This is a genomic window from Chitinophaga sp. SVR4-12A (assembly GCF_056754765.1).
Genome location: NZ_JBPGWP010000001.1, coordinates 5,512,840 through 5,570,510 on the forward strand (window position 1 = coordinate 5,512,840; position 57,671 = coordinate 5,570,510).

The 57,671-nt window shown below is 49.3% G+C and carries 49 protein-coding genes (2 of these 49 only partly in view); 21 read left to right on the plus strand and 28 right to left on the minus strand.

Annotated elements, in window-relative coordinates:
* From ACR9Y8_RS22430 to ACR9Y8_RS22445, 4 genes are all read right to left on the minus strand, one after another.
* Positions 1 to 803, minus strand: the 5' portion of a protein-coding gene (locus ACR9Y8_RS22430) for an acyltransferase family protein (protein WP_481215489.1). 325 nt of this gene lie to the left of the window's left edge; the window shows 803 of its 1,128 coding nt (coding positions 1-803); its start codon is at positions 801 to 803; its stop codon lies off the left edge, out of view.
* A gap of 88 nt (positions 804 to 891) precedes the next feature.
* Positions 892 to 1,959, minus strand: coding sequence for a ribosome small subunit-dependent GTPase A (gene rsgA, locus ACR9Y8_RS22435; protein WP_481215490.1), 1,068 nt, complete (start codon positions 1,957 to 1,959; stop codon positions 892 to 894).
* A 216-nt stretch (positions 1,960 to 2,175) separates the two neighbouring features.
* On the minus strand, positions 2,176 to 2,586 hold the full coding sequence (locus tag ACR9Y8_RS22440; RefSeq protein ID WP_481215491.1) for a hypothetical protein: 411 nt from the start codon (positions 2,584 to 2,586) through the stop codon (positions 2,176 to 2,178).
* Positions 2,587 to 2,694: 108 nt separating this feature from the next.
* Complete coding sequence (locus tag ACR9Y8_RS22445) at positions 2,695 to 2,916, minus strand: hypothetical protein (RefSeq protein ID WP_481215492.1); 222 nt, start codon at positions 2,914 to 2,916, stop codon at positions 2,695 to 2,697.
* Between the two features lie 286 nt (positions 2,917 to 3,202).
* On the opposite strand from ACR9Y8_RS22445, the gene ACR9Y8_RS22450 reads away from it, so the two are divergent.
* Positions 3,203 to 3,913, plus strand: coding sequence for a methyltransferase domain-containing protein (locus tag ACR9Y8_RS22450; RefSeq protein WP_481215493.1), 711 nt, complete (start codon positions 3,203 to 3,205; stop codon positions 3,911 to 3,913).
* A gap of 21 nt (positions 3,914 to 3,934) precedes the next feature.
* Here ACR9Y8_RS22450 and ACR9Y8_RS22455 read toward each other — a convergent pair whose 3' ends face one another.
* A complete protein-coding gene (locus tag ACR9Y8_RS22455; protein ID WP_481215494.1) occupies positions 3,935 to 4,933 on the minus strand; it encodes an aldo/keto reductase in 999 nt (332 codons plus the stop codon).
* A 64-nt stretch (positions 4,934 to 4,997) separates the two neighbouring features.
* The gene (locus ACR9Y8_RS22460; protein WP_481215495.1) at positions 4,998 to 5,870 is read right to left on the minus strand and encodes a helix-turn-helix domain-containing protein; all 873 of its coding nucleotides are present in this window, start codon (positions 5,868 to 5,870) and stop codon (positions 4,998 to 5,000) included.
* A gap of 380 nt (positions 5,871 to 6,250) precedes the next feature.
* On the opposite strand from ACR9Y8_RS22460, the gene ACR9Y8_RS22465 reads away from it, so the two are divergent.
* The 4 genes from ACR9Y8_RS22465 to ACR9Y8_RS22480 are packed head-to-tail and all read left to right on the plus strand — an operon-like array spanning position 6,251 to position 10,114.
* Entirely contained in the window at positions 6,251 to 7,783 is a 1,533-nt protein-coding gene (locus ACR9Y8_RS22465) for a SulP family inorganic anion transporter (RefSeq protein WP_481215496.1), read from the plus strand.
* A 38-nt stretch (positions 7,784 to 7,821) separates the two neighbouring features.
* Positions 7,822 to 8,634, plus strand: coding sequence for an acetolactate decarboxylase (budA, locus tag ACR9Y8_RS22470; RefSeq protein ID WP_481215497.1), 813 nt, complete (start codon positions 7,822 to 7,824; stop codon positions 8,632 to 8,634).
* A 5-nt stretch (positions 8,635 to 8,639) separates the two neighbouring features.
* Positions 8,640 to 9,515 (plus strand): RNA polymerase sigma factor SigJ, encoded by an 876-nt coding sequence (gene sigJ / locus ACR9Y8_RS22475; RefSeq protein WP_481215498.1) that lies wholly within the window; start codon positions 8,640 to 8,642, stop codon positions 9,513 to 9,515.
* Positions 9,516 to 9,568: 53 nt separating this feature from the next.
* Positions 9,569 to 10,114, plus strand: coding sequence for a carboxymuconolactone decarboxylase family protein (locus ACR9Y8_RS22480; protein WP_481215499.1), 546 nt, complete (start codon positions 9,569 to 9,571; stop codon positions 10,112 to 10,114).
* 104 nt (positions 10,115 to 10,218) lie between these two features.
* Here the strand turns inward: ACR9Y8_RS22480 and ftsZ are convergent, their stop codons facing one another.
* From ftsZ to mraZ, 13 genes are all read right to left on the minus strand, one after another.
* The gene (ftsZ, locus tag ACR9Y8_RS22485) at positions 10,219 to 11,940 is read right to left on the minus strand and encodes a cell division protein FtsZ (protein ID WP_481215500.1); all 1,722 of its coding nucleotides are present in this window, start codon (positions 11,938 to 11,940) and stop codon (positions 10,219 to 10,221) included.
* A 62-nt stretch (positions 11,941 to 12,002) separates the two neighbouring features.
* The gene (ftsA, locus tag ACR9Y8_RS22490) at positions 12,003 to 13,415 is read right to left on the minus strand and encodes a cell division protein FtsA (protein ID WP_481215501.1); all 1,413 of its coding nucleotides are present in this window, start codon (positions 13,413 to 13,415) and stop codon (positions 12,003 to 12,005) included.
* Positions 13,412 to 14,482 (minus strand): cell division protein FtsQ/DivIB, encoded by a 1,071-nt coding sequence (locus ACR9Y8_RS22495; protein WP_481215502.1) that lies wholly within the window; start codon positions 14,480 to 14,482, stop codon positions 13,412 to 13,414. Before ACR9Y8_RS22495 ends, ftsA begins: the two co-directional genes overlap by 4 nt.
* A gap of 22 nt (positions 14,483 to 14,504) precedes the next feature.
* Positions 14,505 to 15,863 carry a UDP-N-acetylmuramate--L-alanine ligase gene (murC, locus tag ACR9Y8_RS22500; protein WP_481215503.1) on the minus strand — a complete coding sequence of 453 codons (1,359 nt, stop codon included), beginning with the start codon at positions 15,861 to 15,863 and terminating at the stop codon, positions 14,505 to 14,507.
* An 8-nt stretch (positions 15,864 to 15,871) separates the two neighbouring features.
* Complete coding sequence (murG, locus tag ACR9Y8_RS22505) at positions 15,872 to 16,966, minus strand: undecaprenyldiphospho-muramoylpentapeptide beta-N-acetylglucosaminyltransferase (protein WP_481215504.1); 1,095 nt, start codon at positions 16,964 to 16,966, stop codon at positions 15,872 to 15,874.
* A gap of 31 nt (positions 16,967 to 16,997) precedes the next feature.
* Entirely contained in the window at positions 16,998 to 18,185 is a 1,188-nt protein-coding gene (locus tag ACR9Y8_RS22510; RefSeq protein ID WP_481215505.1) for an FtsW/RodA/SpoVE family cell cycle protein, read from the minus strand.
* Positions 18,186 to 18,197: 12 nt separating this feature from the next.
* Complete coding sequence (murD, locus tag ACR9Y8_RS22515) at positions 18,198 to 19,544, minus strand: UDP-N-acetylmuramoyl-L-alanine--D-glutamate ligase (protein WP_481215506.1); 1,347 nt, start codon at positions 19,542 to 19,544, stop codon at positions 18,198 to 18,200.
* Position 19,545: 1 nt separating this feature from the next.
* On the minus strand, positions 19,546 to 20,796 hold the full coding sequence (mraY, locus tag ACR9Y8_RS22520; RefSeq protein ID WP_481215507.1) for a phospho-N-acetylmuramoyl-pentapeptide-transferase: 1,251 nt from the start codon (positions 20,794 to 20,796) through the stop codon (positions 19,546 to 19,548).
* 24 nt (positions 20,797 to 20,820) lie between these two features.
* Entirely contained in the window at positions 20,821 to 22,281 is a 1,461-nt protein-coding gene (locus tag ACR9Y8_RS22525) for a UDP-N-acetylmuramoyl-L-alanyl-D-glutamate--2,6-diaminopimelate ligase (protein ID WP_481215508.1), read from the minus strand.
* On the minus strand, positions 22,281 to 24,386 hold the full coding sequence (locus tag ACR9Y8_RS22530; protein WP_481215509.1) for a penicillin-binding protein: 2,106 nt from the start codon (positions 24,384 to 24,386) through the stop codon (positions 22,281 to 22,283). Before ACR9Y8_RS22530 ends, ACR9Y8_RS22525 begins: the two co-directional genes overlap by 1 nt.
* 4 nt (positions 24,387 to 24,390) lie before the next feature.
* A complete protein-coding gene (locus ACR9Y8_RS22535; protein WP_481215510.1) occupies positions 24,391 to 24,759 on the minus strand; it encodes an FtsL-like putative cell division protein in 369 nt (122 codons plus the stop codon).
* A 144-nt stretch (positions 24,760 to 24,903) separates the two neighbouring features.
* Positions 24,904 to 25,818, minus strand: coding sequence for a 16S rRNA (cytosine(1402)-N(4))-methyltransferase RsmH (rsmH, locus tag ACR9Y8_RS22540; protein ID WP_481215511.1), 915 nt, complete (start codon positions 25,816 to 25,818; stop codon positions 24,904 to 24,906).
* Positions 25,818 to 26,309 carry a division/cell wall cluster transcriptional repressor MraZ gene (gene mraZ / locus ACR9Y8_RS22545; RefSeq protein ID WP_481215512.1) on the minus strand — a complete coding sequence of 164 codons (492 nt, stop codon included), beginning with the start codon at positions 26,307 to 26,309 and terminating at the stop codon, positions 25,818 to 25,820. Before mraZ ends, rsmH begins: the two co-directional genes overlap by 1 nt.
* 338 nt (positions 26,310 to 26,647) lie before the next feature.
* Between mraZ and ACR9Y8_RS22550 the strand changes: the two genes are divergently transcribed.
* The 8 genes from ACR9Y8_RS22550 (at position 26,648) to ACR9Y8_RS22585 (ending at position 33,118) form a co-directional block, all read left to right on the plus strand.
* The gene (locus ACR9Y8_RS22550; RefSeq protein ID WP_481215513.1) at positions 26,648 to 27,637 is read left to right on the plus strand and encodes an outer membrane protein assembly factor BamD; all 990 of its coding nucleotides are present in this window, start codon (positions 26,648 to 26,650) and stop codon (positions 27,635 to 27,637) included.
* On the plus strand, positions 27,606 to 27,947 hold the full coding sequence (locus ACR9Y8_RS22555; protein WP_298731963.1) for a DNA-directed RNA polymerase subunit omega: 342 nt from the start codon (positions 27,606 to 27,608) through the stop codon (positions 27,945 to 27,947). Before ACR9Y8_RS22550 ends, ACR9Y8_RS22555 begins: the two co-directional genes overlap by 32 nt.
* Positions 27,948 to 28,067: 120 nt before the next feature.
* Entirely contained in the window at positions 28,068 to 29,288 is a 1,221-nt protein-coding gene (coaBC, locus tag ACR9Y8_RS22560) for a bifunctional phosphopantothenoylcysteine decarboxylase/phosphopantothenate--cysteine ligase CoaBC (RefSeq protein ID WP_481215514.1), read from the plus strand.
* Positions 29,278 to 30,204: a type IX secretion system protein PorD gene (porD, locus tag ACR9Y8_RS22565; RefSeq protein WP_481215515.1), complete on the plus strand. Its 927-nt coding sequence runs from the start codon at positions 29,278 to 29,280 to the stop codon at positions 30,202 to 30,204. Before coaBC ends, porD begins: the two co-directional genes overlap by 11 nt.
* Positions 30,205 to 30,206: 2 nt before the next feature.
* Positions 30,207 to 30,740 carry a DUF4296 domain-containing protein gene (locus ACR9Y8_RS22570; RefSeq protein ID WP_481215516.1) on the plus strand — a complete coding sequence of 178 codons (534 nt, stop codon included), beginning with the start codon at positions 30,207 to 30,209 and terminating at the stop codon, positions 30,738 to 30,740.
* Between the two features lie 38 nt (positions 30,741 to 30,778).
* Positions 30,779 to 31,471 (plus strand): CoA transferase subunit A, encoded by a 693-nt coding sequence (locus tag ACR9Y8_RS22575; protein WP_481215517.1) that lies wholly within the window; start codon positions 30,779 to 30,781, stop codon positions 31,469 to 31,471.
* A gap of 55 nt (positions 31,472 to 31,526) precedes the next feature.
* Complete coding sequence (locus tag ACR9Y8_RS22580) at positions 31,527 to 32,183, plus strand: CoA transferase subunit B (protein WP_481215518.1); 657 nt, start codon at positions 31,527 to 31,529, stop codon at positions 32,181 to 32,183.
* Between the two features lie 83 nt (positions 32,184 to 32,266).
* Positions 32,267 to 33,118, plus strand: coding sequence for an aminotransferase class IV (locus ACR9Y8_RS22585; RefSeq protein WP_481215519.1), 852 nt, complete (start codon positions 32,267 to 32,269; stop codon positions 33,116 to 33,118).
* Here ACR9Y8_RS22585 and ACR9Y8_RS22590 read toward each other — a convergent pair.
* Positions 33,115 to 33,906, minus strand: coding sequence for a 1,4-dihydroxy-6-naphtoate synthase (locus ACR9Y8_RS22590; RefSeq protein WP_481215520.1), 792 nt, complete (start codon positions 33,904 to 33,906; stop codon positions 33,115 to 33,117). The genes ACR9Y8_RS22585 and ACR9Y8_RS22590 overlap by 4 nt on opposite strands.
* 124 nt (positions 33,907 to 34,030) lie before the next feature.
* Positions 34,031 to 34,693: a futalosine hydrolase gene (gene mqnB, locus ACR9Y8_RS22595; protein ID WP_481215521.1), complete on the minus strand. Its 663-nt coding sequence runs from the start codon at positions 34,691 to 34,693 to the stop codon at positions 34,031 to 34,033.
* A 62-nt stretch (positions 34,694 to 34,755) separates the two neighbouring features.
* Between mqnB and ACR9Y8_RS22600 the strand changes: the two genes are divergently transcribed.
* From ACR9Y8_RS22600 to fabD, 3 genes are all read left to right on the plus strand, one after another.
* Positions 34,756 to 35,169, plus strand: a complete 414-nt coding sequence (locus tag ACR9Y8_RS22600) for a 6-pyruvoyl trahydropterin synthase family protein (protein WP_481215522.1) — start codon at positions 34,756 to 34,758, stop codon at positions 35,167 to 35,169.
* Positions 35,126 to 35,773 (plus strand): GTP cyclohydrolase I FolE, encoded by a 648-nt coding sequence (gene folE, locus ACR9Y8_RS22605; protein WP_481215523.1) that lies wholly within the window; start codon positions 35,126 to 35,128, stop codon positions 35,771 to 35,773. Before ACR9Y8_RS22600 ends, folE begins: the two co-directional genes overlap by 44 nt.
* Before the next feature lie 144 nt (positions 35,774 to 35,917).
* Positions 35,918 to 36,808 (plus strand): ACP S-malonyltransferase, encoded by an 891-nt coding sequence (gene fabD, locus ACR9Y8_RS22610; protein WP_481215524.1) that lies wholly within the window; start codon positions 35,918 to 35,920, stop codon positions 36,806 to 36,808.
* On the opposite strand, the gene ACR9Y8_RS22615 is transcribed toward fabD, so the two are convergent.
* Together ACR9Y8_RS22615 and ACR9Y8_RS22620 are read right to left on the minus strand one after the other, a co-directional pair.
* Complete coding sequence (locus ACR9Y8_RS22615; protein WP_481215525.1) at positions 36,801 to 37,643, minus strand: GNAT family N-acetyltransferase; 843 nt, start codon at positions 37,641 to 37,643, stop codon at positions 36,801 to 36,803. The two genes, fabD and ACR9Y8_RS22615, sit on opposite strands and share 8 nt — an antisense overlap.
* Positions 37,644 to 37,715: 72 nt before the next feature.
* Positions 37,716 to 38,177, minus strand: a complete 462-nt coding sequence (locus tag ACR9Y8_RS22620; protein ID WP_481215526.1) for an N-acetyltransferase family protein — start codon at positions 38,175 to 38,177, stop codon at positions 37,716 to 37,718.
* A gap of 95 nt (positions 38,178 to 38,272) precedes the next feature.
* Between ACR9Y8_RS22620 and ACR9Y8_RS22625 the strand changes: the two genes are divergently transcribed.
* The 3 genes from ACR9Y8_RS22625 to ACR9Y8_RS22635 all read left to right on the plus strand — a co-directional run bounded on the left by ACR9Y8_RS22625 (position 38,273) and on the right by ACR9Y8_RS22635 (position 42,944).
* Positions 38,273 to 38,971: an NUDIX hydrolase gene (locus ACR9Y8_RS22625; RefSeq protein ID WP_481215527.1), complete on the plus strand. Its 699-nt coding sequence runs from the start codon at positions 38,273 to 38,275 to the stop codon at positions 38,969 to 38,971.
* A 248-nt stretch (positions 38,972 to 39,219) separates the two neighbouring features.
* The gene (locus ACR9Y8_RS22630) at positions 39,220 to 41,040 is read left to right on the plus strand and encodes a sensor histidine kinase (protein WP_481215528.1); all 1,821 of its coding nucleotides are present in this window, start codon (positions 39,220 to 39,222) and stop codon (positions 41,038 to 41,040) included.
* Positions 41,041 to 41,057: 17 nt separating this feature from the next.
* Positions 41,058 to 42,944, plus strand: coding sequence for an ATP-binding protein (locus ACR9Y8_RS22635; protein ID WP_481215529.1), 1,887 nt, complete (start codon positions 41,058 to 41,060; stop codon positions 42,942 to 42,944).
* Positions 42,945 to 43,039: 95 nt separating this feature from the next.
* Here ACR9Y8_RS22635 and ACR9Y8_RS22640 read toward each other — a convergent pair whose 3' ends face one another.
* Positions 43,040 to 44,038, minus strand: coding sequence for a beta-ketoacyl-ACP synthase III (locus tag ACR9Y8_RS22640; protein ID WP_481215530.1), 999 nt, complete (start codon positions 44,036 to 44,038; stop codon positions 43,040 to 43,042).
* A gap of 150 nt (positions 44,039 to 44,188) precedes the next feature.
* Between ACR9Y8_RS22640 and ruvA the strand changes: the two genes are divergently transcribed.
* Both ruvA and sov read left to right on the plus strand, forming a co-directional pair.
* Positions 44,189 to 44,776, plus strand: coding sequence for a Holliday junction branch migration protein RuvA (ruvA, locus tag ACR9Y8_RS22645; RefSeq protein ID WP_481215531.1), 588 nt, complete (start codon positions 44,189 to 44,191; stop codon positions 44,774 to 44,776).
* A gap of 36 nt (positions 44,777 to 44,812) precedes the next feature.
* Positions 44,813 to 52,093 carry a T9SS outer membrane translocon Sov/SprA gene (gene sov / locus ACR9Y8_RS22650; protein WP_481215532.1) on the plus strand — a complete coding sequence of 2,427 codons (7,281 nt, stop codon included), beginning with the start codon at positions 44,813 to 44,815 and terminating at the stop codon, positions 52,091 to 52,093.
* Positions 52,094 to 52,407: 314 nt separating this feature from the next.
* Here the strand turns inward: sov and ACR9Y8_RS22655 are convergent, their stop codons facing one another.
* From ACR9Y8_RS22655 to ACR9Y8_RS22670, 4 genes are all read right to left on the minus strand, one after another.
* Complete coding sequence (locus tag ACR9Y8_RS22655) at positions 52,408 to 53,916, minus strand: malate:quinone oxidoreductase (RefSeq protein ID WP_481215533.1); 1,509 nt, start codon at positions 53,914 to 53,916, stop codon at positions 52,408 to 52,410.
* A gap of 404 nt (positions 53,917 to 54,320) precedes the next feature.
* Positions 54,321 to 55,076 carry an SDR family NAD(P)-dependent oxidoreductase gene (locus tag ACR9Y8_RS22660; RefSeq protein WP_481215534.1) on the minus strand — a complete coding sequence of 252 codons (756 nt, stop codon included), beginning with the start codon at positions 55,074 to 55,076 and terminating at the stop codon, positions 54,321 to 54,323.
* Between the two features lie 17 nt (positions 55,077 to 55,093).
* A complete protein-coding gene (locus tag ACR9Y8_RS22665) occupies positions 55,094 to 57,013 on the minus strand; it encodes a PKD domain-containing protein (protein ID WP_481215535.1) in 1,920 nt (639 codons plus the stop codon).
* A 64-nt stretch (positions 57,014 to 57,077) separates the two neighbouring features.
* A protein-coding gene (locus ACR9Y8_RS22670) for a PKD domain-containing protein (protein ID WP_481215536.1) crosses the window boundary here: on the minus strand, positions 57,078 to 57,671 show its final stretch. The gene runs 2,046 nt beyond the window's last position; the window shows 594 of its 2,640 coding nt (coding positions 2,047-2,640); the start codon falls outside the window, past its right edge; its stop codon occupies positions 57,078 to 57,080.

The window sequence follows — 57,671 nt, forward strand, 5'->3', positions numbered from 1 at the left end:
GCTACCAGCTGCCGGAGCGGTGTTGGTATTATCGTTAGCAAGGTATACATCAACAGGCAGGCAGCGATCCATAGCGGCCATTGTCTGACAAGTGTATCGGGCAAAATGCCCCGGGTTAAGGCGCCCAATATAAAATAACCGAAATACAACAGCATCCGGCTTTCCTGGAAGTCGAAAGGACCGATACCAGTCCAGGTATAAGGGCCCAACCACATCGCCATTGGCACATATAATATCCAGGTGATGAATGTAAGGCCGATGATCCATGTGCCGGAGCGGAGATTTCCAATTGCCTGGTTCTTCAACAGTGGATAGCTGAATGCAAGGATGATATTATAGAGGAAAAGTACCCAGATAAACCAGGGCGGACCAACCGGCCAAGCTTCAGTAGTAAAGTAATCGATGATATAAGCTTTGATATCATGACTGCCATGTGCTATATAATAGGCAGGATAATAAGCCAGCAGCATCAGTAAGGTAACGCCCACAGCAAATGGCAGGAAGAGGCGATAGCAGCGGTCGCGTAGAAAAGAGGCGATGCCTTTCCTGTGGAGGCTGGGTAGTACAAACATGCCGCTGATGAAGAACATGAGCGACATGAAGAAAACATCGTTGAAATTCTCGAAGATATCAAGTCCTATCCAGCGTTCTTTATCTACGATGGGATGGGTGGATAAGATGTAGGCCTGTTTATTGAAACTGGCGAAAGTGGTATAGGCCAGGGAGGAATGATGGGCCACTACCAGTACGGTGATGGACGAACGGAGATAATCTATCCACAGGGTGCGGCTGGGTGCATGCATGCAGGGTTTTATAAGAAAGATGCGACGCTGGTGAAAAAGTTGCTTACCAGGTTCCCTTATAATAAAGGACCTGGTAAGCAAGTTGCTTTTAATATTTCCGCTTTTTGCGCAGGTCATTTACCTGTTTGGAAATTTTTCCGAATTGTTGCTCCATTCGTTTTTTCTCCAGGGAGCTGGCTTGATAGTGATATTGTTCCCGGAGCAGTTTCAGGTAATTGCGGTATACGGCGGCAGGTAGTGTTCCCTGTTTAAGCGCTGCCAATACTGCGCAACCAGGTTCCTGCTGATGGCTACAATCACGAAAGCGGCATTGACCCGATAGTTCTTCTATCAGCGGGTGATGGAAGCCGACGTCTTCATCTGCATCCAGGGTAAGGCCGAACTCCCGCATGCCGGGCGAATCAATGAGCATGCTGCCGTTGGGTAACATGACAAGATGCCTGGCAGTGGTGGTATGTTTGCCTTTGTTGTTGAATGTGCTGACGGCGCCTTCCTTTTGTATTGTTATACCGGAGAGTGCGTTGAACAGGGTGCTTTTCCCTACGCCGGAGGAGCCTAGCAGCGCGAAGGTCTTGCCCGGCAGCAGGTATTGCGTGGTCCAGTCATTCAGCTGAGCATGATCAAATGCGCTGGTGAGGAGCACCGGGCAGTTGTATCCCAGTGCCAGTACCTCTTCGCGGCAAACTTCCGGATCGTCTGCCAGGTCTTGTTTGTTCAGGATAACAATGGGTTGAATGCCGCATTGGTATACCTGCTGCAGGTAGCGTTGCAGCCGCTGAAGGTTGAAGTCGCGATCCAGCCCCTGAACGATCAGGGCGGCGTCGATATTGGCGGCGATCACCTGTTGCTGGCTGCTTTTGCCGGGGAGTTTCCGGCTCAGGGCGTTTTGCCTGGGAAGGACATCGATGATAATGCTTTGATCGTAGTAGTGTTTACAAACGATCCAGTCGCCTACTTTGGGTAGCTCCCAGGTTTCTTTGCCGTTCATAAGAGCGCCGGCCAGCATGGCAGGAGATGGCCCTGTAGGCGTGATGATGGTATGATGGTAGCCGTTGATAGCTGTTACGCGTCCGGCTTCCAGGCCCTGATGGATAAAGGATGTATAATGATGTTCAAAATGGCTGTTCCAGCCGTATGATGATAATGATGATGACATTGTTGAAATAGGTTGCAGCACTCTGTATGCAGACAAATGGCAGTGTCCGGGCAACAGGGCATCGGTTCATAAAAAGCATATGAAATAACGGAGTAAGAAAACGCAGGGGAATTTAAGCAGCGTTTAAATTACCAGCTGCGTTAAGCGGCAATCATTCCGGCAGACAGGCGATATGTGGTATTGTTGAATGTCATACGGGGGCGAAGATAGGAATTTTCAGCGATTTTTAACAGGGATGACGAGTTTCAACCCAGACCAGGTGTCATCGATTGCGCAAACCTTTACGTCTACCAGGCCATTAGCCAGGGCGATAGCGCGGATCACGTCTTCTGTAATATCAGTAGGTACTTTGGACGCTTTCTTCGGCCAGGAGATCCAGATCATGCCGTTAGGAACGATCTCGGCTTTCAGGGAAGGAAGCTCGTTTTTTAATTGCTGTGCGTCCCTGGTAAAGTAGTGAATGAAATGCTTATGCGGCAGCGGCTCTTTGATGATGTTAAGGGTTTTGGGAATATCGTTGAACAGGTAGAAATAGTGAAGAGGGGCATTGATGATACGAACATTGAAGCCTTCTTTCATGCCTAGTTTCTGGGCGAGGGGAGTAGCGGAATAGCCGGCTGCAGACATAAACGATCTGGAAATTGGTCGCTTTGAAGGTAGGGCTTTTTATCTGATTTTAATAGACGGGAGGCTGACTTGAATAAGCCGGCCTCCCTTTGGTGCATTCGATGGAAATTAACATTTACATAAATTCCTGTCTACATATGTTTTATTGCCATTCTTGTTGATGTAATAGCAGCCGCCTTTAGGGCCACGGTTGAGTGGTTTACCTTTGTAGGTGCCACAATCGGTGAATTTAATAAAATGGGAGTAAGTAGAAGAGCCGGTGGCTTTAGTGGTTGCTTTGGGAAAAGCAAGGGATAAAAGGACGATGGGGACGAATAATAGCTTTTTCATATGAATGGTGGTATAGGATTCAATAAAGCGGTGGTTAAAATTTGGGGCGTATTGGTTAATGCTGAACGAATGTAGAATTAATTTAGGGTAGGGGAAGTAACATGTTTGTGGGGTTTTTGGCGGGGAAGGAGGATGGGTATGTTTTAGCAGGGTGTCAGCGGGCGGCAAAGGAACGTGATATAAAAGATAGCAAAGGGGAAGTAATTACTCGCATTTTTTTCAGTACATTGGGTTTGTAGCGGCTTAAGTCCCGCAATATTTGGGCAGCAACGATAAATCCACGGATATGAAAAATAACTCCATTAAGCACTCCATTTATAGTGAAGCAAACAGCGATTATTTAAAGAATAACCCCACCTGGCATGTTGAGGATTCTCCCTGGAAAGCAAAACAGATCCTTACTATTTTATCCAGGAATAATCTTGTACCTAAAACCGTGACGGAGATAGGTTGCGGCGCCGGTGAAATCCTGGTGCAGCTTGCTTTACAGATGCCAGAAAGCACGAGCTTTACCGGGTATGAAATTTCGCCTGATGCGTACAACATGTGTATATCAAGAGCAAATGACCGGCTTGCATTCAAAAAGGAAGATCTGCTGGCGAACGATGATGTAAGTGATGTGCTGCTTATAATAGATGTTTTCGAGCATGTGGAGGATTACATTTCGTTCGTCAGAAAATGCCGCACCAAGGCGCAAACCAAGATCTTTCACATACCATTGGACATTTCAGTGCTCTCCATATTAAGAAATGGGCTTATCACCGGAAGAAAGCAATACGGGCATCTGCATTATTTTACCAAGGAGACCGCCTTAGCAACACTGGAAGACAGTGGATATAAAATTATTGACTACTTCTATACAGCGCCGGGATTAGAACTGGCGAGGACAATAAAATCCAAGATAGCATATATGCCAAGACTTGTGTTGAATATGCTTAACAAAGATCTTTCAGTAAGGTTATTGGGCGGACATTCGCTGCTGGTGATGGCGGAGTAGGGAAGGTGGTTAGCAACCCCATCACCCATTCAAATGTTTCATAAACATCTCCGGATACCTCGTTCCTGCAACACTTCCCGCCGGTAATATAGCATTGATCGCCTCCAGCTCTCCAGACGTTAACCTAACATTTTCCGCTCCTAAATTCTCTTCCAGGTACTTCACCCTTTTCGTTCCCGGTATCGTAATAATATCTTCCCCCTGGGCCAATACCCATGCAATTGCCAGCTGTGAAGGCGTACAATGCTTCTGCTCTGCCAGTTCTTTTACCTTCTCCACCAGTTGCAGGTTCTTATAAAAATTCTCTCCCTGGAATCTAGGCATATGTACCCGATGATCCTTTATATCTTCAGGCGTACGGATCTCGCCACTCAATAATCCACGGCTCAAGGGAGAATATGCTACTAAGCCAATACCTTCTTCTCTCAACGCAGGCAACACTTCCTGTTCAATATCCCTGCTCCATAAAGAATACTCTATCTGCAAGGCCGTGATAGGATGCACTTTTGCCGCTCTCTTTATTGTAGCTGCAGAAGCTTCTGATAAACCAATGTAACGAATAACACCAGCCTGTACTAACTCAGCCAATCCTCCTATCGTCTCTTCTATAGGTATAGCAGGATCTACCCTTGCAGGAGTATAAAGATCAATGTAATCCGTTTTTAAGCGCTGCAGGCTATACAGGACTGCATTCTTCAGATATTCCGGACTGGTGTTTACCCTGCTGTAGCCCGGCATACCACCTTTTCCGGGTACCATCATCATTCCCGTTTTTACAGAAAGGAATGCCTGTTCCCGTTTGCCCTTGAGTGCTTTTCCTATCAGCTCTTCATTATGACCTACTCTGTAAAAGTCGGCTGTATCGAGAAAATTGGCGCCAAGCTCCAGCGCCCGTTCAATCGTTGCAATAGATTCTTTTTCGTCGGCCTGGCCATAAACCCCGGACATCCCCATACATCCTAAGCCGATAGCTGCCACAGCAGGTCCGCCTTTTCCCAGTTGTCTTTTCATTATTTCCATGATGAATGTTTTTTGATAAGACAAAGGTAGAAGAGCAGTTTATTTGCCAGCCGGACAAATCATCCTAATAACCGGACAAATTCCTTGCGTCTGATGTGAATTGTGAAACGGTATATCCTGTTATCTTCCTGAACAACCTGGAGAAGTAGTCCGGATCATTAAAGCCCAGTTCAAAGGCCACTTCCTTTACCGAGATCTCGCTATAATACAGTTTGCGTTGAGCTTCAAGTATGAGGCGCTGGTTGAGATATTCTTTAGCAGACAAGCCGGAGAATTCTTTAACAATATTGTACAGATAAGTTGCATTTACTGCGAGCCGTCTGCAAATTTCTTCAATAGAAAGATGCTGGGTGAGCTCTTTTTCTACCAGCAATTTAAACGCTATGTATTTTGTCAGTTTTTCGTTAGACCCCGATTGTGTTTGCTGGTCCTGGAAATAAGCATGGTTGATCTCAGTTAATAAACTATCCAGGTAAGTAAGAACTAATGCAGTAGGCGAATCTTTTACCTGTAAAAGCTGACACAGGCTTTCAAAGGACCAGGAAAGCCTTTGAACGGCATCTTCTTTAATGGATACCAATTGGTTTTGCAGCGGGTTAATAAGAAACGGAAAAGATTTGGGGAGCAGGGAAAGACACTGTTCATCAATACTCAGCTTGTAATATTCCATTTCCTCATGCTTCGGTGGCGGAATGTGGATCTGGTGTGGCAGTACAAACAATAGCTGGTTGTCTGAAACATCTATTGCCCGCATATCTAACCGATGTTGCGCATGCCCTTTTTTAATGAACAGAAAAAAGTATTGGATCTTTTTGTGTGGCCGTAAAAATGCTTCTGCTAATTCATCAGAAAGTTGTCCAAATGTATTGGATTTGACTACGATGAAAAGCTTTTCATGCTGCCTTAATGTTTGTATTACTTTGGAAAGATCCTGCATGATTGCATGATTTACAACTTAATCCTTAGCCCCACATCTACCATTGAGTAAGCCATTGTCTAATCAAATTTAAAATTTAAAAGTTATTTAAATAGTTTAATTGACGTCTGTTCATGACATTTAGCGGCGTCGTAAGTAAGCTCCCGGATGTCGCCACCTGACAGCAAGACAGGCCCAAGCCCTTACTTTCCCATTTTCTGGATGCAGAATGGCAAATTTTTTCTAATTTCGCCGCCGAATGAACAGCATTACTACATCATCCCCGCTTACTCCACCTTGATAGTTTATCTCAACTATCACGCGGCTTACTTCAATGGGCATGCGGTTCTATTCTGTAACTCACATTCATTTATTCTTTTGACTTTATAACCTTTCGTCACATGAAGGCTTACTTCAATTTATTTGACTTTTCACAGAAAGTCAATTACAAGACCGAAGTCCTGGCTGGCCTTACCGTAGCCATGACCATGATCCCTGAATCCTTGTCATTTGCTATCCTGGCAGGTCTTTCGCCCTTAACCGGCCTTTATGCGGCATTTTTAATGGGATTGATCACCGCCATTCTTGGCGGACGGCCCGGTATGGTATCCGGCGGCGCAGGCGCCACGGTAGTGGTGCTGATCGCATTGATGAAAAGCCATGGTGTTGAATATGTTTTCGCAGCTGTTGCACTGGCAGGCTTGTTGCAAATTGCTGTTGGCCTGTTCAGGTTAGGCAAGTTCATACGCCTGGTGCCGCAGCCAGTTATGTATGGGTTTGTAAACGGTTTGGCCGTGATCATTTTCATGGCGCAGATACAACAATTTAAAGTAAATACCGCCGACGGCACGGCCTGGCTATCCGGCTCCGCACTGTGGACCATGCTCGGATTGGTGATCCTTACCATCCTGATCGTGATCCTGGTTCCAAAGATCACTAAAGCAATACCTGCTTCACTGGTAGCCATTATTGTTGTCTTTATACTTGTACTAGGCTTTGGGATCCAAACCAAAACCGTTAAGGACATTGCTTCCATCAGTGGCGGTTTTCCACCGTTTCATATCCCTGCTGTACCTTTTAGCCTTGACATGTTGAAGATCATTTTCCCGTATTCCCTTGTCATGGCAGGCGTAGGGCTGATAGAAAGCCTGCTTACCTTAAACGTAGTAGATGAGATCACCGGAACCAAGGGACGCGGAAATAAAGAAGCCGTAGCACAGGGAACCGCTAATATATTCAATGGCTTCTTTTCAGGTATGGGTGGCTGCGCCATGATCGCTCAGTCCTTCGTTAACCTTTCGGCAGGCTCCAGGGCGAGGCTTTCCGGTATCATTGCGGCGCTGACCATCCTGTTGATCATTCTCTTCGGAGCGCCCATTATTGAGCGTGTTCCTATGGCTGCGCTTGTGGGGGTAATGATCATGGTGGCCATCGGTACATTTGAATGGATCAGTTTGAGGATCATTAACAAAATGCCCCGGCAGGATGTGTTTGTGGGCATACTCGTAGCCCTTATCACTGTATGGCTGCATAACCTGGCGCTGGCGGTGCTGATCGGTGTAATAATATCAGCACTGGTATTTGCCTGGGAAAGCGCCAAAAGAATACGCGCCCGAAAATATACAGATGATCTGGGCATCAAACATTATGAAATATACGGCCCCCTGTTCTTTGGTTCCGTTAGCGTCTTTCTCGAAAAATTTGATGTGCATAATGACCCGGCGGAAGTGATCATCGACTTTAGGGAAAGCAGGATCGCTGATATGAGCGCCATTGAAGCATTGAACAAGCTGACAGAACGTTACCAGAAGGCAGGTAAAAAACTGCACCTTCGCCATCTCAGTGAAGATTGCCGCCTGCTGTTGAAAAATGCAGCGTCAGTGATCGAAATCAACGTAATGGAAGATCCGCACTACAAAGTAGCAGCAGATTAACATATCTTTACCTCCCGGAAATCTAAACTTCTCTCATCATGCGTTCCTTGGCGTTTTTATTCATCGCAGCTATTGCCTTACTATCCGCAAAACCAATAGATCATGCTGTAAAAAGCACTCCTCCGGATACCCTGCACAATCAGCTTTTCACGGTTGGCATAGGCGCCGGCCTTATCGGCGGCCTGTACGACGGTTTCTATCCTTACCGTGAACTTAAAAAGCACGGCGATTTCGGCCTGGGCGCTCCCGATAAGCTGGATGGAGAGATCATGATCTTTCGTGGTAAGATCTATCAAACACAGCATACCGGTAAAACCTCCCCGGTAGACGACCGTCAGCTGACGCCTTTTTCCATGGTCAACTTCTTCCATCCCGATATCACAATAACGCCGAATAAGGCGCTGGATAAGGCGGGGTTATTCCATCTCCTGGATAGCGTACTGACTAACACCAACGGCATGTACGCCATCCACATCAGCGGAAAATTCAGCTATATCAAAACACGCGCTTTTCCGCCCGTTCAGGAGCATCAGCATACTCCCCTTGCTGATATGCTGAACCTGCAGCACTTCTTCGAATTTAAGGAGGCGCAGGGTGATTTAATCGGCTACCGTCTACCGGTGTTCATGGACAATACCAATATCTCCGGTTATCATTTTCATTATCTTTCCCAGCAAAAAGACGCCGGCGGTCATATTATTGACCTGAAAGCTGATAATATTACAATTGAAATAGACACGCTGGATAGCTATACCATAAAAGTTCCCGCTAACAAAGACTTTGAACAGTTTGACTTTAAGCAGAACAGGGCGGAAGATATCAAAAGTGTAGAGCGGGGAGGTAAACACTAACAGGTATGACCACACAGCTTGACAATATCTTAGAACATCGTCCGCTGCTTTTCGCCATCGCCTACCGCATGATAGGAGAGAAGCAGGAGGCGGAAGATATTGTGCAGGACGTATACACCCGCTGGCTGGAAATGGACACCAGGCAGGTGCAACAACCGCGTCACTACCTGATGCGGGCCGTCACCAACCGTGCTATCAACCGCCTCAAAGTATTACAGCAGCAAAGAGCCTTGTATATAGGTCCCTGGCTGCCCGAACCGCTAACAGATACTGATACCCCGGAGAGCTCCCCTGATACCGGCCATGATCTCTCCATCGGCTTCCTCTTCCTGCTGGAAAAGCTGAACCCGCTGGAAAGGGCCGTCTTCCTCCTGCGCGAAAGCTTTGACCTGTCTTATAAAGAGCTGGAATCCATCCTCGATATCCCCGAAAGTACCTGCCGCCAACACCTGCATCGGGCTAAAGAAAAGCTGCAAAAGGATAAGAAACGCTTTGAGTCAGATGTGAACCGTCACCAGGAACTGCTGGAGGCTTTTATCGCCGCCTGCGTGAACCAGGATCAGGGCAAACTGATCTCCCTGCTGAAAGAAGATATCAGCTTCTATGGAGACGGTGGCGGCAAAGTGGCTGCCGCTACCCAGCCGCTGTTTGGCACGGATGCAGTATCCCGGTTTATACTTGGCCTTTTCAGAAAAGCACCGGTGCCTGCTCCTTTGTATAAGCTGCTGATGGTGAATGGTTTGCCTGCAGTGGCCTTTTTTGACGCCGCTACCCAGGCGCCTATCACCTGTATTTGTTTTGAGCACGAAGGCGAGGCCATTACCAGCTTCTTTTTTATCCGGAACCCTGATAAATTGAAAAATATTCGCTACGCGGGATAAAAAACTGTCACCAATTGGGCCGGGCTTTGTCTTCCTGTAAAATACTGTTTACAATGGAACATCAATTAAGACTGCAGCCCATCGAAAAGCCCAAAAGCCTGTACGTGCAAATGGGATACTGGTATTTTAAGAGAATGATCGGTAAAGTGATCACCCCCGCCAAGGTGGTGTACGCCCGTGTACCGAAACTGATGAAGGTAGCCTCCGTTTTCCATAAGATCACTGAACAGGCGCCGCTCAGCGAGGACCTGAAAACAATGATACATGCAATGGTGTCAGACCTGAATGGTTGCGCTTTCTGCATCGATATAACCCGGGCATACGCTATGCGCAAAGGCAATTCCATGAAGAAGCTGGGCGAGCTCCACAATTTCGCTACCAGCGGGCTGTTCTCCCCTGCGGAGCGGGCCTGCCTGGCTTATGTAAAAGAAGTAACCCTGCATAAAATGGTACCGGATGAAGTTTTCCGCGAGCTACAACAGCATTTCAGCGAAGAAAAGATCATTTATATCACCGTCCTCGCTGCCACAGAAGGGTATTATAATACGGTGAACCTGGCGCTGGGGATAGGATCAGACGGCCTCTGCGCCATCCAGTAGAAACGAAAAGTCCTCTGGAGAACCAGAGGACTTTCTTTTAACACAACTAAAAAACAATCAAAATTAAATTTAGCAATAAAAGCTAATCCATTCACCACCGCTCATCAATCGGGCTTCTTCCCATCTAAAAAAGTATTAATAGTATTGATCTCGGCCTGGTTCTGGCCGGAGTCGCTGATCGTGTAATTGGAATAGAACTGCTCTGCAGAACCAGCACCATTGTCCAGGTTAATGTTACGGCGCAGGTAGGCGGGCACGTTCTCTATCTCCGCATTATTGTCCATCGTCTTCACGTTGAAGCTGATACTCCTTAGCTTAGCCACCCTTTCTGCCTGTTTGCGCTTTTGTTCATCAAAGGGATCTTCGGCCACAGGCTGAGGTGTAGGTGGTGGCGTAGGCGGCATCATCGGTTCTTCCTCTTCCCTGAACACCATCTTCATTTCAGGCTGGTCGTTCGCAGGAGGAGGCGTATTCACAGGTTCTATGTGAATATGCGTGAGCGGATGATGCTGCTGCGGACGGATCACGTTGATCCCACCGCCGCTGTTACCAGGATTGGAAGCGGGCGGTTGGGGCTGTGGCTGAGGCTGCGCCTGCGGCCTGTAATCCGGGTCCGGTTCTATGTTCAGCACATAGTTTTGCCTTTCGGGCTGGGGTGGAGGCGTGTAAGTAGGCGCCGGATGGGTGACCACCGGTTCCACCAAACGCGGAGCCATTACGTCAACAGGTTCCTGGAACAGGTTGCCCTGGCCCTTCTGGCTCATCTTCTTTTCATCTACTTCGTTGCCCAGCTGCATTACAATCTTTGGCTCTTCTGCTTTGGGCTGCGGAGCACCGGAGATGGAAACCCGCTGTATCGGCTTCTGCTCAAAACCGGTAGCAATGATGGTTACACCGATCTTGCGCTCCAGTGTCTGATCGTAGCCTACACCCAGGATCACATCGCAATCCTCACCGGCCTGACTTTGTACATAAGCCTGTATGATGTCCATTTCATCCAGCGTGTGCTCAAAATCACCTTCTGCAGAAGAAATGTTGATCAGGATCCATTTAGCGCCCCTGATATCGTTATCGTTCAGCAGCGGAGAGGTCAGCGCCTCTTCGATGGCCCTTTGGGCACGGTTCTCACCTTCTACGGTTGCAGCGCCGAGCAGCGCTACGCCGCCGTTACGCATTACGGTGCACACATCGGCAAAGTCCACGTTGATCTGACCTGTGGAGGTGATCACATCCGTGATACACTTCGCGGCAGTGGCCAGCACGTTGTCTGCCTTTTCAAAAGCCGCTTTGGCTTTCAGGTCACCGAATTTCTGGCGCAATTTATCATTGGAGATGATCAGCAGCGTATCTACATGTTCTTTCAAACGGCTTACGCCTTCGTCTGCCTGGCTCATACGCTTTTTCCCTTCATAGGAGAAGGGCGTGGTAACAATACCCACCGTCAGGATACCCAGCTCCTTACATATACGCGCGATGATAGGAGCGCCACCTGTACCGGTGCCGCCGCCCATACCAGCTGTAATGAAGGCCATCTTGGTATTTACCTCCAATATCTTTTTGAGCTCTTCAAAGGATTCCTCTGTTGCCTGCTTACCGATCTCGGGGTTCGCACCGGCGCCCAATCCTTGTGTTAAGTGCGGACCTAACTGCACTTTATTTGGAACGGGGCTATTTGCGATTGCCTGAGCATCTGTATTGCAGATAATAAAATTCACCCCTTCAATGCGCTGGTTGAACATGTGGTTCACCGCATTGCTTCCGCCACCACCAATGCCTATCACCTTGATGATGGAGGATTTCTCCTTTGGAAGATCAAAATGTATCATGACTCTATCTCTTTTATGGGTTAGTTTATTATAAATCACTGTGGCTGCAACAATTGCGCCACTTATAGTTTAGCATCTTCTTCTTCTGTGAACATATCTATGATCTTAGTCTTCATCCTGTCCAAAAAGTTTTTCAGCGACGCATTCCTTTCTCTTGCTTTGCGTTCCTGTATTTCAGACACGCTGAGTGTTTCTTCCTCTTCCTCTGCCCAATCGTCCTGTCCGGGGGAAGTCTTGCCTGAAGCCTTTTCTTTTGCGATATAGCTGGTGTTGATCTTTACATAGTTTTCTTCCAGCGCCCTGCGGTCGTTCTCGTAATCGTTATAACCTTTCAGTATCAAACCAACGCAGGTAGCGTACATGGGCTTCGTCAGTTCGTCGATATGTCCGCTGGCAAGGTGCTCGTTCGGATAACCGATACGTGCGCTTACACCAGTGGTATACTCTGTCAGCTGTATCAGGTGTTTCAGCTGGGAACCGCCACCGGTAAGGATAATACCGCCATTCAGCATCTTGCTGTCCATACCGATCTGTTTCAGGTGGTACACTACGAAATCAAGGATCTCGCTCATACGCGCCTGGATAATGTGCGCCAGGTTCTTTACGGAGATCTCTTTAGGGCTTTGTCCGCGAAGGCCCGGAATAGTGATGTAGGCATTGTTCTTTGCCTCATCTGCCAGCGCATAGCCAAACTGCACCTTCATCTGCTCGGCCTGTGTTTTCAGCACGCCCAAACCGTTCTTGATATCGTTGGTGATGTTCTCACCACCGTAGGGGATCACCGCAGTATGTTTCAGGATGCCTTCATAGAACACTGCCAGGTCGGTAGTTCCACCGCCTATATCTACAATAGCTACACCGGCTTCGAAGTCAAGATCGCACATAACAGCAGCAGCAGAGGCCAGGGGTTGCAACACGAGGTCGTGGATCTTCAGTCCTGATTTCTCCACACTTCTGTTGATGTTGCGGATCGCGTTCTTGTCGCCGGTGATGATGTGGAAGTTGGCCCCCACTTTTACACCAGACATACCGATGGGATAAGTGATGTTTTGCAGGCTGTCTACGATGTACTGCTGCGGGATCACGTCAATGATCTGGTCACTGGCGGGGATCACCGTTTTGTACTGATCGTTGATCAGCTGGTCAATATCCTTCTGGGATATTTCCGCGTCGGTATCGCTGCGAACGATATCACCGCGGGTCTGCAAACTTTTTATATGATGGCCTGCGATGCCAACGTACACTTCATTGATCTCCAGGTTGGGATTTGAAGCATAGCAGTTTTCAAGCGCTTGCCTGATCGCCTTGATAGTTTGGTCGATGTTCAGCACCATGCCGTGCTGCACACCAAAAGATGGGGCTTTACCGAATCCCAGGATTTCCAGTTTCCCGTATTCATTCTTCCGTCCTGCAATGGCAGCAATCTTCGTAGTTCCTATATCAAGACCTACAATGATGGGAGCTTCCTGATTCATGGCGTTCTATGTTTTTTTGTTGTGTTTACTGATCCCGCGGCAGGTTTTCTATAGACTGCCTTGGGTTGTTTCTCTGGCCTGGCCGGTGCTTTTGTTGTTTTCTTCGCTGCCGGTTTGGCCGTTTCTTTTTTGGGTGCCGTTTTTTCTACCGGCTTTACTGTGCTGGCAACTGCTTTGACAGCTTCCTTTGCAGGAACGGCTGCCGCGGTTGTGTCGCCTGTTGCCGCCATATCCACGTCCACGCTGTCTATGTGCGGCGGGGTGGGTTTAGGTGGCGGCGTACCATCTTTACGGGTACATACTACTTCATTTTCAAACGCCACGTTGATCCGGGTGTAGTTGTTCCAACCTACACGGCTTAACCCTTCTTTGTAGAAGGCCATCAGCTTGCTGAATTTCTTTTCTACATCCGTGCCTTCCCCGAAATCGATAATATGATCGCCCAGTTTGGGGATGATCTCGAATTTCCGGTCGCCGGTGATGTCCACCTGGTCTACCTGCGCCATCCAGAAAGGATCGTTCAGCACATAAGAGCTGATGTCTACAATGCTGGCGGTGAGGATGCTGTCGTTCTGCTGGAGCTGCACCGCATCTGTGGGAAATCCTGTGAATACAGGCACCCTGGCAGTGTAGCGGTCAGAAACCGGGATACGGTCTCCCTTGGCATCCAGGTAAAAGCTGTTACCGGTAACGGTAAAGATCCGTGCTACCGGTTCCCGCTGGATCACTTTTATGTTCAGGCGCTGCTGGTTATCAAAGAACAAATCGGCCTGTTCTACCCAGGGATCCTGCAACACCAGCTTTTCCAGGCGGGAAATGTTGATGTCGTTGATCTTTCTGCCTACCGGGTTTAAGTCCGTGTTCTTTACTACCAGCGCCTTGATGTCTTTCTCCTCTATAAAATAGTTATTGTCGCTGCCGCTAATCTTTACCACAATGCCTTTGCATTGCACGGCATCTTTCACCCTGGCGGCGGAAGCTACCAGCACAACAAAGCCGATCAGCACCGCCGTCCATATGATGGCGCTGCCTAAACGTTTCAATGCTTTGCGTGTTCTGGGCTCCATTTGAATTAATAATTATTCATTGTTAATTAGCTTCCAATATCTTTTTAGCCGGTTCTTTCAGCTGATCAATGTCTCCCGCGCCTGCCGTGATAAACAGGGGAGCGGTGTTGGATTTCAGCCAGTCCAGTACTTCCGCCGGCTGCAGGATCTGTACCGGTTTACCTTTGATCCTGCTGGCGATCATCTCGCTGTTCACGCCTTCGATGGGCAGCTCACGGGCGGGGTAGATCGGTAAGAGGATCACTTCATCTGCCAGGGCCAGGCTTTCGGCAAAGCCGTCGGCAAGGTCGCGGGTGCGGGTATACAGATGCGGCTGGAACACCACCGTGCACTTTTTATCAGGGAACAATCCACGGGCACTGCTGATCAGTGCGCGCAGTTCTTCGGGGTGGTGCGCATAGTCGTCTATAAATACCTGGTAGTCATTATTGATCACGTATTCAAAACGGCGGCGTATGCCCTTAAAGTCGGCGATGGCTGCCTTGATGGCATCGTCGCTGATACCCAGCAGCTGCGCTACGGTAATGGCGGCTACGCTGTTCTCGATATTATGCATGCCACCGATAGGTAGCGTCACATCTTTCAGGCTCCAGTTCTGCTGTACAACATCATATACATAACCACCTTGCTGTATGCGGATGTTAGTGGCATATGCGTTGGCGGTAAAGCTTTGCAGGCTGTACCACAGTTTGTTATCGCCCTGCAGGTCGCCTGCGCGCTGCAAGCCTTCCCGGGCAATGAGGGTGCCGTTCGGCTTGATGTTCTTCGTATACTGGATGAACGCTTCCTGCATATCCTTTTCTGTACCATAGATGTCCAGGTGATCCGGATCCATCGCGGTCAGCACGGCGATGTCCGGGCTGAGTTTCAGAAAGGAGCGGTCATATTCGTCTGCTTCAATAACGGCCACACGTTTTTCGCTGCTCCAGAAGTTACGGTCGTAGTTCACGCTGATGCCTCCCAGGAAGGCGTTGCAGCCATAACCGCTATACCGCAGGATATGCGAGATCATAGTGGAGATGGTGGTCTTACCATGGGTGCCTGCCACGGTAATGGCAAACAGTTCCCGGGTGATCTCCTGCAGCACATCGCTGCGTTTTACTACTTCATATCCTTTCTCACGGTACCATTTCAGTTCTGAATGGATGGGCGGTATGGCGGGAGTATACACCACCAGGTTCGCTTGTGGGTCTACCAGGGTCACATCGTCCGTATAATGGATCTGCATGCCTTCTTCCGACAGCTGGCGGGTAAGTGTTGTTTCCGTACGGTCATAACCGCTCACCTTCACACCGTTCTCATTAAAGAACCGTGCGATGGCGCTCATACCGATGCCGCCAATGCCGACGAAATAAACGCGTTGTATGTTGTTCAAATCCATATCTGCACTCAGAGAGTTAGTCTTAAAACTTCATTTGCTATTACCATATCCGCATTGCTTTTGCCAAGCGTTGCGATATTTTGTTCCAGTTGTTCCATCAGCGCCCTGTTCTGCAGGAGGCTGAAGAGGGTGTTGCCTAATTCCTTCCCTACTTCACTGTCTTTAATCAGCAGGCCTGCCTGCTTGCTCACCAGGTTCTGTGCGTTGAAGGTCTGGTGATCTTCTGCAGCAAAAGGATAAGGCACGAAGATGACCGGCTTTTTCACCAGGCATTCTTCTGCAATGGTCATGGCGCCGGCGCGGGAAATCACTACGTCTGATGCCTTGTAGGCAAAGTCCATGACATTGATGAATTCATGTACTTTAACGTGTGACGTGTAAGCGGCGGCGGCTTTCCTGGCCGTTTCGTAATACGGCTTACCCGTTTGCCAGATCAGCTGCACATCTTTCTGCACAAACTGGGGCAGTAAAGCGCTCAGCGCTTCGCTGATAGACCTGGCGCCCAGGCTGCCGCCAAAGGCGAACACTGTTTTTTTTCCGTCCTGCAATCCGAAGTGCTGTAACGCTTCCGTGCGGGTAACAGCAGATTGTGTAATGCTGCTTCTTACAGGGTTGCCGGTGAGAAGCAGCTTGTCGGCAGGGAAAAATTTTTCCATACCATCGTAGGCCACACAAATTCTTTTGGCCCGCATACCCAACATTTTGTTGGCTTTGCCTGCAAAGGAATTCTGTTCCTGGATCAGGGTAGGAATGCCTTTGCGCTGCGCTTTCCATAATACCGGAAAGCTGGCGTAACCGCCAACGCCCACTACAACGTCGGGCTGGAAGCGTTTCAGTATATTGCTTGCCTGATTTAAACTCTTAATGATCTTAAAAGGAAGCAGCAGGTTCTTAAGCATATTGCTGCGGTTAAAGGCGGCAATATCCAGTCCCTGGATCTGGTAACCGGCCTGCGGTACCTTCTCCATCTCCATCTTCCCGTTTGCTCCTACAAAAAGGATCTCAATATCGGCTTCAAGTTTTTTCAACGCATTCGCAATGGCAATAGCCGGGAAGATATGTCCACCCGTACCGCCACCTGCTATGATCACTTTGCGTTGCATTTCAGTTAATTAATAATTATGAATGAATATTTTATGCTGCCGGCGCATTTTCCATCGCCCTGGCGATCCTTTCCTGTTCTGCTTTCTTGCCTTCCATCTCTTCCACGTTACGGGCCACACTGAGTATAATACCGATGGCCAGGCTGGTAAAAATAACAGAAGAGCCACCCATACTGACCATGGGCAGCGTAACGCCTGTAACGGGGAACACGCCTACATTCACCGCCATATTGGTCAATGCCTGTATCACCAGCGTCACACTCAGTCCCAATGCAAGGAATGCCCCAAAAGCGTATGGGCATTTCCGAAAGATGCGTATACAGCGCAGCAACAATAACAGATAGGCCATCAATATCAAAAAGCCGCCAAAGATACCATACTCTTCTATAATTGTTGCATATATATAATCAGAATATGCGTGGGGCAAAAAGTTCCGCTGCGTACTGTTGCCCGGACCTTTACCCAGTAAGCCTCCGCCTGCAATAGCAATATTGGCTTGCTGCACCTGGTAGGGCGTTTCGGAGTCCTCCTTGTTAAAGAAGTGCTCAGCCCTTTTCTTCCAGGTTTCGGTACGCATCGGCAGGTTAAACACCTCCGCCACTACAAACATCAGCAGCACCAGGCCTATTCCCGCGCCAATCATAGAAGCCAGGAACTTTACCGGCACACGGCCTATAAAGCATAAGAGCATACAGCTGGCGCCCAGCAACAAAGCTGTACTCATATTGGCGGGCATGATCAGCACACACACAACGCCCACCGGTATGATGATGGGCAGGAATCCTTTTTTGAAGTCGGTGATCACCGTTTGCCGTCTTGACAGCTGGCGGCTTACATACATGAATATGGCCAGTTTGGCCACGTCCGATGTCTGAAAGGTCAGGTTAATGATCGGCAGCCTGATCCAGCGGCTGGCATCATTGATATTGGAACCGAATGCCAGTGTATAGATCAGCAGCGGTATTGATACCATGAACCCTATCTGTGCTACCCGGGAGTAAATGGTATAATTTACGCGGTGAGCAAACCAGATGATCAGCAAACCCATTACCAGCACAGTTAACTGCTTCAGCAGGTAATATTCCGTGTGGCCGCCCTGCTCACGGTAAGCCAGGGATCCTGTAGCGCTGTACACTGCAAGTAAACTCACTAATGACAGGAAGATCACGATCGCCCAGATCACTTTGTCACCTTTGGTCCTATATAGTAAGTCACTCATAATCTTTCAATCTTATAGTTCCCTCACTGCTTCCTTGAACTGCTTTCCCCTGTCCTCATAATTCTTGAACAGGTCAAAGCTGGCGCAAGCGGGGGAGAGTAAAACAACATCTCCTTTGGTGGCTGCCTGGAAAGCTGCCTGTACGGCGTCTTTCATACTGGCAGTATCTACCATGCTGGGGGTAGCGTCAGCCAGCGCGTCGTGGATCGGCTGATTGTCTACGCCCAGGCATATGATCGCTTTTACTTTTTCTTTTACCAGGTCTTTGATGGCGCTGTAATCATTGCCTTTGTCTACACCACCCATGATCAGTATCACCGGCTGCTCCATGCTCTCCAGTGCAAACCACAATGAGTTCACGTTAGTGGCCTTGCTGTCGTTGATGAAGTCTACGCCCCGTACGGTCGTTACATACTCCATACGGTGTTCCAGGCTCTTGAAAGAGGTGAGGCTTTCGCGGATCTTCTCCTTCCGTATATCCATCGTTCTTCCTGCAATACCTGCTGCCATTGAGTTATACAAATTATGTTTGCCTTTAAGGGCAAGGTCATAAATAGACACGATCACCGGATCATCATTCAACCGAATATTCACCTGGTCGTTTGCTATAAATCCGCCTTCTTTCTTCAATGGTTCCATGATAGTAAATGGTATTGGTGTTGAATAAATAGTTTCTTTACTTAAATAACCCATGATCTCCGGATCGTCCATACAGTAGATGAAATAATCCTCCCTGGTCTGATTGAGCGTAATCCTGAACTTGGACTTTACATAGTTCTCCATTTTGTACTCATAACGATCCAGGTGATCTGGCGTAATGTTGAGCAAAATGGCTACGTTCGGTTTAAATGTCTTTATATCATCCAGCTGGAAGCTGCTAACTTCAATGACATAATACTCAGCCGGCGCAGTGGCTACCTGCCGGGCGTAGCTGAGACCGATGTTACCTACCATGGCGACATTAAGACCTGCCGTTTCAAAAATGTGGTAGGTAAGGGCGGTGGTAGTGCTTTTACCGTTGCTGCCTGTAATAGCAATGATCTTCTGATCCTTACTGAAACGGTAAGCAAATTCTATCTCTGAAATAACAGGTACCTGCCTTTCGCGTACCTTCTTCATCAGTTCGGACTTTTCAGGAATTCCGGGGCTCTTTACGATCTCGTCTGCCCCGAGTATCACATCCCAGGAATGCTGGCCTTCCTCAAAGGGGATGTGGTTCACCGCCAGTTCCTGTTTGTATATATCCTTGATAGCGCCGCCGTCTGAAACAAATACGTCATACCCCTGCTTTTTTCCAAGCAGTGCCGCACCTATGCCGCTTTCTCCGCCTCCAAGTATGACCAGTTTCTGTTTTTGCATTTTATCTCATTTTCAATGTTGCTATTGCTACTACCACGCACATAATGGTAACTACCCAGAAGCGCACAGCTATTTTGCTTTCGTGATATCCCAGTTTCTGATAATGGTGATGTAAAGGCGACATTCTGAAGATGCGCCTGCCTTCACCGTATTTCTTCTTGGTATATTTAAAGTAGCTCACCTGTATCATTACGCTCAGGCTTTCTACAAAGAATACTCCGCAGATAATGGGCAGCAGTAATTCCTTACGAACGATAATGGCCAGTGAGGCAATGATGCCGCCCAGCGCAAGGCTGCCGGTATCGCCCATGAACACCTGCGCCGGATAGGCATTATACCACAGGAAGCCTACGCAGGCCCCCACCAGGGCGGCAATGAATATAGACAGCTCGCCAAGGTTAGGTATGTACATGATGTTCAGGTACTCAGCAAACTGTATGTTGCCCGATACATAGGCAAAGATGCCCAGGCCTATACCAATCACGGCAGACACACCGGTGGCAAGCCCGTCCAGCCCGTCTGTCAGATTAGCCCCGTTGGATACCGCGGTAATGATGAAGATCACGATGAGCACATACAGTATGTAAGTATATTTCTCAGCGCCGGGTATCCAGGAGATCAGCTTGGAGTAGTTGAACTCATGTGTTTTAACAAAGGGGATGGTGGTGATGGGCGTTTTCACATCCACAAAGCGGTGGCCGTCTTTAGTTACCCGCTCAGACTGGCTGATCACTCTTTCATAAGGAGCTACGGTTTTGGCCCCCAGCACCTCGCGGGAGATCACCACGTTGTCGTTGAAATACAGGGTCATCCCAATGATCAGGCCCAGGCCAACCTGTCCTAAGATCTTGAACTTACCCGCCAGTCCTTCTTTGTTCTTTTTGAATACCTTGATGTAGTCATCGATAAAGCCGATCAGGCCCAGCCAGATAGTGGAGAGCAGTATCAGCAGAATGTACACGTTCAGTACGCGTGCAAAAAGCAGGGTGGGGATAACAATCGCGGATAATATAATGAGCCCGCCCATAGTAGGCGTGCCTTTCTTTGTGTTTTCGCCCTGCAGGCCCAGCTCGCGGATCGTTTCCCCGATCTGTTTGCGTTGCAGGTATCTTACAATGCTTTTGCCCAGCAGCAGTGATATTACCAGCGATAATAACAATGCCATGGTCACACGGAACGTGATGTACTGGAACATCCCGCTACCGCTGATGTTAAATTCAGTTTTCAGGTAGTTAAATAAATAATATAGCATAAGTTAGTTAGTCCTCGATACATTTTACTTTTCCATCAGCTTCATCATTTCCTGCAGCACTGCTTTGTCGTCAAAGGGATGTTTCACGCCTTTGATCTCCTGGTATTTTTCATGTCCTTTACCAGCCACCAGGATAATATCTTCCGGGTTAGCCAGGCTGATAGCCGTTTTAATGGCTTCCTTCCTGTCGGTAATAGACAGCACTTTCTTTCTTTGGTGCACTGGCACACCTGCTTCCATCTCGTGTATGATGGCCTCAGGCTCTTCAGAGCGCGGGTTGTCTGATGTCAGGATCACCCGGTCGCTGTGCTCTGCCGCTACCTGCGCCATTACAGGGCGCTTGGCCCGGTCACGGTCGCCGCCGCAGCCCACCACGGTAATCACCTGCTCGTTGCCTTTACGCAGGTTCTTGATGGTGGCCAGTACATTCAGCAGCGCATCCGGCGTATGGGCATAATCTATAATTCCCATTACCTTTTCCTTTGCCGAAAGGATGTAATCAAAGCGGCCTTCAGCGCCCTGCAGGTTGCTGAGCGCCTGCAGCACCGTGTGTTTATCCTGTCCCAGCAATACGGCTGCACCATATACTGCCAGCAGGTTATAGGCATTGAACTCACCGATCAGCCGGAAATGTACTTCCTGCTCGCCTATCTGCATGATCAGGCCGGTGAGATTATTTTCCAGTATCTTTCCTTTGAAATCGGCCATGCTGCGCAAACTGTAGGCGGCTTTACGCGCTTTGGTGTTTTGCAGCATCACATTACCACGCTTGTCGTCGATATTGGTCAGCGCAAAGGCGGTATTGGGCAGGCCGTCAAAGAATGATTTCTTCACCCGGATGTACTCATCAAATGTTTTATGGTAGTCCAGGTGATCATGGGTGATATTGCTAAAGATGCCGCCCGCAAACTTCAATCCTGCGATCCTTTGCTGGTGAACGGCATGTGAGCTTACCTCCATAAAAGCATACTGGCATCCTTCTTCCACCATCCTGGCCAGCAAGGCATTGAGACTGATGGCGTCAGGGGTGGTATGGGTGGCCGGTATAACGGTATCGCCTATTTGATTCTGTACGGTAGACAATAATCCGCATTTATAGCCCAGCTGAGTGTACAGCCGGAATAGCAGCGTGGCGATGGTGGTTTTACCATTGGTACCGGTAACACCAACCAGTTGCAAATGGCGGGAGGGATGTTGGTAAAAGTTGTCGGCCATTACACCGCAGGCGGCTGTACTGTCAGCAACAAGCACATAGCATACCTGCTCCTGCAATGTTTCCGGCGGTGTTTCACAGATGATGGCAGCAGCGCCTTGTTCAATAGCTTTACTGATAAAGGCATGGCCGTCTGTATGCACTCCCCTGATGGCAATGAACACATCGCCGGGGCTTACCGCCCTGGAATCAATGCGCAATTCGTTCACGGTAATATCATTATTTCCGTGAACGGCCTGAATGCTTACATTATATAATATATCCCTCAGCATTAACTTAATTCTATGATGATCTTTTGATCTTTTCCAATTTTCGTACCTCCCGGGATAGACTGGGCGGTTACCTTACCGCTTCCCCTGATCTCCACCCGGAGGCCTGCATTTTCCAACAGGTACAGTGCGTCTTTCAATCCCATGCCAGTCACATCGGGTACCGCGCCTTTGGCCTGGTCAACAGGTTCCAGCTCTACTTTCCTCTGCTTGTTCACCCCGGCGCTTACCCAGTTGGTGCTGCTTACAGCGCCTTCCCAGGGCAGGTGCAGGGTGTTCAGGATCTCTTTCAGCTCGCTGCCTTTACCGTTTTTAAGCGCCAGCAGGGTGTCTACCTGGATGCGGCTTTGTAAAGGCTTTTGTTTTTCCACAGCAATGGCGTAGAGCTTGTCTGCCACTTCGCGGAATACCGGGCCTGCTACGGAAGCGCCATAGAACCGGGCCGCATGCGGCTTGTTTTTGATCACTACCACGCAGGTGTATTGCGGATCATTGGCCGGGAAATAACCGGCGAATGAGGACTGATAGATCTTATCTGCATAACCGCGTTTACCATTGGCCACCAGTGCAGTACCGGTTTTACCAGCGATGGAGTAATACGGTGTCCACAGTTTTTTCGCAGTGCCTTCCAGCACTACGCCTTCCAGCATTTTCTTCACCTGCCGCAGCGTGCTCTGTGAGCAGATGCTGTCCATTACTACAATCGGCTCGATCTCTTTTACCGGTTTGCCGTATTCCATGATGCTGTTCACCAGGTATGGCCTCATCATTTTACCGTTGTTGGCCACTGCATTGTACAGCATGCACGTTTGCAGGGGGCTTACCAGCACTTCGTAACCGAAGGCCATCCAGGGAAGGCTGGTAGCGCTCCAGGTACGGGAGGCGGTGTTCTTGATGATCGGATCACCTTCGCCCATCAGGTCTATCCCGGTTTTCTGATCGAGCTTCAGCTGTTTGAGCCGGGCTACGAAATCATTCGGCCTTTTATAATAATATTGGTAGGCCAGTTTGGCCATACCTACATTAGAGCTCAGTTCAAATGCCTGCTTAATAGTAACGTTGGTGCGGTGATGCGGTTCAGAATCGTACACGGTTCTGCGTCCAACCTGCCAACGGCCATAGTTCAGGTCTACCATACCGTTCATGGTGGTGAAGCGGTCTTCCAGCACAGCGATCACGGTAGCCAGTTTGAAGGTGGATCCGGGCTCGCCTACCTGCAGGGCGTGGTTCATATCTTCCCAGTAGCTGCCATCGGGTTGCCTGCCCAGGTTAGCGATGGCTTTTATTTTACCGGTTTTTACCTCCATCAGTATACAGGAGCCGAATTCGGCCTCGTTCTGTTCCATCATGTTCATGAGGGCGGTTTCTACAATGTCCTGCATGTTCACATCCAGGGTGGTGATGATATCCCTGCCGTTCTCGGGCTCTATGTCGTAACCTTCCACAGGAACAAAGGTGCCGCCGGCGATGCGCCGCATCAGTCTTTTACCGGTTACCCCTTTCAGGTAATCGTCGTATGTTCTTTCCAATCCTACGTTCTGTGCGTTTTCGCGGGACAGGCCGATGGTCCTGTTGGCCAACAGCTTGAACGGATTGATACGTTTATTCTTGGTCTCTGCGATCAGGCCGCCTTTGTTGGCGCCCAGCCGGAACATCGGGAAGCGGCGTACTTCGCGGTACTGGTTAAAGGGAACGTCCCTTTTCAGCAGGAAGTAGCGGTCTTTGCTTTTGTAGCCTTCCCGCAGGAGCTGCTTGTATTCCCGTGGCGTACGGTCGCCGAACAGCTGGGAAAGACGAATGGACAATGAATCAACATTGTCTGTAAATACTTTACCATCTTTCGCCCGGAGGCCGTCGGCTGCAAAGTCTATGCGCAGGTCGAAGTAGGGGACTGAAGTAGAGAGCATCCTGCCTTCTTCAGAGTAGATGGTGCCTCTTTCGGCATCCAGTGATACGTAGCTGGTGTGCAGGCTGTCTGCCATGCCGCGCCAGTATGCACCATCCACATTCTGCAGTATGAACACTTTGACTAGTATGATCACGCCAAACAGTACCATGCCGATAAAGCATATGTACGCCCTCCATAGTATGTCTTTCTTTACTTCCAATGGTCTACTTTTCTTCTTTTTTCACTACTATTTTTTGCGGCGGATTACTCAGTTCTTTTAATCCCAGCGGTTCTACGGCTTTGCTTACTTCACTCAGTTTACTCCGGAACATCAATTCGCTTTTTACGTTCAGGTATTCCCAGCGCAGCTCTTTGATCTCCCGGCTCAGTTTATTGATACGGCGGACCTTCTTTTCCGCCAGGTGACTGTTCGCGATATACACCAGGGCCAGCGCGCTCAGGAAGAGGATGAAAGGCATGTTCCCTACCAGCGCGCGGTAATTGATCCGCAGGCGCCATTCTCTTTTCTCCTCCGGAAGCACCGGCGTTTCCAGGGTTTCCTCCTGGTTGTTGTCTATTATTGCTTCCTCCATCGTCGTCATTATTAATTATATACTACAACAATAATGAAGTGCGGACGGACTAATATGCCGATGATAATTTTTGAAAGTAAATCACAACTGAAACTGTCCGTTATAAATAATCACATCAGCATATCAGCGCCCGCACATCATTTGTTAAATCTTTTCTGCTATTCTCAGTTTTGCGCTTCTGGATCTGGAATTTACTTTCAGTTCCGCGGCGCCTGCAATAATTGGCTTTTTGGTAATCAACTTGAAGGTCTTAGGGGGAGTTTCGGTGGTGAAAGTGTAAGTCGGATCCTGGACCTCAAAGCTTCCAGTTTTCATGAAATTTTTCACCAGCCGGTCTTCCAGGGAATGGAAGGTGATGATGGCCAGTCTGCCTCCTGGCTTTAATACCTGGGCTGATTGTTGTAACAGATCTTTCAACGCGCCCAGCTCGTCATTTACAGCTATCCGCAGGGCCTGGAACACTTGCGCCAGGTATTTTTGCGGGTTGCCTTTTACGATGGGCTGTATCAGGGACTTAAATTCGCCAATGGTGCGCAGGGGGTGCAACTTGCGTTGCTGTACAATGGTTTTTGCCAGTGTGCGGGCATTGGTCACTTCCCCGTAATCCTGGAAGAGCAGGTGCAGCTGCGGTTCTGAATAGGTTTGCAGGATCTGCGCTGCGGTCAGGGGTGAACGTGTGTCCATGCGCATGTCCATATTACCTTCAAAACGGGTGCTGAAACCTCTTTCTGCAGTGTCGAACTGGTAGCTGGAAACCCCGAGGTCTGCCAGTATCCCATCCACTTCGGCGGCTTTGTGGAGCTTCAGAAAGCGCTGAAGGTGCCGGAAGTTCTGCTGAACAAAGGTCACACGCTCGTCCTCGATACGGTTACGGTAAGCATCCTCATCCTGGTCAAATACCAGTAGCCGGCCCTTTTCGCCCAGTTTTGAAAGGATGGCCCTGGAATGGCCGCCCCCGCCAAAGGTAGCGTCCACATAGGTGCCGTCAGGGCGGATCTCCAGGTTGTCGATCACTTCCTGCAGCAGTACGGGTAGATGATATTGAGATGCTTCTTCCATTAATTGTCCCCGGTCATCACCTGTTGCGCCAGATCACTGAAGGCCCCTGGTGAGAAATTTTCAAAGAACTCCTGGTACTTACTTTTATCCCAGATCTCGATTTTATTGGTAGCCGCCGCCAGCACAATGTCTTTCTCAAGGCTGGCATACGTCATCAGGTTTTTGGGGATCAATAATCTCCCCGCTGAATCACTCTCCAGAATGGTTGCACCATTCAAAAAATAGCGGCGGAATTCTCTAACTTTCGGATCAAAATCGTTCAACTTGCTGATTCGCTCAAATATGGGCTGCCATTCATTCATCGGATACAAGGTTAAGCACTTCTCAAAGCCTCGGTTCAGCACAAACTGCTCTCCTGCGCCTTCCGCCAGCTGCTTTTTAAAGCCAGCAGGTAGGAGGAAGCGCCCTTTTGCATCCAGCGTAGCCTCATATTCTCCCAGAAAACCTGTCATACTGTGGGGCGAAAGTCCTTGAAATCCATTTTCTAACACAAAATAACACTTTTTCCCACTTTTTAACGAAAAAATGAATTATAAATTTTTTCCACAGAAGGGAATTGCCCAAACTATTGGCATTACAACGGGGATGGGCAAGTGGGGGTGTGAATTGCTACGGATCACATGTTAATAACCTGTGTAAAACACGCATTTATTTGTGGATAAAGCTACTTCAGGCTCATCCATTGGGATTTTATCCGTTAAAATGGAGGAAGCTAACCGCTAAAAGCCAACTGCTAAAAGCTATCTCTCAGCCTTTTGCAAAATTTTAACACCTCACAATATTGTCCAGCCTTACATTTACATTTAATTCGTAACTTTGCCCTTCTTTTATGCGGAAAATTTTTATATACATCAGCCTTTTTGTCCTGGTCGCAGCCGCCGCTTGTAATTCGGAACTGCGCAGGATTGAAAAAAGTAAGGACTTTGCCAAAAAACTGGCCTATGCCGATAAGCTGTACACAAAAAAGAAATATACCCAGGCCCAGCTGCTGTATGAAGAATTGTTCCCTGTTTACAAGGGTACCGATAAATTTGAGCCTATCTATTACAAATACGCCTACTGCTCTTATTATGTAAAGGACTACGTACAGGCTGCTTTCCACTTCAAGAACTACCTGGACGCTTTCCCGAACAGCCCCCACGCCCTGGAGGTAGACTATATGCAGGCTTATTGCTACTATAAACAGTCGCCCAAAGTAGCGCTGGACCAGACCAATACCGTGAAGGCCATCGCAGCCATGCAGACCTTCATCAACAACTATCCCACCTCAGATAAACTGTCTGAAGCCAACCTGGTGATAGAACTGTGCCGCCGTAAACTGGAAAAGAAAGAATATAACGCCGCTGAACTGTATTATAACCTTGGCTACTACAAATCCGCCGCCATCTCATTCAAGAACCTGATGCGCAACTACCCGGATTCTGATAAAAGCGATGCCTATAAGTATATGGCTATCAAGGCTTATTATCAATATGCCAGGAACAGTATCATTGAAAGGCAGAAAGAACGCTATGAAGAGGTGCTGACAGAATACATGGACTTTGCCGACCACTATCCCAGCAGCAAGATCAAGCCTGATGCTGAGAAGTACTATGCTATGGCCCAGGACAATATCAAAACGCTGGACAACGAGATCGATAGGATCGAGAAGGAACGCGCCCGCAGGCTTAAGATGATGAAGGGTAAGGGCGACAGCACCAATAGCACTCCCGGTACTATCAACAGTACAATCGATAAACTGAAACTCAATAATAATAATTCTGATAACACTAATAAACCCTTGGAGAATGAGCAAAATAAAGAGAAGTCTAACCAGTAGTATCAATCCCTGGGTAGAAACAAAAAATACCACGGAGATCAAAGGCAAAACAGGCAATTTATATGAATCCATTGCCGTTATAGCCAAGCGCGCCAACCAGATCAACATATCTGTGAAGGAAGAGCTGCACTCCAAGCTGGAAGAATTTGCCAGCCACACTGATAACCTGGAAGAAGTACATGAGAACAAGGAGCAGATAGAAATATCCCGCTTCTATGAAAGAATGGCCAACCCGGCTATCCAGGCTACACAGGAGTTCCTGGAAGACAAGATCTACTTCCGCAGAAATGATGATGATCTGTACAGCTGATAGAGATCTTATAACTATAATAAGTTGAAGCAGAGCGGCAGGACAATTTTTTTCTGCCGCTTTTGTTTTGTAGCTTGCCATATAAGCCGGTTGCCAACCGGTGTTTTACACCATATATCCATGTTGCAAGGAAAAAAGATCTTATTAGGCGTATCCGGCAGCATCGCTGCCTACAAAGCAGCGCATCTTATCCGCCTGCTGATAAAGGAAGGCGCCCAGGTAAAAGTGGTGATGACCGCAGCTGCCTGTGATTTTATTACCCCGCTGACATTATCCACCTTATCTAAAAATGAGGTGCTTGTTTCCATTAACAATAACCAGAGCTGGAACAATCATGTAATGCTCGGCCGCTGGGCCGATGTAATGCTGGTTGCGCCCGCCTCCGCCAATACGCTCGCCAAAATGGCGCAGGGCCTCTGTGATAACCTGCTGCAGGCGGTGTACCTTTCCGCTACATGCCCGGTATGTTTTGCACCCGCCATGGATGAGGATATGTGGCATCACCCGGCTACCCGCAACAATATTGAAAAGCTCCTGTCTTACGGTCACCGGCAGATCCCCGTGGAAAGCGGCGAACTGGCCAGCGGCCTGGTAGGAGAAGGCCGCATGGCAGAACCGGAGCATATCATCGATTTTCTACACCGGCATTTTTCTTCGCCCAGGAACGGTGTACAAGCCTCCCAGCCCCTGAAAGGCAAGCTGGCTCTGGTAACCGCCGGCCCTACGGTAGAACCGATAGACCCGGTCCGTTTTATCAGCAACCACTCCAGCGGTAAAATGGGCATTGCAATAGCAGACGCCCTGGCCGCCGCAGGCGCCACGGTAAAGCTGGTACTGGGCCCTACCCGTTTCGGGCCCACCGCTCCCAATGTAGAGACCATACCCGTGAAAACAGCGGCAGATATGTTCAATAGCTGTATCGCCAACTACCCGATGGCCGATATTGTAGTCATGGCAGCCGCTGTAGCCGATTATCGTCCCAGGGTCATTGTAGACAAAAAGATCAAAAAGGCGGATGAAGGTATGACACTGGAGTTGGAAAAAACACATGATATCCTGCGTACCCTTGGCAATAACAAAGGAACAGATCAGCTGCTGGTAGGCTTCTCCCTGGAAACCAATAACGAGAAAGAATACGCGCTGAAAAAGCTCCATGAGAAGAACCTTGACATGATCGTGCTGAATTCCCTGAACGACGAAGGCGCCGGATTTAACCATGACACCAATAAAGTGACCCTGTTTGACCGCAAGGGCAGGGAAACGGCGCTTCCGCTCAAATCAAAGCAGGAAGTGGCAAAGGATATTGTATCGGCTATAATTGAATTGCAAGATGGCAAATAAAATAATCGTTAGCCTGCTGCTGATGGCCGGCAGCCTGCTTGGCGGCTTTACCGCTGCTGCGCAGGAGATCAGGGCCAATGTAACGGTAGTGGCCCAGCAGATCACCGGCGTAGACAAGAAAGTGTTCACCACCCTCCAGAACGCTATCAAGGAATTCCTGAATAACCGCCGCTGGACAGGAGACTCCTATACACCTGCCGAAAGGATAGAATGCAATTTTATGCTGAACATCCAGCAGGAGATAGGCACCAATGCATACAAGGCGGCCCTCACCATACAGGCTACCCGACCGGTGTATAATTCCGGCTATGTAACCAGCCTGCTCAACACCCAGGATAATAACGTGGCCTTCCGCTATGTAGAGTTCCAGCCACTGGAATTCAGCGATAACCGGGTGGTGGCCAATGATCCGCTGGTGTCTAACCTTACGGCTACACTGGCTTATTATGTATATATTATACTGGGCCTGGACTATGATTCATTTTCACCAAGGGGAGGAGATGACTTCTTCAAGAAGGCCCTCAATATTGTGAGCAATGCACCAGACGGTAAGGATATCGCCGGCTGGAAAGCATTTGAGGGTAACCGTAACCGTTACTGGCTGCAGGATAACCTGCTGAACGCCAAGTTCAGCCGCTTTCATGATGTAATGTACCAATACCACCGCCAGGGCCTGGACCAGATGTACGATAATATGAACAAAGGCCGCGCTGCCATCATGAATAGCCTGAATATGCTCTACGCTATTCACCAGGATATTCCCAACTCAATGCTGTTGCAGGTATTCTTTACCGCCAAGGCGGATGAGCTGCAGAAGATCTTCTCTAAAGCACCTCCGCAGGATAAATCCCGTGCGGCACAGATGCTGGCTCAGATGGACATAACAAACGCGAACAAATACCAGCAGATGAAATAGCTATGTGCAGCAAATTTTTAAAATTTATTATACTGATAAGTTGTATAGCGGGCGCCTGCGGACAAGCAGATAAAGTGCCTCCCAATGTACTGTCTAAAGAAAAGATGCGCGATGTGCTGCTGGATATGAATATTGCCGATGCCCACAGCTATGATATCCGGCAGGGCGATAATATGCCTTTGCCTGATTCTCTCCGCCAGGCGAAGGTGAAGGAATACTACCGCCAGATATTGGATCTGCACCAGATACCTGTAAAAGATTTCATGAAAAGCTACAGCTATTATGAGTCTCATCCCGACAGGCTGAAAGAAGTATATGTGATGATGCAGGCAGCAGTTGCTCAAAAGCGCAGCGTACTGGAAGGTGAAGAAAGACAGCAACAATATGCTGCGGAACCATCAATGTTTTTTCCATATCCGAATAATGCTGTAATTTCAAAAAAACAGGATACCATCCTGCCTTTTCTTAAAAGACCGCAAAACGCTAAAGACTCAACGCAAAACGCCAAACATAATGTAGGAAGCGTTCAGCATTAAGCGTTCAGCGTTCTGCATAAAATATAAAACACCAAAACATGAACAAAGTTGTGGCGAATGCCGACGAGGCACTGCACGATGTTCCGGATGGCGCTGTATTGATGTTGGGTGGTTTTGGCTTATGCGGTATCCCGGAAAATAGTATTGCTGCGCTTGTGCGCAAAGGCGTTAAAGAGCTCACCTGTATATCCAATAATGCCGGTGTGGATGATTTTGGCCTTGGCCTGCTCTTAAAGACGCGGCAGATCAAAAAAATGCTTTCTTCCTATGTGGGAGAGAACGCTGAATTTGAAAGACAGCTGCTGAGCGGCGAACTGGAAGTGGACCTCATTCCCCAGGGTACCCTGGCCACCCGCATACAAATGGCAGGTATGGGCATTCCCGCCTTTTTTACACCTGCCGGTTACGGTACTGAAATAGCCAACGGAAAAGAGACCCGCGAGTTCAACGGTAAACAATACCTGATGGAACTGGCCCTGCATGCAGATTTTGCTATTGTGAAAGCCTGGAAAGGCGATGCCATGGGTAATCTCGTGTTCCGCAAAACCACCCGTAACTTCAGCACATCCATGGCGAAGGCGGGCAATATTACCATTGCAGAAGTTGAGCAGCTGGTGGCCCCGGGCGAACTGGATCCCGACCAGGTACACGTTCCCGGTATCTATGTGCACCGCATTTTCCAGGGCAGCAACTACGAAAAGCGCATAGAGCGCAAGACGGTAAAGATGTAGACCGCTCACCAACGCGTTGTTTACCTTTTTCTTTTTACTCTTTAATTTTTCCAACATGCCTTTAGATAAATATGGTATTGCCAAAAGGATCGCGCAGGAGCTGGAAGATGGGATGTATGTAAACCTGGGGATCGGCATCCCAACACTGGTATCTAACTATATTCCGGCCGGGATCTCCATTATGCTGCAATCCGAGAACGGGATGCTGGGCATGGGCCCTTACCCGGCAGAAGAAGAAATAGATCCCGATCTGATCAATGCCGGGAAAGAAACGGTGACCCTGTTGCCTGGCGGCGCTTATTTCGATTCTGCCGAAAGCTTTGGTATGATACGCGCCGGTAAGGTAGACCTTACCGTGCTGGGCGCCATGGAAGTGTCTGACAACGGCGATATCGCCAACTGGAAAATACCCGGCAAAATGGTGAAAGGCATGGGTGGCGCTATGGACCTGGTGGCCTCAGCCCGCAATATCATTGTGGCAATGATGCATACCAACCCAAAGGGTGAAAGCAAACTGCTGCCACAATGCACTTTACCTCTTACAGGCGTGAATTGTGTAAAGAAGGTGGTGACAGACCTGGCGGTGCTGGACGTAACACCCCAGGGGTTTAAATTACTGGAAAGAGCGCCCGGTGTCAGCGTAGAAGAGATCCAGGCTAAAACCGCCGGCCGCCTGATCATCGACGGACATATACCTGAAATGAAAATATGATAAAAGCAGTTGCAGGGCTGGTTCTTGTATCAAATTTTCGTAACTTAACAGACCCGTAAACTGTCACCCAAAAAGCGTTCGAAGTGCAAGTTGGATATATTTGTTACAACGGGAGATTTATCCCCGCAACAGAACCCATTTTTACGGCAGATAACCGTTCTTTCCGCTATGGAGATGGTTGTTTTGAAACCATGAAGGTCTACCAGGGCCAGATCCTACTGGCGGATCTCCATTTTGAAAGGCTCATAACGAGCATGAACCGTCTCCATTTTGACCTGCCGCTCCATTTCACCAAAGAATATTTTACCAGGCTGATCACGGAATTGTGTAATAAGAATGGCGTTTCCCGCCTGGCGAGGGTGCGTCTCTCTGTTTTCCGTTCCAACGGCGGTTTCTATGAACCAACCGATAACACGCCCAGCTTTGTGATACAATGCGGGGAGTTGAGCCGCAGGATCTTTGAGCTGAATGAGGACGGGCTCACCGTAGATATCTTTCCTGATGCCCGCAAAAGCAGCGACAAACTCTCCAGCATCAAATCCAATAACTGTCTCGCCTATGTGATGGCCGCAATGTTTGCCCGGCAGCAGATGCTGGATGAAGCGATATTGCTGAACCACCAGGGCCGGGTGGCAGATACCACCAATGCAAATATTTTCATTGTCCGCGGTCAGCATATTATCACGCCGCCCTTGTCTGAAGGCGGGGTTTGCGGCGTGATGCGCAGATATCTGTTGAAAACCGAACTGCCATTTAAAATAGAAGAGTACCCGCTTACCATTGCCGACCTCGAAATGGCGGATGAGATCTTTCTCACGAATGCCATCTACGGCATCCGCTGGGTAGGCCTTTTCAGGGACAGCAGCTATGGCAACGCCACAGCCGCTATCCTGCATGAAGTACTTTTTGAACAGCTCTTAGCTACCAAGAGTTAACGGCTTACTGCCGCTTCCATCAGCCTGTCTACTGCTGCATGTCCCTCGTCTCCGAGACCGAGGCTGAAGTCGTTTACATACAGGTCAATATGCTGACGCATGACCTTTTCATCCATCTCCTGCGCGTGTTGCTTCACATAGTCAGACAGCTGCGGATAATTTTTATAAGCGTATTGCAGGCTTTGATAGATCAGCTCATCTACCTGTTGCTGCACTGCTTCAGGAACGTCCTTGCGTATAAAGATGCCTCCTAAGGGAATAGGGCTGCCGGTAGTGCTTTCCCAATACTCGCCCAGGTCAATGATCTTTACCAGTCCTTTTTGCTGATAGGTGAAACGGTTCTCATGAATGATCACGCCCACATCTGCCCGGCCGTCCAGCACTGCATTCTCAATATCGGAGAAGATCATGATCTGCTTGTTTTTCGCTTCCGGGAAGGCGATGGAGAACAGCAGGTTTGCAGTGGTATTCTCGCCCGGGATAGCGATCCGGCAGTTTTTGATCTCCTCTTGCGAAATAGGTCTTTTAGCGATCAGCAAAGGCCCGCAACCACGGCCCAGGGCACTGCCGCTGTTCAGCAGGCGGTATTTTTCCTTCACTTTCAGGTATACGGCGAAGCTTAGTTTGGTAATGGCCAGTTTGCCTTCCAGCGCCCATTTGTTAAGGGTTTCCACGTCTTCCAGCGCTGTGTCGAATTGCAGCTCTCCTGTTCCTATCTTATTATTCACCATGGCATCGAAAATGAAGGTATCATTCGGGCAGGGTGAAAAGCCTAACGATAAATGCATATATCTTAAAAGTTTTATTGTTTGAAGTTTGAGGTTTGAGGTTTGAAGTTCGTTAAAGGTTCGAGGTTTAAATTAAGCGCCAGGCACTACCGTTAAACGTCTCACTTTCAACGAACCTCAAACCTCAAACTTCAGACCTCAAACGTTCCACATATTTTATCAGCGTTTCATTCAGCTGTTTTACCGCCAGCGGTATGTTCCATTTACTTCTGTCCCTTGCCTCTACGTAGTTGGAGATACTGCGCAGCTGCAGAAAGGGCACTGCTTCCTGCAGGCAGGCAAAGTGAAAAGCGGCTCCTTCCATACTTTCTATATCCGGGGCATATTTTTGTTCCAGGCGCTCAACAGAGGTTAGGCTGCCGGTTACCATATTGATGCTGATACCTTTGGCAAGCGGCAGTTCGGGCACAAAGGGCAGTCCTGAAAAAGTATTTACAAGACTATTGCCGTTGAAAGGCGCCAGCCCTTCAGACCAAAGCCCGGTATCAAAAAGATCTTTAAATGTGCCATTGTCGTCCACGCCCAGGTCGCCCAGCTGTTCGCTACTAATCATCACTACCTGTCCCAACTGCCAGCTGCGGCGGAAGCTGCCTGCTATCCCGGCCTGTATGGCCAGGTCAGGTTTTTTCCGGGCCAGTTCCCTACCCAGGTGCCAGGCAGTATGCATGAGACCGATACCGCCTATCAGGATGTCCACCTGACAACTTCCCGGAGCGCCATTTTGGGCCAGATATTCCTGGAACGGCTTGATTTCCAGTGCCGTTGCAGCGGTAACCAGTAGATTCATCCTGTAAACTTACGCCCGACTCGCGGATTAATGGTATTTTTGCGGAAAATTTTGTTAAAGTAATGATCTATTTAACGCGTGTGGAGAATTTCAATGCTGCGCACAAATTGTCCAATCCCGCATGGAGTAAGGAAAAGAACCAGGAAGTATTCGGTAAATGTGCCAACGACAACTGGCATGGTCATAACTATGAACTGCACGTAACCATCAAAGGCACTCCTGATAAAGAAACAGGGTTTGTCTTCAATGCTAAAACACTGGGTGACATTATAAAGGATGAGATCGTGGAGAAGGTAGATCACCGTAATCTGAACCTGGATGTTGAATTCATGGCAGGGAAGTTCACTTCTGCCGAAAACCTGGCGATAGCCATATGGGATGAGCTGGCCAAGAACCTGCCTCCCGAAGTACAGCTGCATTGTATCAAATTATATGAAACACCACGGATCTACGTGGAATATTACGGGGGCAAATAAAATGGCGTATAAAAAGATCGAACAATTTGACGACAGGGTCACGTCAGACCTGATGAAGAATTACAGGGAGTGTTTGCAGCTGATAGGAGAGAATGCGGATAGGGAAGGATTGCAGAAAACCCCCGAGCGTATGGCTAAAGCCATGCAGTATCTTACGCAGGGCTACCAGCTGGATGCCAAGGCAATCCTGCGGGCGGCCAAATTCACGGAGGCATACAGTGAAATGGTGATCGTAAAGGATATAGAGCTCTATTCCCTGTGCGAGCACCATATGCTGCCCTTTTTCGGAAAGGCGCATGTGGCCTATATCCCTAATGGCTACATCACAGGGCTGAGCAAAATAGCGCGTGTAGTGGATGTATATGCCCGTCGTTTACAGGTACAGGAGCGCTTAACGCACCAGATCCTGAACGCCATCCAGGAAACGCTGGAGCCGCTGGGCGTGGCAGTGGTAATTGAGGCGCAGCACCTTTGCATGATGATGCGCGGGGTGCAGAAGCAGAACTCAGTTACAACTACTTCCGCGTTCTCCGGCGAGTTTGAAGATGGCCGTACCCGTTCAGAATTTATGCGCCTGATCAGCGCCAATCTCATTGGAAAATAGTCCATAGTCGATAGTCCATGGTCCATAGCATATACCTCCGGGTTAGTAATCAACCTATGCCTGATATGCTATGGACCATGGACTATCGACTATGGACTAATATTCTATCTTTGCACCGCTATTTCAAACAACAACCAAGAGTAAATGAAGCACGCTTACGTATTTCCCGGTCAGGGATCACAATTCCCTGGAATGGGCAAGAACCTGTATGAAGCCAGCACCAAAGCGAAAGAGTTATTTGAGAAAGCCAATGATATATTGGGTTTCCGTATCTCCGATACCATGTTCAGCGGTACGGAAGAAGACCTTAAACAAACCAAAGTAACACAACCTGCAGTTTTCCTACACGCAGTGGTGGCTTACCTGGGCATAGAAAACGCCCGCCCCGATATGGTAGCCGGCCATTCCCTCGGAGAATTCTCTGCACTGGTAGCCAACGGTGTGCTCACCTTTGAAGATGCCTTGCGCCTGGTATCCATCCGCGCAATGGCCATGCAGCGCGCCTGCGAAATGCAGCCTTCTACCATGGCAGCCGTACTGGCGCTGGATGATGCAAAGGTGGAAGAAATATGTGCCGCGGTGACCGCCGAAACCGGTGAGGTAGTAGTGCCTGCCAACTATAACTGTCCTGGCCAGCTGGTGATCTCCGGTACGGTGAATGCCGTGAACATCGCCTGCGAGAGAATGAAGGCAGCCGGTGCAAAGAGAGCCCTGGTATTACCGGTAGGCGGCGCTTTCCACTCTCCATTGATGGCGCCTGCCAAAGAAGAGCTGCAGGCTGCTATTGAAAGCACCACTTTCAGCACACCTTCCTGCCCTGTGTACCAGAACGTAGTGGCCAGGGCCGTTACAGATCCTGTACAGATCAGGCAAAATCTGATTGATCAGCTGACAGGCGCTGTACGCTGGACACAATCCGTACAAGCTATGGTAGCCGATGGCGCATCACAGTTCACGGAAGTAGGCCCCGGTAAAGTATTACAAGGCCTCGTTACCAAGATCCATAAAGAGGCTGCCGTAAACGGCGTTAGTTGATCATCTCCATTTCATATTGAGATACGGTAGGCGTGAAACCTGCCCTTAGCAGGAACTGCTGCAGGCCCCGGTTTTCATCTGTAATATTAGTGATGGAAAAAGGGCCCTGCAGCATTTTTGTTATATGCTGCAGCATGGCGCTGCCAATGCCCTGCCGCCGGTACTGCGGACGCACGGCCAGTTGCCGGATGCGTTTGTTCCCGGTATATACGCTTACAAAACCCACGGCCGTTTCTTTTTCATAAGCGATCCAGGTAACGGTATCCGGTCCTTCCCGCTGAATGCTGTCTGAGCTGTTAGACCAGCTGGGCAGTTGATCCCCAAAGCTGTTCAGTAAGGTCCAGTCGGGCGATACAATTGGCTTCAGCTGAATGTCTTTCTTTATACGCGGCTGATGCGGCTGCCCTTTATAGCAATGGAACAGGCGGCTGGTTTTAAAGCCGCTGCTGGTATAAGCGCTGATAGCAGGGGTATTCGTAGTGATCACTTCCAGTATAATGCGTCGTATGCCTTGCTCCCCGAAGATAGGTTTGAATTGTGCATACATCTGCCGTACCAAACGCCTTCCCCTGAAGGCGGGTATTACGCCGGTACCGCCATTGTACAGCATTTGAGGCCCTGGCCAGGTATCGGCGCCATGCAGTATCAGGCCTGTCAGCAGGTTCCCGGAAAAAGCGCCGATGCTTTGAGACAGCTGTATGTTCTCTCCCTGGATCTTCTGTTCCAGTAGCGGCAGCGTAAGCTGTATAGGCACAATATAATCGCTGAACGCCAGGTTAAAAGCCTCGCAGAGCGCTGGCAGGGGAGTGTTTTCGAGTGTGTCAAAACGGATCATAAAACAGCTGTTAGCTTTTGGCTATTAGCTCCTAGCCGCCGTCGTTAGCTGCTAACGGCTAGCTGCTAACAGCTAGATATCTATACTTGCATTCCACCACTCCGGGTCAAACTTCGCCTGGTATTTGCGATAAAAGTTAATGGCAGGCTCGTTCCATTCCAACACCTGCCAGCTAATACCATGAAACTGTTTTTCTTTGGCTTCGGCAATGAGCCTGTCAAACAGTAATCCGCCGATACCCTTACCGCGCCAGCTTTCTGTCACCACGATATCTTCAAGGTACATGCGGCAGCCTTTCCAGGTAGAATAACGGATGTAGTAGAGCGCAAACCCTACAATGGTTTCCTGTCCCTGCTCAGTGCTCACTGCTGCAAAGGCTTTCCATACCGGGTTATCTCCAAAGCCGGCATTCGTGAAATGCTCCAGGCTTACAGTTACCTCCTGCCTTGCCTTCTCATAGGTGGCTAACTCCAGGATCAGCTCCAGCAGCCGTGCGCAATCTTCTCTTCGTGCGTCCCTTATCGTTACACTCATGTTTATGTTTAATATGTTTACTGGTACCAAAAATACAATATCCTTCCCTGCTTAAAGCGGTATATTTGCTTATTGCCGGCAAACCCGGCAGCGTTATGATAACATCATCCTCCTTTTACGCTGGGGTTCCCCGGCATTTAGTGGCAGTGGATTGTATAATTTTTGGATTTGAGGACAGCAGGCTGAAATTACTGATCATTCAACGCAAGGTGGATCCGAAACAGGGGGAATGGTCGTTGGTGGGCGGCTTTGTACAGGAGCAGGAAAGTACAGACGCCGCGGCAGCCCGGGTATTAAGACAAACCACCGGCCTGGAAGATATCTTCATGGAACAGCTGAAATGTTACGGAGAAGTGGAACGGGATACCGGGGCAAGAGTGATCTCCGTGGCGTATTATGCCCTGATCCGCGTTAAAGAGCATGATCATATCCTCGCGGAAGAACACGGTGCGCACTGGTTAGAGCTGCACCAGATTCCACCGCTTATTTTTGACCATGGAGATATGATCACCGACGCCCTGAAGAAGCTGCGGGACAATGCGCACTTCCATCCCATCGGCTTTGAGCTGCTGCCAGAGAAGTTTACCCTGTCCCAGCTGCGCAGCCTTTACGAGGAAATATACCAGCACGAGCTGGACAAACGCAACTTCCGCAAAAAGATCCTTTCCATGGGCATCCTGGAGAAGCTGGAAGAAAAAGATAAGACCACCTCAAAGAAAGGCGCCCACCTCTATCGCTTCGATAAGCATAAGTACCAGCAACTTACAAAACGGGGCTTCGTATTTGAGATATAATAGCACTATGCTTTTCATGTTCATATTTTAGTTACATTCACGTATCATATTTCTTTTTACATAGAGAATTATTAGTATACGATAAGGTGCAATGCAGGGGAGGGTGCCACCACACAATAAAAGCATATTGATTGGATCGCATTCGATGTAGTAAACAACTAAAAAGCGGAGCATTATGTATTTGGCTGCTGAGCCTTGCAGCTTTGTTACACGCCCAACGTCGTGAGGTCACTGGGCTGAAGGCCCGATTGCCCCATCTGAAGGACAGCTCCCGTTATGTAGATACCCTGAACCGCCTCGCAGGTATGTACCTGTCACATCAGCTCGATTCCTCTTTTGTATATGTAACAAAGGCCCAGGAGATGGCAGAACGTCTTAAATACGCAAAAGGAAAGGCCGATGCCACCATGAACATGGGCAACTATTATGCATTGCGCGCCAATAGCTATCTTTCTTACCGCTGCTACCTTGATGCGCTGCAGGCCTACGAAGAAATGGCCGACAGCAACAATATCTGCGTATCCCTCATGAATATTGGCGTGTTCTATAAGTACGACGGGCAAGACAAACCTGCCGCTCATTACATTGCCAAGGCCATGAAAATAGCCCTGCGCCTGCCCAAAGAACTCACCTACGCCTCGGTGCTTACTAATTATTATGTTGTTCATAGCGGCGATACCACTCGTTTGGACTCCCTTAAATGGGCCCTGGCTAAGGCCGACAGCATTGCCCATAAATATAATGATGAGCGCAGCCTGCTTAATATAAGCCTGTACAATGCCTATCAACGTTTGCAGGAAGGAGATGCAGCCGCCAGTGAAAAAGCCCTGCTGGCCACGATCAGCAAGGCTGACAGCAACGGGTACACTTATATCGCCATGTCTGCCTGCGCTTACCTGGCCATCTTTAAAGCCTGGCTAAACCAGCCGGATTCACTGCAATACAAAGTGGAAATGGTCCGATACGGGATGGCAGGCGGTTATCATGAGCTGCTCCTGCCCGCTGCAGTAGACCTGTACAATTGGTACGCAGGCCGCGGAAACGCTGCTGCTGCGGCCCGTTACAGCAGCTTATTACTGGAGATCATAGAAAAGGAGCGGTCTGCCAAAACGCAGGGCGAGCTGGATTACCTGGGCTATTTTATGCAAGGGCAACGGCTACGCGAACTACAGCTGCAACACAGATCGCAGCAACAGCAGCTGGATAAAAAGCGGCTGGAAAGCCTGCACCGCCAGTACTTCCTGGGAGGCATGGTGTTACTGCTCCTGATGCTGGCCATCCTGCTGGTATTTTTGCTGGGCGCCTATAACAGGTCTAAGAGCAATGCCGCCCGGCTGGCAGAAAAATACCGGGAGATCAGTGAGAAGAATGCCCTCCTTAAAGCGCATGATGATTTTAAGAACAAGCTGATCTCATTGATAGCACATGATTTCCGCTCGCCGCTCGTGCACATTAAAGAGATCACCAGCTTTGTGAAAGAGAATGCGCTCACGCTGGAAGAAGCGGCCAACATGATGGTAAAGGTGGAACGTAGCTCCCGCAACACCTTGCATACCTTTGAAAACATTTTACGCTGGATCAGCTCACAGCTGTCCGGCTTTATATATACGCCTGAGCCTTGTACGCCTGCCAGCCTGCTGCCGGAAGCAATAGATAACCTCGAAGATATTATTCGGGAAAAAGAGGTGGAGATAAGGATCAACATCCCGGGAGCGCTGCAGGTAATGGCGGAGCCGCAGATGTTACAGTTCGTTCATCGCAACTTCATCCACAACGCAGTAAAGTTCTCTCCCCACGGTGGGATCGTTCATATAAGCGCTGCCGTTACAGGCAGCGAGGTAACGGTAACTGTAACAGACCAGGGGCCCGGCATCCCTGAAGAGATCCTGCCCCAGTTGTTTGAATACCGCAGCAGTGATCGCCCCGGCAGGGGCAAACAACAGGGCGCGGGCCTGGCGCTCATTATCTGCAAAGACTTTATGCAGATGATGAATGGTACCGTGCAGGCCGCCAATATGCCGGGCAGAGGGGCCGCCCTCTCTTACACCTTACCGATCGCTAACAGCTAATGGCACATATGCGACTGATGCTGACATACATACTGCTCTTGTTCTTCAGCTACCGGGTTAGCGCCCAGTCAAAGGAGATTGCAGCGCTGCGCCAGCGCCTTTCCCAGGCAAAGGATAGCATCGTTTATGTGGATGTACTGAACCAGCTGGGCATGTATTACCATCTGAGCAATACCGATAGCTGTTTCTGGTATGCCACCAAAGCCAGGGAGATAGCCATCCGCCTGAAATACAAAAGGGGCAAGGCCGGCGCTTTAAGGAACCTTGGCATTGTCTGTTCGCAGAAGCTTAACCTTCCACAGGCCATTGCCTATGAGCAGGAAGCCCTGCAGCTGTACCGCGAAGTGGGCGATTCTGCCAACGCCTGCCACATACTGAATAACCTCAGTATTGATTACGAAGCCAGCGGCAATACCGCCATGGAACATTATTACCTGAACCAGGCTATGGACCTTGGCAATCAGTTGTCCAACGACTCTATGTTCAGCCTCGTGCTCAGCAATTACATCCTCGAATATAATTCAGACAGCACCCGCCAGGATTCCGTAGAATGGGCGCACGGGCGCCTGCATGCCATTGCAGACCGCTATCCTTATTCCAGGGAGTGGTTCTATGCACGTATATTCGACGCCGTTGTACTCTTAAAGAACGGAGAAGGCAAGGCAGGAGAAACGCTGATCAATAAAGTGGCGGATACTGCCCGACAGAAAGGGGTTGTGCACCTGGCCATTGAAGCCTATTACCGCATGCTAGATGATTTTATTCCCAAAGGTTATAGGGCGGATAGCGTGGTATACCTGGAAAAAATATTCAGGCTTTCTCAAAAGGCCGGGTTCTACGACGAGATGATGAACACCCTGCCAGCTTTATACAGGCATTACAGCAGCTCCGGCAATGCGGGTAAAACCGCCATTTACGGCCAGGCGATTGCCGAACTGGCTAAACACCAGCTATCCCTGCACAGGGACAGGCAGCAGATGAATTATACCGGTTACTTTCTCAAAGAGCGGGAACTAAGCGCCCTTCAGCTGGACAACCAGGTACAACAGCAGGCCATTGACCAGGATAACCTGCAGAAAGCCAACCGCCGCTTGCTGATCATGCTGCTGGGCGGCCTCTTATTATTGGTGGCCATCATCCTCATTGTTTATTACCGGTCTTACCTCAGCTCCCGGCAATATGAGCGCCGCCTGGCCTCCATGAATTTTTCCATTTCAGAAAAGAACCGCCTGCTGCGCGCCAACGATGATTTTAAGAACAAACTCATTTCTGTAGTGGCCCATGATTTCCGCAAGCCGCTGGACGATATTATCAGGATGGCCCTGATGCTGCAAACACATTCACTGGACCGCGATGAAATGATGCACACCATTGACCAGGTGCAGGCTGCATCCAGTAAAACACTGGATATATTTGAAAGCATCCTTCGCTGGATCAAATCGCAGTTATCAGGATTTATCTACGCCCCCGCACCCTGTAATATCAGGGATATGATGCAGGAAGCATTGTTAAGCGTGCAGACAGATGCAGCAGAGAAAGGAGTAACAATAACGACAGACATACCCGGCACCCTCCAGGTAGCAGCCGAACGGGAAATGCTGCAGTTTGTTCACCGCAGCCTGCTTAACAGCGCGGTGCAATTCTCCCTGCCCGGCAGGCAGCTAAGCGTTAGCGCTTTTGAGGAAAATGAAGCAGTAAAAGTATTGGTAAAAGCAGCGCACACAGCCAGCACGGAATTGCTGCTGCCCTTATTTGTTTACAGGGGTAGAGACTATAAACCCGGTGACGCCGAGCTTACCCTGATCATCTGTAAAGATTTTATGGATAAAATGGGCGGCCATATCAGCGCAACCCCGGAAGGAGATGGGCTGACGTTTGAGTATGTGTTGCCGTCATTTCATTAAGAAGTTGTCAGTTGTCAGTCGTCAGTTGTCAGTTATTAGTGCGGATTATTCGCTGCGGTCACTGACAACTGACGACTGACAACTAACGACTTTTTTTATTTCGGATCATACGCCCACTTAATATAACTGGCGCCCCAGGTAAACCCGCCACCAAAGGCAGCCAGCACCAGGTTATCGCCCTTTTTCAGTTGCTTTTCGTAATCCCACAGGCATAAGGGAATAGTGCCCGCAGTAGTATTACCATAGCGCTGAATGTTCATCATCACTTTTTCTTCCGGCAGGCCCATCCGCTGTGCAGTGGCATCAATGATACGCTTGTTGGCCTGGTGAGGTACCAGCCAGGCTACGCTATCAGAGGTCAGCTGGTTGCGTTGCATGATCTGGTCAGCTGCTTCCGCCATGTTGGCTACTGCGTATTTGAACACCATCTTGCCTTCCTGGTAAACGAAATGTTCGCGGTTGGTCACTGTTTCTATGGAGGCTGGTCTGGCAGAGCCGCCGGCTTTCATATACAGGTATTCACGGCCATGGCCATCGCTCCGCAGTACACTGTCTACAAGACCGTAGCCTTCTTCGCTGGGCTCCAGCAGTACACCGCCACCACCATCGCCGAAGATAATGCAGGTAGTACGGTCAGTATAGTCGATGATAGAGCTCATTTTATCGGCGCCGATCACTATTACTTTTTTATAACGTCCGCTCTCTATGAATCGGGCGCCGGTATCCAGGGCGTACAGGAAGCCGGAACAAGCTGCACTGACGTCAAATCCCCACGCATTCTTCGCGCCTATCTTATCCGTTACTACGTTGGCGGTAGCCGGGAAAACCATGTCCGGCGTAACGGTGGCCACTATCAGCAGGTCTATTTCTTCCGGGCTGATACCCCTCTTTTTGCATATATCCAGGGCTACTGGTGCGCATATCTCGGAAGTCCCCATGTTCTCCCCCTTTAGTATCCTTCTTTCTTTGATACCAGTGCGCGTGGTGATCCACTCATCAGTTGTATCTACAATAGTCTCCAATTCCTTATTGGTAAGAACATAGTCAGGAACATAACCACTCACTGCAGTAATAGCAGCCGTTATTTTGCTCATATTAGGTATAAATTGTTTTTTAACAAGGCGTAAAAATACGATATTAAAAGAATTTCAAAAGTCTTAAGTTATCAGGCATAATTCTTCCCTTAGCGCAACGAATTTATCTCTAACGACTTTTTTAGTAAGTTTGTTTACTTATTAATCTATATGATCGCTTACCTTAATGGCAAATTAACCCACAAAACGCCTGCCATGGTGCATGTGGAAGTTCAGGGAGTAGGATATGAGGTACAGATCAGTTTAAATACCTATTCCCGGATCCAGGGTTTGGAGAACTGCAAACTGCTCACTTATCTGCATATTAAAGAAGACGCCCATACCCTCTATGGCTTTTCTGATGAAGCGGAACGAACCATGTTCCTGCTTCTGCTTGGGGTGTCTGGCATAGGCGCCAGCACCGCCCGGATGATGCTTTCCTCCCTGCAGCCGGAGGACATCCAGCGGGCCATTGCCATGGAAAACGAAAAAATGCTGGAAAGTATCAAAGGAATCGGCGCCAAAACGGCCAAGCGTATCATCCTGGAGCTGAAAGACAAGATAAGAAAGCACAAGGATACAGGCCCACAATTATCTGTGGCAGCAAACAATACATTGTCGGAAGATGCGTTAAATGCATTGGTAACCTTGGGTATAGCCCGTAACGTGGCAGAACAGGCTATTCAAAAGGTACTGAAAACAGAACCACTATTGCAGGACTTGGAAGGGCTGATCAAAAAGTCCCTGAAAAGTCTATAACTTTATTACCCTGACCTCTATAAAAACCTATTTCGCTTGGCAAGAAAGACATATTATGGTGCTTTTGCAGTAATAGGCGTCGTATCTTTTTTTATTGTTGACACTGCCGCAAGGGAACGCTCGGGAACTCGTTATCAGTACGTAAATTGGAAAACGGATACAACCGGCAAGGATTCAACCCGCAAGACCGATACCCTGAAATACCCGATAAAAGACAGGTATGGTAACGGTATCACAGACCCCGTCCGGAATGCAATCGATCTTAAGGATCCCGCTAACATTAAAAGAACTGTAGACTACGATCCGGTAACCAAACAATACACCGTCACCGAAAAAATCGGCGATCAGTACTATCGTGCCCCCACCTATATGAGCTTTGACGAGTTCTATAAGCTCCAATCCACCCAAAGTGAACAGAGTTACTGGCAGAAAAGGGCTTCCACATTGGGCAGCCTTAACCAGCTTGGCTCCGGCCCCGCCCTGTACAACGGCAGCAGCATCTTTGACCGGGTGTTTGGCGGCAGCAAGGTAGACATCCGCCCCCAGGGTAGCCTGGACCTTACCTTTGGCTACCAGGGCCAGAATATCAAGAACCCCGTGCTGGTAGAACAGGCGCGTAAGAACGGCGGGTTCGATTTCGACATGAACATCAACATGAACGTTACCGGTAAGATCGGCGACAAACTGAAACTCATTACCAACTATAACACCCAATCTACCTTCGATTTTGAGAACCAGATCAAACTGGAATACACCGGCTATGACGATGAGATCATCAAGAAGATCGAGGCCGGTAACGTAAGCTTCCCGCTGCGTAGCTCGCTCATTTCCGGGGTGCAATCCCTGTTTGGTATCAAAACCCAGCTGCAGTTTGGCCGCCTTACCGTTACCAGCGTGCTGTCCAACCAGCGCTCCCAGAAGCAGAACCTGATGCTGAAAGGCGGTACCCAGGTACAGGACTTTACCATTCGTGCAGATGAATACGAAGACAACCGGCACTTCCTGCTGGCCCAGTTCTTCCGGGATACTTTCAATTACGCCATGTCTAACGTGCCCATCATACGGTCCCTGTCATATATCAATCGTATAGAAGTTTGGGTTACCAATAAAACCGGAGCTACCACCAATACCCGCGATGTAGTGGGTTTGATGGACATGGCAGAGTACAAGCCCTATAATCCCAATATCCGGGTAATGACCAGTGTAAGGCAGCCCGACCGTGGTACCAACAACCTTTATAGCCAGCTGGCCGGCGACCCGGCTGCCCGCTATACCGGTACGGTAGTAAGCCGTTTGTTGGCCCTGGGCCTGCAGCCGGTACAGGAATTTGAGAAAACATTTGCCCGTAAGCTGGACTCTACCGAATTTACCGTTAACCGGCAGCTCGGTTACATCTCCCTGAACCAGCAGCTGCAGCCCGACGAAGTGCTGGCTGTTGCTTACCAATACACCTACAACGGAAGGGTATACCAGGTGGGTGAGTTCTCCCAGGATGTACCGCCCGACCAGAACAACAGCGCCAACCAGCAGATCCTGTTCCTGAAATTGCTGAAAGCTACTTCCGCCCGTCCCACACTACCGATATGGGACCTGATGATGAAGAACATTTACTCTACCAATGCCTTCCAGCTGAACCGCCAGGACTTTAAGCTGGATGTCTACTATAAAGACCCCGGGACAGAAGACCGCGCGCCCAGTGATAAACGCTATATTCCCGATGCAAAGGGAGACTTCCAGGGGGCGCCCATCATTACCATCCTTAACCTGGACCGTCTTAATAACCAGAACGACCCCCAGCCCGATGGGGTGTTCGACTATGTGGAAGGGTATACGATCAATTCACAGACCGGCCGCGTGATGTTCCCGCAACTGGAACCATTCGCGGATGGTCTGAAGAAAGCTTTCGGAGGAGATCCTACCCTTGAAAAGCAATACCTGTACAAGGTACTGTACGACTCTATCAAAGTAGTGGCCCAGCAGTTCCCGCAATTGAACCGCTATGTACTGAAGGGCTCTTATAAATCCGCCAACTCATCGGAGATCTCCCTGGGCGGTTATAATATTCCTCCCGGCTCCGTAACCGTTACGGCCGGCGGACAGCAGCTCCGTGAGAACGTAGACTATGTGATAGATTATAACCTGGGCCGTATCAAGATCATTAACAGCGGAGTGCTGAACTCAGGCGTGCCTATCAACGTACAGTTCGAGAACAACGCACTGTTTGGCCAGCAGGTTCGTAACTATTTAGGCACCCGCCTGGATTATTACGTGAACGATAAACTGAGCCTGGGCGGTACCATGGTAAAAATGAGCGAACGGCCTTACTACCAGAAAGTGAACTACGGGGACGACCCTATCAACAATACGGTGGTGGGCCTGGATGTGAACTATAACTCGGAATGGAAAGGCTTGACCCGCCTGCTGGATAAGCTGCCCAACTATAGCACTACCACTCCTTCGAACATCCTGTTCACCGGTGAAGTGGCGCGCTTGTTCCCGGGCCACAGTAAGCTGGTGAATGCAGCAGGCAGCAGCAACGGACAGGTATTTATCGACGACTTTGAAGGCTCACAAAGCGGTTATGATCTTAAGTTCCCGGCTACCAGCTGGGTGCTGGCATCAACCCCTGCGGGCGCTACCGACGCCAATGGCAATATCCTCTTCCCGGAAGCTACCCTCGGCGATTCGCTGGACTATGGTAAGAACAGGGCTAAACTGGCCTGGTATATCATCGAGCCTACCCTGCAGATACCCAGTTCACCCGGCCTGCCTTCCAACATAACCAAAGATCAGCAATCTGATCCCCGCGTGCGCCTGGTGTACCAGAAAGAAGTATTCCCGAACCGCTCTACCGACTTTGGCCAGAGCCAGCTCAGTACCCTTGACCTGGCTTACTACCCAACCGAAAGAGGTCCTTATAACTTTTCTCATACCGGCGCCGAGATTTTACCGGACGGACATTTAAGGAACCCCGGAAATAAGTGGGCCGGTATCATGCGCGCGATCGACAACAGCGACTTCGAAACGGCCAACGTGGAGTTCATTGAGTTCTGGATCCAGGATCCTTTCATTAAACAGCCCAACAGCACCGGCGGCCAGCTCTACTTTAACCTCGGTAACGTTTCAGAAGATGTGCTGAAAGATTCGCGCAAGTTCTTCGAGAACGGCCTGCCGGATCCGAACCAGAATGCCAACCAGCTGGACTCTTCCCACTGGGGCCGCATTCCCAAATACCAGCAGCAGCTGACCCAGGCATTTGATAATGATCCCAACATCCGCGGCTACCAGGACGTAGGATATGACGGCGTACGCTCCAATAACGGGGACGACGACGAAAGGAATTTCTACAGGAATTATCTCAGCCAGCTGTTCACCAACTTTGGCCCTACCTCCCAGGTTTACCAGCAGGCACTGCTCGATCCTGCTAATGATGACTATCATCACTATCGTGGCGATGATTACGACAGGAACAAGCTGGACATCCTGCAGCGTTACAAAAAATTCAGTAACCCGGAAGGTAACTCCCCGGTTTCCAGCGGCAGCTCCCAGTACTCTTCTGCAGCTACCAATATACCGGAGTCAGAAGACCTGAACAGGGATAATACCATGAACGAAACGGAAGAATACTTCCAGTACCGCGTAGAGCTGAAGCCTAATATGAATGTAGGCGAGAACTACGTGGTAGACAAGATCACCGCCAATGTTGATCTGCCCAATGGTCAGAAAACGCAGGAAGTGTGGTACCAGTTCAAAGTGCCCGTAAGCCAGTACGACCGGCGCATAGGTAACATCCCTGACTTCAAGTCCATCCGCTTTATGCGTATGTTCCTCACCGGTTTCCAGGATTCTACCGTGGTACGTTTTGCCAAGCTGGACCTGGTGCGTAACCAATGGCGCCGTTACCAGTATAAGCTGCAGCCAGGCGATCCTGTACCGATCGACCAGTCTACCGTATTCAACACCACCGCTGTAAATATTGAAGAGAACTCCTCCCGTAAGCCCATCCCTTATGTGATGCCTCCCGGAGTAGTGCGTCAGAATACCATCAGCACCAATAACACTACCCTGCAGCTCAACGAGCAATCGCTCTCCCTGCAGGTGTGTAACCTGAAAGACGATGACAACCGCGGTATTTCCAAAAACCTCGGCCTGGATATCCGCCAGTACAAACGCATCCAGATGTACATCCACGCAGAAGCCTCAGAAAACGCAGCAGCCCTGAAGGATGGAGATGTACGGGCAATCATTCGCCTGGGTAGTGACTTTGTCAGCAACTATTATGAATACCAGATTCCCCTGCGGGTGTCTCCCTGGTCCACTTCAACAGACGCTTCCCAGATCTGGCCAGACTCCAACAACCTTGACCTGGAGCTGGCAAAGCTGAGCCAGATGAAGCAGCGCCGCAACCTCTGTGATAACTGTTCGCCCATCACACCCTATACGGAGATGGACGGCAATAACTATATGACGGTAGTGGGTAACCCAAACCTGGGTGATGTAAGAAGCGTAATGATCGGCGTATACAACCCGAAAGATGACGGTCTTCCTAAATGTGCAGAGATCTGGTTTAACGAGCTGCGCCTGACAGACTTTGATGAAAAGGGCGGCTATGCGGCCATGGGCCGTATGGACGTACAGCTGGCCGATCTGGGTACGGTCAGTGTATCCGGTAACATGCACACCGCCGGTTTTGGTAACATCGACCAGCGGGTAAATGAGCGTTTCCGTGACAACTACACGCAGTATGACATTGCAGCTAACCTTGACTTGGGTAAACTGCTGCCCAAACGCGCCAGCATTTCCATCCCGGTATATGCAGGTTACTCGCAATCGGTCAGCAACCCGGAATATGATCCCTACGATCTTGATATCAAACTGAAAGATAAATTGCGCATGGCGCGCAACTCAGCTGAGCGGGATTCCATTAAACGGGACGCGCAGGACTTTACCTCTATCAAGAGCCTGAACTTTACCAATGTCCGGAAACTGAACCAGGGGGGAGACAAGCTTAAACTGTGGAGTATCGAGAACTTCGATCTGAGCTACTCCTTCTCGCAGATGAATGCCCACAACCCGCTGATAGAAAATGATGTGCTTACCAAGCACAGGGGAGGGCTGGGCTACAACTTCGCCGGGCAGAGCAAGTTCCTCATGCCATTCAAGAAGTTGTTCAAGAGCAAATCAAAATGGCTGGACCTGATCCGCGACTTTAATGTGAACTATGTGCCTTCCATCATCAGCTTCCGTGCAGATATCACGCGCCAGTTTGGCGCAACCCGTATCCGCAACGTGGGCGGAGACGGTACCTATAAACTGCCTGAAACGTACAACAAGTATTTTACGTTTGACCGTTACTACGGACTGAAGTGGGATCTTAGCCGCAGCCTTACCATAGATTTCAACGCGGTGAACAACGCCCGTATCGATGAACCATATGGCCGCCTGGATACAAAAGAGAAGCGTGACACGGTGCGGAAAAACCTGTTCAAATTTGGTAGGACTACTAACTACTTCCATTCACTGAATGTTACCTATGCATTGCCCACCACTAAGTTCCCATTGCTTAGCTGGACCAACGTAGCGTTGGGTTACAGCACTGAATACCGGTGGACGGGCGCTTCCCGCCTGGCACTGGAACTGGGTAATGCGATAGAGAACATGCAGAATAAAACGGTAACAGCAGAATTCAAATTCTCCGAGCTGTATAATCGTTCCAAATTCCTGCGAAAGATCAATACCAATGGGCCATCGGGCGGCAGTAATAATAACCGCAATACGCAGGGCCAGAACATGCAGGGCAACCAGCAGCAGAATAACCAGCAGCAGAAGAAAGACGATAACGATGATGAATTGTCTCCCTTTGTGAAAGCTGCGCTGAAGCCTCTGTTGTCTATCAAGCGTATTGCCATTAACTACTCTGAAAATGCAGGTACCCGTCTTCCCGGTTATATAGACAGCACCAAGATACTGGGTATGAACTGGGCTACTATGGCGCCGGGCGTGGGGTTTGTATTAGGCAAGCAGCCGGATAAAGCCTGGCTGGATAATTTTGCCAAGCGGGGACTGATCACACCGGATACCTTGTTCAACATCCAGTACCAGCAGCAGTTCACACAACGCCTGGATGCGCAGGCCCAGCTGGAACCGTTCCCGGATCTGCGTATAGACCTGAACATTACCAAGTCGTTTACCAAAACGCATACAGAGCTGTTCAAGAACGCCTTCGATTCAATTGGCGGCGGCTACGATTACCAGCATCTCAGCCCGTATGACGCCGGTGGTTTCGAGATCACTTATATCGCTGTTAAAACGCTGTTCGGTAATATCGATTCAGAAACCGGTATGTCTACAACGTTCAAGAACTTTGAGAACTACCGCCTGGCTATCTCCAAAAGGCTGTATGAGCAGAACGCGTATAACCATGATCCCAACAACCCGGTGCCTGCTAATAACAGCAAGGACCCGAACTATTACTATGGTTATAGCCGATATGCGCAGGATGTGCTGATACCCGCATTCCTGGCCGCTTACACCGGTAAGGACCCTGACAAGATTGGACTGCTGAAGCAAAGCAATTCTAATGTGCGCAGCAATCCGTTCAGCAATTTTATACCCAAGCCCAACTGGCGGCTTACCTATAACGGCCTTACGAAGCTGGAGCCTTTCCGTAACATCTTCACTAACTTTGTAGTGACGCATGCCTACACGGGTAACCTCAGCATGAACTCCTACAATACAGCCCTGCTGTACCAGGATCCGCGCTTGCTGGGTGTTCCGGGATTCATTGATACCGTTTCCGGTAACTATATCCCGTACTTCCTGGTACCGAACCTTACCATTACGGAACAGTTCGCGCCGCTGATCGGGTTCGATATGACCTTTACCAACAGCCTGAACTGCCGTATTGAATTCAGGAAGAGCCGTTCACTCAGTCTCAGCCTGATCGATTATCAGCTAACGGAGATCCGTTCTACGGAGATCATCCTGGGTGGTGGTTACCGTATGCGCGGCTTCCCGCTGCCCTTCCGGGTAGGCAAGAATGGAGGCAAGAAGCTGGAGAATGACCTGAACTTCCGTCTTGACCTTAGTTACCGGGATGATAAAACGGTCAATAACAGGCTGGATGCCGACCTGGTCATACCCACCAGCGGTCAGAAGGTGATCGGTATTGCGCCATCCATAGATTATGTCGTCAATAACCGGCTTAACCTGCGGTTTTTCTATGACCGGCGACAGACCATACCGGTTATTTCTACGGCGTACCCGGTTATCAATACCAGGGGAGGCCTGACCCTCCGGTTTATGCTTGCTCAATAATCTTCTTTTATAAAAGGACAGCCCGTCCGTCCGTCCGCCAATTGGCGGACGGACGGACGGGCTGTCCTTTTATGTCGTATAGCTATAAGATCTATAGTCTTTGAGTATACTTTAGGTAAATGTGCCGTAGATGTCCGGTACCTTATAGGAGACAGAACATCTACCGGTCAGATACCGGTCAAATACCGGTCATATACCGGACATCCTGCAGTTAGGCACGTACCAGAGCGCCTTTCGGGCTAGTCCGACTGGGAAAACAAAAAGGGTGTATCGTATTGATACACCCTTTTGCTATAGCTATGATCTTTGTTCTTTTAGACGCGAACGGTTTGTTCGTTTACTTCCAGCTTCAGCATGCTGTTTGACCAGCTTCTGATCTCGTCGCAAAGTCGCTGGTTGTCAGATAGTTTCTTGCCGTAGGAGGGGATCATCTCTCTCAGCTTAGCCTGCCATTCCTGCGTAGCCATCTGTTTGTTGAAGCAGCGGCCCAGGAGGTCCAGCATGATGGATACTGCGGTGGAGGCTCCAGGAGAAGCGCCCAATAAGGCAGCAATAGAGCCATCAGCAGCGCTTACTACTTCGGTACCAAACTCCAGCACGCCTCCGTGCTCAGGGTCTTTTTTGATAACCTGTACCCGTTGTCCGGCTGTTTCCAGGTCCCAGTCCTCCATTTTCGCGGTGGGTACAAATGCCCTGAGCGCTTCCAGGCGGTCTTCGGGCGATTGTCTTACCTGCTCAATGAGGTATTTGGTCAGGGGAATATTGTCTATACCCGCTGCCAGCATTGGTCGGATATTATAATATTTGATGGACTTCGGAAGGTCCAGGAAAGAGCCGTATTTCAGGAATTTGGTGGAGAACCCGGCATAGGGGCCAAACAGCAGGGCCTTTTTGCCATCAATAACCCGGGTATCCAGGTGAGGCACAGACATAGGAGGAGCGCCTACAGAAGCTTTGCCGTATACTTTTGCCGCGTGTTCTTCAATGATGTCCGGGTTGTTACAGATCAGCCACTGGCCGCTTACCGGGAAACCGCCAAAGCCTTTTCCTTCCGGAATGCCTGACTTCTCCAACAGGGGCAGTGAACCGCCGCCAGCGCCTACAAACACGAACCTGGTATGGATGGTGCGTTTGCGGTTGGTAGTAGCGTTCCTTACCGTGATCTCCCAACCGCCGTCATCAGCTTTCTCTATGTCTTTCACCTCATGGGCAGTGTAGATGGTTACGCCATCCTGTTTACGCAGGTATTCGCAAAGACTGCGGGTGAGGGCGCCAAAGTTTACGTCGGTACCGCCTTCCATCAGGGTGGCGGCTACTTTTTGCGAGGGATCCCTGCCTTCCATGACCAGGGGCATCCACTGGGCCAGCTGTGCAGGATCTTCAGAATACTGCATATCTGCAAACAGCGGATTATTTTTCAGGGCCTGCTGGCGTTTCTTCAGATAAGCTACGTTATCGGCGTCCCATACAAAGCTGATATGGGGTACCTGGCGGATAAAGCTTTCCGGGTTTTTAACAAAGCCCTGTTGTACCAGGTAAGCCCAGAATTCTTTGGATACTTCAAAAGATTCAGCAATCTTGATGGCTTTGGAGATATCGATACTGCCATCGGGGCGCTCAGGAGTGTAGTTGAGCTCGCAAAAAGCGGAGTGACCTGTACCTGCATTATTCCAGGCGTCAGAGCTCTCTCCTGCAATAACATCCAGCCTTTCGTAAATTTCGATGGTGGTTTCCGGCTGCAATTTCTTGAGCAACATGCCAAGGGTTGCGCTCATAATCCCTGCCCCAATTAACACAACATCAGGCGCTGCTTTTGAAGACATATCTTAATATAGCTGTTTAGGCCTGCAAAATTAATACTTAAAGGTTATAAACTGAAACGTTCCCCGGAAACTAAAACGGTTCCGGAAGTAATCCGGAACCGTTTCAAATTCTTTCTTCTACATAACATACATCAACTGTAGCCAAGAGAGTAACCTTTAGCCCAGCGGCCGTAATTATTTTTGCGGGACCTCTCTGAGTAAAAGCGCCACTCCTGCTTCCACCTGGGATAGTACAGGCGCAACATAAATACTGTTACAAATGTTAGCATAGGGATATGGTTAGAGATTATAGGATAGTTAGCATTGCATTGTTTGTAAAGTTGACAATTTATTAACGCTGATCAAATATAAAGAATAGTTCAAATATATTCAAAATATCTAACTTATAAAATCACATTTTGATGTTAATTCCTATCGTAATAGTAAGCGCTGGCCTGCTGAAGGGGAGTTAATTCCAGGTCGTTGATGCATACATGAGGCGGCAGGGTGGCGCAATAATAGATCACATCTGCCACATCCTCAGCGCTTAAGGGTGTAAGCCCGCTATAAACATTCTTTGCTTTGTCTTCATCTCCTTTAAAGCGCACCAGCGAAAATTCTGTTTCTGCAGCACCGGGCCGTATATTCGTTACCTTGATCCGGTAAGGCAGCAGGTCTACCCGCATGGCCTGTGACAGTGCTGCCACAGCCGCCTTGCTGGCGCAGTACACATTTCCTTTGGCATACACCTGGTTGCCGGCGATAGAGCCGATATTGATAATGTGTCCCTGTTTCCTGGCTTTCAGCCAAGGAATAACAGCGCGTGATACATATAACAGCCCTTTTACGTTGGTGTCTATCATCTCGTTCCAGTCTTCCGGGCTGCCCTCATCAATCGTGCTAAGGCCAGCAGCCAGGCCTGCATTATTTATCAGCACGCTCATCTGTTTCCATTTTTCGGGGATGTTATCCAGGGCGGCGTATACCGCCTGCTCCTCCCTTACATCAAAAGCGAGGGGCAACACTTTTATGCCATACTGCTGTTCCAGCGTTGTTTGCAAGGCGCTTAACCTTTCCTGCCTGCGGCCGGTAATGATCAGATCATATCCGCCTGCGGCGAACTTTTCAGCACAAGCCTTTCCGAAGCCGGCAGTAGCGCCGGTAATAAGTATAATAGCCATTCTGATTGTGATTAGTGTTAGCGCACCAAAGTTACCGTTCCTTTCCGTAAAACTACCTGCCCTTTTAAATCTTTGCCCTGCAAGATCCAGGTGTAGGTGTCTACAGGGGCGGGCCTGCCTTTAATGGTGCCATCCCATCCGTTACGGAAATCTACAGAGGAGTAGATCTCCTGGCCCCAGCGGTTATAAATGCGGAAGAAGTCGTAGGTAACAATGCCAACGGGGATGAAGCGGAAACGGTCGTTCTTCCCGTCGCCATTGGGAGAGAAGGCATTGGGCACATAGATATCCGGGCCCAGGTAATATTTGATGTTGATGGTGTCGTAGGCAACACAGCCTTCTGCAATAGAGACCTTCAGTACATACTGTATGTCCTGGTTCCAGTTCACTATGGGATCCGGGACGCTATTATTGCTGAGACCAAGGGCCGGCTGCCATTCGTAGAAATCTCCGCCGCTGGCGTGCAGGGCCAGCGACTGCCCCCTGGCCAGGATGGTATCATTGCCTGCAAAGGGATTGACCTCATACAAGCGCAGGTTTTGGGTGGCCTGCTTGCTGCAGCCTTTATCCGTATCGATGGTGAGCGTAATAGTATAGGTTCCGCCAAGCGGGTAGCGCATGCTTACTTCGGGTGTACTGGCGGTAGTGCTGGGTAGGCCCAGGTCCCAGTGCCGGTTGGTGATGTGCCCGTAAACATAGCTCGAGGTATCCCGCAGGTTAACAGGATGCTCCCGGCATAAACCGCTAACGGTAAAGCCGGCACGCAGGCCAGGATAATTATTGATAGCGCCTGTGCTGCTGTCCACACAGGGCAGTCCCCTGTTCACCACCAGCTTTACGGTATATTTCCCTGTATCAGGAAACTCGTGGAAGAAGACGGTCTTTTCACGGGTAATGGTATCGGTTCCGTCGCTGAAAGTCCAGTAGTAGGTGGAAGTAAAGCCGGCGTTGCTGTAGTTGGGAATGGGTACCCGCAGGTCAACGGAATCGGCACAGTTATTCATCACATCCGGCAGGTTGGCCCTTACGTCGGCCTTACAGGTAAATACTGTCAGCAGGATGTCTTTGTGGTGCGAGCCGATGTACTGTTTGGTTCTGCGGTCAAACTCATTGACGCATACCGACACTACAAATTTTCCGGCCCTGTTGGGAGTGCCGGTTAATAGTCCTTTACTGTCTATGGCGATGATCGGATTACCGCCCATGGGGTTTTCTCCCGAATAAGGCGGTATATAGCTCACAAGATCATCATAAGGCGGCGGTGTAGTGGCATTGCTTTCATTCCGGGCGGTGCCGCCGGTTAAGGCGCTGCACAGGCTGTAGGTCAGGCTGTCGCCATCCGGATCATAAGCAGCGTAATCATAACGGAATGCGAAGTCGGCACAGATCACAATGGCTACATCTTTATTAAAATAGGCGCTGTTATTATTCGGGCGGCTTTCTGTTCCTGGTATCACCGTATAGTAAGTGCTGCCTTCCTGTTCAGAGCTGTAGATATTGGCAAGCTTTTCGCCGCGGCAGCAGCGCTGATAAGCGATGTAATATCCGCCGTAACGAGGCTCCAGCTCTATAGTATCGCGATAGAAGGCTACTTCCAGGTGTTGTGTTTGCGGTGAAAGACAAGGATTCTTCAGCGTGTCGTTCATGGGCTGTGTTTCCTGGATATACAGCAGCATGGGCGGTATGGCGCGGACACCGGAAGCGGTGTAGATATTGATCGGTACCGGGTTTTCGAAATGATCCAGGCAACCCTGGCGGTCGCCACAGGTAAAATCTGCATCCCGGTATAATTTCAGGGTAATGAGGTAACGGTAAGAGCCATTAATGCTGTTAAAGCCAACGGTAGAGTAATAAATTTCCCCCCCAATAATGTGGTAAGCAACTGCTATAACGTGGAACAGACAGCAGCCAATAGTAAGGAGGAGAACTTTGCTCATGAGAGTTGGCACATGCCCTCTGAATTTACTAAAATTCCAGCACTTTAGAAAATCAAATTATGCACTAACGTACAAGGGTAACAGTGCCTTTCCGGAGGAGGGTATTGCCATGAATATCTTTGCCCTGCACGAGCCAGACATAGGTGCCAATGGGGGCCGGCTGCCCGCTGAATGTACCATCCCAGCCTTTCATGTATTCTGTATTGGAATACATCATTTTACCCCAGCGGTCAAACACGCGGAAGAAATCCATTTGTACAATGCCTACGGGCAGCGGACGGAAGATATCATTCAAACCATCGCCGTTGGGAGAAAAGCCGGTAGGAATATATATTTCGGGGCCTACAATGAAACGCAGACGGATATCATCCTTCCCAAAGCAACCTTCTTCGGTATATACCGTAACAGTATAGGTAAAGTCGCGGTTGATATTGGTCCAGGGAGTATCGATAGCTGCATTGTTCAATCCATCTGCGGGCGTCCATACATAACGTGCACCGCCGGTGGCATGCAGCTGAAATGGCTGGTCCTTTATCAGGATGGTATCATTCCCGGCGAAAGCGGGTACAGGCGGCGTTACATTGATCCGTATGGTGTCGTTGATAGCTTTGGGACATCCCAGTATATCCCTCACCGTTACAATAAAGTCAGTGGTGGT

Coding starts and splice junctions, on each gene's coding strand:
- rsgA (WP_481215490.1), bottom strand. CDS start 1,959: ATGTCATCATCATTATCATCATACGGCTGGAACAGCCATTTTGAACAT.
- ACR9Y8_RS22440 (WP_481215491.1), bottom strand. CDS start 2,586: ATGTCTGCAGCCGGCTATTCCGCTACTCCCCTCGCCCAGAAACTAGGC.
- ACR9Y8_RS22445 (WP_481215492.1), bottom strand. CDS start 2,916: ATGAAAAAGCTATTATTCGTCCCCATCGTCCTTTTATCCCTTGCTTTT.
- ACR9Y8_RS22450 (WP_481215493.1), top strand. CDS start 3,203: ATGAAAAATAACTCCATTAAGCACTCCATTTATAGTGAAGCAAACAGC.
- ACR9Y8_RS22455 (WP_481215494.1), bottom strand. CDS start 4,933: ATGGAAATAATGAAAAGACAACTGGGAAAAGGCGGACCTGCTGTGGCA.
- ACR9Y8_RS22460 (WP_481215495.1), bottom strand. CDS start 5,870: ATGCAGGATCTTTCCAAAGTAATACAAACATTAAGGCAGCATGAAAAG.
- ACR9Y8_RS22465 (WP_481215496.1), top strand. CDS start 6,251: ATGAAGGCTTACTTCAATTTATTTGACTTTTCACAGAAAGTCAATTAC.
- budA (WP_481215497.1), top strand. CDS start 7,822: ATGCGTTCCTTGGCGTTTTTATTCATCGCAGCTATTGCCTTACTATCC.
- sigJ (WP_481215498.1), top strand. CDS start 8,640: ATGACCACACAGCTTGACAATATCTTAGAACATCGTCCGCTGCTTTTC.
- ACR9Y8_RS22480 (WP_481215499.1), top strand. CDS start 9,569: ATGGAACATCAATTAAGACTGCAGCCCATCGAAAAGCCCAAAAGCCTG.
- ftsZ (WP_481215500.1), bottom strand. CDS start 11,940: ATGATACATTTTGATCTTCCAAAGGAGAAATCCTCCATCATCAAGGTG.
- ftsA (WP_481215501.1), bottom strand. CDS start 13,415: ATGAATCAGGAAGCTCCCATCATTGTAGGTCTTGATATAGGAACTACG.
- ACR9Y8_RS22495 (WP_481215502.1), bottom strand. CDS start 14,482: ATGGAGCCCAGAACACGCAAAGCATTGAAACGTTTAGGCAGCGCCATC.
- murC (WP_481215503.1), bottom strand. CDS start 15,863: ATGGATTTGAACAACATACAACGCGTTTATTTCGTCGGCATTGGCGGC.
- murG (WP_481215504.1), bottom strand. CDS start 16,966: ATGCAACGCAAAGTGATCATAGCAGGTGGCGGTACGGGTGGACATATC.
- ACR9Y8_RS22510 (WP_481215505.1), bottom strand. CDS start 18,185: ATGAGTGACTTACTATATAGGACCAAAGGTGACAAAGTGATCTGGGCG.
- murD (WP_481215506.1), bottom strand. CDS start 19,544: ATGCAAAAACAGAAACTGGTCATACTTGGAGGCGGAGAAAGCGGCATA.
- mraY (WP_481215507.1), bottom strand. CDS start 20,796: ATGCTATATTATTTATTTAACTACCTGAAAACTGAATTTAACATCAGC.
- ACR9Y8_RS22525 (WP_481215508.1), bottom strand. CDS start 22,281: ATGCTGAGGGATATATTATATAATGTAAGCATTCAGGCCGTTCACGGA.
- ACR9Y8_RS22535 (WP_481215510.1), bottom strand. CDS start 24,759: ATGGAGGAAGCAATAATAGACAACAACCAGGAGGAAACCCTGGAAACG.
- rsmH (WP_481215511.1), bottom strand. CDS start 25,818: ATGGAAGAAGCATCTCAATATCATCTACCCGTACTGCTGCAGGAAGTG.
- ACR9Y8_RS22550 (WP_481215513.1), top strand. CDS start 26,648: ATGCGGAAAATTTTTATATACATCAGCCTTTTTGTCCTGGTCGCAGCC.
- ACR9Y8_RS22555 (WP_298731963.1), top strand. CDS start 27,606: ATGAGCAAAATAAAGAGAAGTCTAACCAGTAGTATCAATCCCTGGGTA.
- coaBC (WP_481215514.1), top strand. CDS start 28,068: ATGTTGCAAGGAAAAAAGATCTTATTAGGCGTATCCGGCAGCATCGCT.
- porD (WP_481215515.1), top strand. CDS start 29,278: ATGGCAAATAAAATAATCGTTAGCCTGCTGCTGATGGCCGGCAGCCTG.
- ACR9Y8_RS22570 (WP_481215516.1), top strand. CDS start 30,207: ATGTGCAGCAAATTTTTAAAATTTATTATACTGATAAGTTGTATAGCG.
- ACR9Y8_RS22575 (WP_481215517.1), top strand. CDS start 30,779: ATGAACAAAGTTGTGGCGAATGCCGACGAGGCACTGCACGATGTTCCG.
- ACR9Y8_RS22580 (WP_481215518.1), top strand. CDS start 31,527: ATGCCTTTAGATAAATATGGTATTGCCAAAAGGATCGCGCAGGAGCTG.
- ACR9Y8_RS22590 (WP_481215520.1), bottom strand. CDS start 33,906: ATGCATTTATCGTTAGGCTTTTCACCCTGCCCGAATGATACCTTCATT.
- mqnB (WP_481215521.1), bottom strand. CDS start 34,693: ATGAATCTACTGGTTACCGCTGCAACGGCACTGGAAATCAAGCCGTTC.
- ACR9Y8_RS22600 (WP_481215522.1), top strand. CDS start 34,756: ATGATCTATTTAACGCGTGTGGAGAATTTCAATGCTGCGCACAAATTG.
- folE (WP_481215523.1), top strand. CDS start 35,126: ATGAAACACCACGGATCTACGTGGAATATTACGGGGGCAAATAAAATG.
- fabD (WP_481215524.1), top strand. CDS start 35,918: ATGAAGCACGCTTACGTATTTCCCGGTCAGGGATCACAATTCCCTGGA.
- ACR9Y8_RS22615 (WP_481215525.1), bottom strand. CDS start 37,643: ATGATCCGTTTTGACACACTCGAAAACACTCCCCTGCCAGCGCTCTGC.
- ACR9Y8_RS22620 (WP_481215526.1), bottom strand. CDS start 38,177: ATGAGTGTAACGATAAGGGACGCACGAAGAGAAGATTGCGCACGGCTG.
- ACR9Y8_RS22625 (WP_481215527.1), top strand. CDS start 38,273: ATGATAACATCATCCTCCTTTTACGCTGGGGTTCCCCGGCATTTAGTG.
- ACR9Y8_RS22635 (WP_481215529.1), top strand. CDS start 41,058: ATGCTGACATACATACTGCTCTTGTTCTTCAGCTACCGGGTTAGCGCC.
- ACR9Y8_RS22640 (WP_481215530.1), bottom strand. CDS start 44,038: ATGAGCAAAATAACGGCTGCTATTACTGCAGTGAGTGGTTATGTTCCT.
- ruvA (WP_481215531.1), top strand. CDS start 44,189: ATGATCGCTTACCTTAATGGCAAATTAACCCACAAAACGCCTGCCATG.
- ACR9Y8_RS22655 (WP_481215533.1), bottom strand. CDS start 53,916: ATGTCTTCAAAAGCAGCGCCTGATGTTGTGTTAATTGGGGCAGGGATT.
- ACR9Y8_RS22660 (WP_481215534.1), bottom strand. CDS start 55,076: ATGGCTATTATACTTATTACCGGCGCTACTGCCGGCTTCGGAAAGGCT.
- ACR9Y8_RS22665 (WP_481215535.1), bottom strand. CDS start 57,013: ATGAGCAAAGTTCTCCTCCTTACTATTGGCTGCTGTCTGTTCCACGTT.